This window comes from Methylobacterium sp. NEAU K (genome assembly GCF_030700285.1).
In the GTDB taxonomy this organism is placed as follows: Bacteria; Pseudomonadota; Alphaproteobacteria; order Rhizobiales; family Beijerinckiaceae; genus Methylobacterium.
Genome location: NZ_JAUYZJ010000002.1, coordinates 1 through 53,889, shown reverse-complemented (window position 1 = coordinate 53,889; position 53,889 = coordinate 1). Strand labels below are relative to the sequence as shown.

The 53,889-nt window shown below is 69.7% G+C and carries 61 protein-coding genes; 34 read left to right on the top strand and 27 right to left on the bottom strand.

The window, feature by feature from the left end:
• Positions 1-79 precede the first annotated feature (79 nt).
• The 6 genes from Q8W67_RS01900 to Q8W67_RS01875 all read left to right on the top strand — a co-directional run bounded on the left by Q8W67_RS01900 (position 80) and on the right by Q8W67_RS01875 (position 4,168).
• Complete coding sequence (locus Q8W67_RS01900; RefSeq protein ID WP_305539877.1) at positions 80-352, top strand: bacterioferritin-associated ferredoxin; 273 nt, start codon at positions 80-82, stop codon at positions 350-352.
• Positions 353-395: 43 nt separating this feature from the next.
• On the top strand, positions 396-893 hold the full coding sequence (gene bfr / locus Q8W67_RS01895; RefSeq protein WP_305539875.1) for a bacterioferritin: 498 nt from the start codon (positions 396-398) through the stop codon (positions 891-893).
• Between the two features lie 91 nt (positions 894-984).
• Positions 985-1,782 carry a 4-hydroxy-tetrahydrodipicolinate reductase gene (dapB, locus tag Q8W67_RS01890; RefSeq protein WP_305539872.1) on the top strand — a complete coding sequence of 266 codons (798 nt, stop codon included), beginning with the start codon at positions 985-987 and terminating at the stop codon, positions 1,780-1,782.
• Positions 1,783-1,796: 14 nt separating this feature from the next.
• Entirely contained in the window at positions 1,797-2,435 is a 639-nt protein-coding gene (locus Q8W67_RS01885) for a 2,3-bisphosphoglycerate-dependent phosphoglycerate mutase (RefSeq protein WP_305539869.1), read from the top strand.
• A complete protein-coding gene (locus Q8W67_RS01880; protein ID WP_305539868.1) occupies positions 2,436-3,110 on the top strand; it encodes an alpha-ketoglutarate-dependent dioxygenase AlkB in 675 nt (224 codons plus the stop codon).
• An 89-nt stretch (positions 3,111-3,199) separates the two neighbouring features.
• The gene (locus tag Q8W67_RS01875; RefSeq protein WP_305539866.1) at positions 3,200-4,168 is read left to right on the top strand and encodes a hypothetical protein; all 969 of its coding nucleotides are present in this window, start codon (positions 3,200-3,202) and stop codon (positions 4,166-4,168) included.
• 672 nt (positions 4,169-4,840) lie between these two features.
• Here Q8W67_RS01875 and Q8W67_RS01870 read toward each other — a convergent pair.
• Positions 4,841-5,263, bottom strand: coding sequence for a hypothetical protein (locus Q8W67_RS01870; protein ID WP_305539864.1), 423 nt, complete (start codon positions 5,261-5,263; stop codon positions 4,841-4,843).
• A 136-nt stretch (positions 5,264-5,399) separates the two neighbouring features.
• Positions 5,400-6,221 carry a hypothetical protein gene (locus Q8W67_RS01865; RefSeq protein ID WP_305539861.1) on the bottom strand — a complete coding sequence of 274 codons (822 nt, stop codon included), beginning with the start codon at positions 6,219-6,221 and terminating at the stop codon, positions 5,400-5,402.
• 321 nt (positions 6,222-6,542) lie between these two features.
• Between Q8W67_RS01865 and Q8W67_RS01860 the strand changes: the two genes are divergently transcribed.
• Both Q8W67_RS01860 and Q8W67_RS01855 read left to right on the top strand, forming a co-directional pair.
• Entirely contained in the window at positions 6,543-7,580 is a 1,038-nt protein-coding gene (locus tag Q8W67_RS01860) for an aspartate-semialdehyde dehydrogenase (RefSeq protein ID WP_305539859.1), read from the top strand.
• Between the two features lie 398 nt (positions 7,581-7,978).
• The gene (locus Q8W67_RS01855) at positions 7,979-9,811 is read left to right on the top strand and encodes an alkaline phosphatase family protein (protein ID WP_305539856.1); all 1,833 of its coding nucleotides are present in this window, start codon (positions 7,979-7,981) and stop codon (positions 9,809-9,811) included.
• 89 nt (positions 9,812-9,900) lie between these two features.
• Here the strand turns inward: Q8W67_RS01855 and Q8W67_RS01850 are convergent, their stop codons facing one another.
• The 3 genes from Q8W67_RS01850 to Q8W67_RS01840 all read right to left on the bottom strand — a co-directional run bounded on the left by Q8W67_RS01850 (position 9,901) and on the right by Q8W67_RS01840 (position 11,434).
• Positions 9,901-10,182, bottom strand: a complete 282-nt coding sequence (locus Q8W67_RS01850) for a DUF2312 domain-containing protein (protein ID WP_305540577.1) — start codon at positions 10,180-10,182, stop codon at positions 9,901-9,903.
• A gap of 118 nt (positions 10,183-10,300) precedes the next feature.
• Positions 10,301-10,609, bottom strand: a complete 309-nt coding sequence (locus Q8W67_RS01845; protein WP_305539853.1) for a DUF1244 domain-containing protein — start codon at positions 10,607-10,609, stop codon at positions 10,301-10,303.
• Positions 10,610-10,669: 60 nt separating this feature from the next.
• Entirely contained in the window at positions 10,670-11,434 is a 765-nt protein-coding gene (locus tag Q8W67_RS01840; protein ID WP_305539851.1) for an N-formylglutamate amidohydrolase, read from the bottom strand.
• A gap of 193 nt (positions 11,435-11,627) precedes the next feature.
• Here Q8W67_RS01840 and Q8W67_RS01835 point away from each other — a divergent pair, with 193 nt between their 5' ends.
• From Q8W67_RS01835 to pyk, 3 genes are all read left to right on the top strand, one after another.
• Positions 11,628-12,950, top strand: a complete 1,323-nt coding sequence (locus Q8W67_RS01835; RefSeq protein WP_305539849.1) for a glycerate kinase — start codon at positions 11,628-11,630, stop codon at positions 12,948-12,950.
• Positions 12,951-12,966: 16 nt separating this feature from the next.
• A complete protein-coding gene (locus tag Q8W67_RS01830; RefSeq protein WP_305539846.1) occupies positions 12,967-13,398 on the top strand; it encodes a DUF1036 domain-containing protein in 432 nt (143 codons plus the stop codon).
• Positions 13,399-13,524: 126 nt separating this feature from the next.
• On the top strand, positions 13,525-14,961 hold the full coding sequence (pyk, locus tag Q8W67_RS01825; RefSeq protein ID WP_305539844.1) for a pyruvate kinase: 1,437 nt from the start codon (positions 13,525-13,527) through the stop codon (positions 14,959-14,961).
• Between the two features lie 3 nt (positions 14,962-14,964).
• On the opposite strand, the gene Q8W67_RS01820 is transcribed toward pyk, so the two are convergent.
• From Q8W67_RS01820 to ubiG, 6 genes are all read right to left on the bottom strand, one after another.
• Complete coding sequence (locus Q8W67_RS01820; RefSeq protein WP_370693795.1) at positions 14,965-15,966, bottom strand: alpha/beta fold hydrolase; 1,002 nt, start codon at positions 15,964-15,966, stop codon at positions 14,965-14,967.
• 17 nt (positions 15,967-15,983) lie between these two features.
• Complete coding sequence (locus Q8W67_RS01815; RefSeq protein ID WP_305539840.1) at positions 15,984-16,589, bottom strand: M48 family metallopeptidase; 606 nt, start codon at positions 16,587-16,589, stop codon at positions 15,984-15,986.
• Positions 16,590-16,719: 130 nt separating this feature from the next.
• Positions 16,720-16,845: a type B 50S ribosomal protein L36 gene (gene ykgO, locus Q8W67_RS01810; RefSeq protein ID WP_003601867.1), complete on the bottom strand. Its 126-nt coding sequence runs from the start codon at positions 16,843-16,845 to the stop codon at positions 16,720-16,722.
• A gap of 164 nt (positions 16,846-17,009) precedes the next feature.
• Complete coding sequence (locus Q8W67_RS01805) at positions 17,010-17,627, bottom strand: PAS domain-containing protein (protein WP_305539812.1); 618 nt, start codon at positions 17,625-17,627, stop codon at positions 17,010-17,012.
• 138 nt (positions 17,628-17,765) lie between these two features.
• Positions 17,766-18,338, bottom strand: a complete 573-nt coding sequence (locus Q8W67_RS01800; RefSeq protein ID WP_305539809.1) for a YbhB/YbcL family Raf kinase inhibitor-like protein — start codon at positions 18,336-18,338, stop codon at positions 17,766-17,768.
• A gap of 47 nt (positions 18,339-18,385) precedes the next feature.
• A complete protein-coding gene (gene ubiG / locus Q8W67_RS01795) occupies positions 18,386-19,147 on the bottom strand; it encodes a bifunctional 2-polyprenyl-6-hydroxyphenol methylase/3-demethylubiquinol 3-O-methyltransferase UbiG (RefSeq protein WP_305539806.1) in 762 nt (253 codons plus the stop codon).
• A gap of 292 nt (positions 19,148-19,439) precedes the next feature.
• On the opposite strand from ubiG, the gene Q8W67_RS01790 reads away from it, so the two are divergent.
• The 5 genes from Q8W67_RS01790 (at position 19,440) to Q8W67_RS01770 (ending at position 26,846) form a co-directional block, all read left to right on the top strand.
• Entirely contained in the window at positions 19,440-20,675 is a 1,236-nt protein-coding gene (locus Q8W67_RS01790) for an aspartate kinase (protein WP_305539803.1), read from the top strand.
• Positions 20,676-20,865: 190 nt separating this feature from the next.
• Positions 20,866-23,127, top strand: coding sequence for a phosphoenolpyruvate--protein phosphotransferase (ptsP, locus tag Q8W67_RS01785; RefSeq protein ID WP_305539800.1), 2,262 nt, complete (start codon positions 20,866-20,868; stop codon positions 23,125-23,127).
• Positions 23,128-23,352: 225 nt separating this feature from the next.
• Complete coding sequence (gene prfA, locus Q8W67_RS01780) at positions 23,353-24,438, top strand: peptide chain release factor 1 (protein ID WP_305539797.1); 1,086 nt, start codon at positions 23,353-23,355, stop codon at positions 24,436-24,438.
• 8 nt (positions 24,439-24,446) lie between these two features.
• The gene (prmC, locus tag Q8W67_RS01775) at positions 24,447-25,340 is read left to right on the top strand and encodes a peptide chain release factor N(5)-glutamine methyltransferase (RefSeq protein ID WP_305539795.1); all 894 of its coding nucleotides are present in this window, start codon (positions 24,447-24,449) and stop codon (positions 25,338-25,340) included.
• Positions 25,341-25,757: 417 nt separating this feature from the next.
• Positions 25,758-26,846, top strand: a complete 1,089-nt coding sequence (locus Q8W67_RS01770; RefSeq protein ID WP_305539792.1) for a DUF4167 domain-containing protein — start codon at positions 25,758-25,760, stop codon at positions 26,844-26,846.
• A gap of 101 nt (positions 26,847-26,947) precedes the next feature.
• On the opposite strand, the gene Q8W67_RS01765 is transcribed toward Q8W67_RS01770, so the two are convergent.
• The 4 genes from Q8W67_RS01765 to Q8W67_RS01750 form a co-directional block, all read right to left on the bottom strand.
• Positions 26,948-27,703 carry a hypothetical protein gene (locus Q8W67_RS01765; RefSeq protein ID WP_305539789.1) on the bottom strand — a complete coding sequence of 252 codons (756 nt, stop codon included), beginning with the start codon at positions 27,701-27,703 and terminating at the stop codon, positions 26,948-26,950.
• A gap of 11 nt (positions 27,704-27,714) precedes the next feature.
• Positions 27,715-28,440: an RlmE family RNA methyltransferase gene (locus Q8W67_RS01760; protein ID WP_305539786.1), complete on the bottom strand. Its 726-nt coding sequence runs from the start codon at positions 28,438-28,440 to the stop codon at positions 27,715-27,717.
• A gap of 25 nt (positions 28,441-28,465) precedes the next feature.
• Positions 28,466-29,548: a Ppx/GppA phosphatase family protein gene (locus Q8W67_RS01755; RefSeq protein WP_305539783.1), complete on the bottom strand. Its 1,083-nt coding sequence runs from the start codon at positions 29,546-29,548 to the stop codon at positions 28,466-28,468.
• 110 nt (positions 29,549-29,658) lie between these two features.
• The gene (locus tag Q8W67_RS01750) at positions 29,659-30,132 is read right to left on the bottom strand and encodes a response regulator (RefSeq protein ID WP_305539780.1); all 474 of its coding nucleotides are present in this window, start codon (positions 30,130-30,132) and stop codon (positions 29,659-29,661) included.
• 313 nt (positions 30,133-30,445) lie between these two features.
• On the opposite strand from Q8W67_RS01750, the gene Q8W67_RS01745 reads away from it, so the two are divergent.
• The 6 genes from Q8W67_RS01745 (at position 30,446) to adh (ending at position 35,867) form a co-directional block, all read left to right on the top strand.
• Positions 30,446-31,243 carry a cold-shock protein gene (locus Q8W67_RS01745; RefSeq protein WP_305539777.1) on the top strand — a complete coding sequence of 266 codons (798 nt, stop codon included), beginning with the start codon at positions 30,446-30,448 and terminating at the stop codon, positions 31,241-31,243.
• A 96-nt stretch (positions 31,244-31,339) separates the two neighbouring features.
• Entirely contained in the window at positions 31,340-31,609 is a 270-nt protein-coding gene (locus tag Q8W67_RS01740) for a hypothetical protein (RefSeq protein ID WP_305539773.1), read from the top strand.
• A gap of 204 nt (positions 31,610-31,813) precedes the next feature.
• Entirely contained in the window at positions 31,814-32,125 is a 312-nt protein-coding gene (locus Q8W67_RS01735) for an iron transporter (RefSeq protein WP_305539770.1), read from the top strand.
• A 26-nt stretch (positions 32,126-32,151) separates the two neighbouring features.
• Positions 32,152-33,642 carry a PepSY domain-containing protein gene (locus Q8W67_RS01730; protein ID WP_305539767.1) on the top strand — a complete coding sequence of 497 codons (1,491 nt, stop codon included), beginning with the start codon at positions 32,152-32,154 and terminating at the stop codon, positions 33,640-33,642.
• Entirely contained in the window at positions 33,639-33,986 is a 348-nt protein-coding gene (locus Q8W67_RS01725; RefSeq protein WP_305539765.1) for a DUF3325 domain-containing protein, read from the top strand. Before Q8W67_RS01730 ends, Q8W67_RS01725 begins: the two co-directional genes overlap by 4 nt.
• Before the next feature lie 357 nt (positions 33,987-34,343).
• The gene (adh, locus tag Q8W67_RS01720; protein ID WP_305539762.1) at positions 34,344-35,867 is read left to right on the top strand and encodes an aldehyde dehydrogenase; all 1,524 of its coding nucleotides are present in this window, start codon (positions 34,344-34,346) and stop codon (positions 35,865-35,867) included.
• An 80-nt stretch (positions 35,868-35,947) separates the two neighbouring features.
• Here adh and Q8W67_RS01715 read toward each other — a convergent pair whose 3' ends face one another.
• Both Q8W67_RS01715 and Q8W67_RS01710 read right to left on the bottom strand, forming a co-directional pair.
• Positions 35,948-36,145, bottom strand: a complete 198-nt coding sequence (locus Q8W67_RS01715) for a hypothetical protein (RefSeq protein ID WP_305539759.1) — start codon at positions 36,143-36,145, stop codon at positions 35,948-35,950.
• Between the two features lie 47 nt (positions 36,146-36,192).
• On the bottom strand, positions 36,193-36,480 hold the full coding sequence (locus Q8W67_RS01710; protein ID WP_305539756.1) for a hypothetical protein: 288 nt from the start codon (positions 36,478-36,480) through the stop codon (positions 36,193-36,195).
• 176 nt (positions 36,481-36,656) lie between these two features.
• Here Q8W67_RS01710 and Q8W67_RS01705 point away from each other — a divergent pair, with 176 nt between their 5' ends.
• The 3 genes from Q8W67_RS01705 to Q8W67_RS01695 are packed head-to-tail and all read left to right on the top strand — an operon-like array spanning position 36,657 to position 37,953.
• Positions 36,657-37,082, top strand: coding sequence for a DUF779 domain-containing protein (locus Q8W67_RS01705; protein WP_305539754.1), 426 nt, complete (start codon positions 36,657-36,659; stop codon positions 37,080-37,082).
• 23 nt (positions 37,083-37,105) lie between these two features.
• Positions 37,106-37,516 carry a carboxymuconolactone decarboxylase family protein gene (locus tag Q8W67_RS01700; RefSeq protein ID WP_305539751.1) on the top strand — a complete coding sequence of 137 codons (411 nt, stop codon included), beginning with the start codon at positions 37,106-37,108 and terminating at the stop codon, positions 37,514-37,516.
• Positions 37,513-37,953, top strand: coding sequence for a cupin domain-containing protein (locus Q8W67_RS01695; RefSeq protein WP_305539748.1), 441 nt, complete (start codon positions 37,513-37,515; stop codon positions 37,951-37,953). Before Q8W67_RS01700 ends, Q8W67_RS01695 begins: the two co-directional genes overlap by 4 nt.
• A 4-nt stretch (positions 37,954-37,957) precedes the next feature.
• Here the strand turns inward: Q8W67_RS01695 and Q8W67_RS01690 are convergent, their stop codons facing one another.
• From Q8W67_RS01690 to gap, 7 genes are all read right to left on the bottom strand, one after another.
• Entirely contained in the window at positions 37,958-38,929 is a 972-nt protein-coding gene (locus Q8W67_RS01690; RefSeq protein ID WP_305540575.1) for a tetratricopeptide repeat protein, read from the bottom strand.
• A 53-nt stretch (positions 38,930-38,982) separates the two neighbouring features.
• Positions 38,983-39,627, bottom strand: coding sequence for a thiamine phosphate synthase (locus tag Q8W67_RS01685; RefSeq protein ID WP_305539745.1), 645 nt, complete (start codon positions 39,625-39,627; stop codon positions 38,983-38,985).
• A gap of 20 nt (positions 39,628-39,647) precedes the next feature.
• On the bottom strand, positions 39,648-40,718 hold the full coding sequence (gene fba / locus Q8W67_RS01680) for a class II fructose-bisphosphate aldolase (protein WP_305539742.1): 1,071 nt from the start codon (positions 40,716-40,718) through the stop codon (positions 39,648-39,650).
• A gap of 61 nt (positions 40,719-40,779) precedes the next feature.
• Positions 40,780-41,046 carry a hypothetical protein gene (locus Q8W67_RS01675; RefSeq protein ID WP_305539739.1) on the bottom strand — a complete coding sequence of 89 codons (267 nt, stop codon included), beginning with the start codon at positions 41,044-41,046 and terminating at the stop codon, positions 40,780-40,782.
• Between the two features lie 236 nt (positions 41,047-41,282).
• Positions 41,283-42,485 carry a phosphoglycerate kinase gene (pgk, locus tag Q8W67_RS01670; protein WP_305539736.1) on the bottom strand — a complete coding sequence of 401 codons (1,203 nt, stop codon included), beginning with the start codon at positions 42,483-42,485 and terminating at the stop codon, positions 41,283-41,285.
• 25 nt (positions 42,486-42,510) lie between these two features.
• Positions 42,511-42,984, bottom strand: coding sequence for a hypothetical protein (locus Q8W67_RS01665; RefSeq protein WP_305539733.1), 474 nt, complete (start codon positions 42,982-42,984; stop codon positions 42,511-42,513).
• 84 nt (positions 42,985-43,068) lie between these two features.
• On the bottom strand, positions 43,069-44,073 hold the full coding sequence (gap, locus tag Q8W67_RS01660; RefSeq protein ID WP_305539730.1) for a type I glyceraldehyde-3-phosphate dehydrogenase: 1,005 nt from the start codon (positions 44,071-44,073) through the stop codon (positions 43,069-43,071).
• Positions 44,074-44,523: 450 nt separating this feature from the next.
• Here gap and Q8W67_RS01655 point away from each other — a divergent pair, with 450 nt between their 5' ends.
• Both Q8W67_RS01655 and Q8W67_RS01650 read left to right on the top strand, forming a co-directional pair.
• Positions 44,524-44,811, top strand: coding sequence for a DUF4164 family protein (locus Q8W67_RS01655; protein ID WP_305539727.1), 288 nt, complete (start codon positions 44,524-44,526; stop codon positions 44,809-44,811).
• A gap of 55 nt (positions 44,812-44,866) precedes the next feature.
• Complete coding sequence (locus Q8W67_RS01650; RefSeq protein WP_305539725.1) at positions 44,867-45,256, top strand: cell division protein ZapA; 390 nt, start codon at positions 44,867-44,869, stop codon at positions 45,254-45,256.
• Here Q8W67_RS01650 and Q8W67_RS01645 read toward each other — a convergent pair.
• From Q8W67_RS01645 to madL, 3 genes are read right to left on the bottom strand one after another with little or no spacing between them, the layout of a single operon-like run.
• The gene (locus Q8W67_RS01645; protein ID WP_305539722.1) at positions 45,253-45,921 is read right to left on the bottom strand and encodes a GntR family transcriptional regulator; all 669 of its coding nucleotides are present in this window, start codon (positions 45,919-45,921) and stop codon (positions 45,253-45,255) included. The two genes, Q8W67_RS01650 and Q8W67_RS01645, sit on opposite strands and share 4 nt — an antisense overlap.
• Positions 45,922-45,953: 32 nt before the next feature.
• Positions 45,954-46,718, bottom strand: coding sequence for a malonate transporter subunit MadM (gene madM, locus Q8W67_RS01640; protein ID WP_305540572.1), 765 nt, complete (start codon positions 46,716-46,718; stop codon positions 45,954-45,956).
• Between the two features lie 17 nt (positions 46,719-46,735).
• The gene (gene madL / locus Q8W67_RS01635; protein ID WP_305539719.1) at positions 46,736-47,194 is read right to left on the bottom strand and encodes a malonate transporter subunit MadL; all 459 of its coding nucleotides are present in this window, start codon (positions 47,192-47,194) and stop codon (positions 46,736-46,738) included.
• Between the two features lie 225 nt (positions 47,195-47,419).
• On the opposite strand from madL, the gene mdcA reads away from it, so the two are divergent.
• The 7 genes from mdcA to gmd form a co-directional block, all read left to right on the top strand.
• A complete protein-coding gene (gene mdcA / locus Q8W67_RS01630) occupies positions 47,420-49,066 on the top strand; it encodes a malonate decarboxylase subunit alpha (RefSeq protein WP_305539716.1) in 1,647 nt (548 codons plus the stop codon).
• 90 nt (positions 49,067-49,156) lie between these two features.
• A complete protein-coding gene (mdcC, locus tag Q8W67_RS01625) occupies positions 49,157-49,465 on the top strand; it encodes a malonate decarboxylase acyl carrier protein (protein WP_305539713.1) in 309 nt (102 codons plus the stop codon).
• 2 nt (positions 49,466-49,467) lie between these two features.
• Complete coding sequence (locus Q8W67_RS01620) at positions 49,468-50,397, top strand: biotin-independent malonate decarboxylase subunit beta (protein ID WP_305539710.1); 930 nt, start codon at positions 49,468-49,470, stop codon at positions 50,395-50,397.
• Positions 50,384-51,100: a biotin-independent malonate decarboxylase subunit gamma gene (gene mdcE, locus Q8W67_RS01615; RefSeq protein WP_305539708.1), complete on the top strand. Its 717-nt coding sequence runs from the start codon at positions 50,384-50,386 to the stop codon at positions 51,098-51,100. Before Q8W67_RS01620 ends, mdcE begins: the two co-directional genes overlap by 14 nt.
• A 23-nt stretch (positions 51,101-51,123) precedes the next feature.
• Positions 51,124-51,798, top strand: coding sequence for a malonate decarboxylase holo-[acyl-carrier-protein] synthase (gene mdcG, locus Q8W67_RS01610; RefSeq protein WP_305539705.1), 675 nt, complete (start codon positions 51,124-51,126; stop codon positions 51,796-51,798).
• Positions 51,795-52,721, top strand: a complete 927-nt coding sequence (locus Q8W67_RS01605) for an acyltransferase domain-containing protein (protein ID WP_305539702.1) — start codon at positions 51,795-51,797, stop codon at positions 52,719-52,721. Before mdcG ends, Q8W67_RS01605 begins: the two co-directional genes overlap by 4 nt.
• A gap of 203 nt (positions 52,722-52,924) precedes the next feature.
• On the top strand, positions 52,925-53,889 hold a 965-nt coding region (gene gmd / locus Q8W67_RS01600), incomplete at its 3' end, for a GDP-mannose 4,6-dehydratase (protein ID WP_305539699.1).

Here is a 53,889-nt window from a genome sequence, read left to right as displayed (position 1 = left end):
GGTTCTAATCTGGCGTGTCCGGAATTGCCTAGCTCGACGCGGTCGGGAAAGGCTCGAAAAGACGGGTTCTGCGGCTCGCATGATCGTCTGTTCCTGCAACGTCCTGTCCGATGGCGCGGTGCGCGAGTGCCTGTCGCCGGGCCCCGGCTGTCCCCGCACCCCGGCGCAGGTCTACGAATGCCTGGGATGCAGCCCCAAATGCGGGCGCTGCGCCCGGACGATCCGGGCCATCATGCGCAGCGCGCTGGGCGAGGCCGCGGCCGGCGATGGCGGCCATGCCTGCACGACGGCTTGCGCGAGCGCCTGCAGTTTGGTCAAGGTCCAAGCTGCGGAGGAGGTGATCGCGGCCTGACGCCCATGCCCCCCGCTTGAAAAGGCAGTAAGGAGTTGGGGGCATGAAGGGCGACACCAAGGTCATCGAGTATCTGAACCGCGGCTTGCGCAGTGAGCTGACTGCGGTGAGCCAGTACTGGCTGCATTTCCGCATGCTCAACGATTGGGGCTATGTCGATCTGGCCAAATTCTGGCGCAAGGAATCCATCGAGGAGATGAATCACGCCGACCGGTTCATCGACCGGATCCTGTTCCTCGACGGCTTTCCGAATCTGCAGGAACTCGACCCGCTTAAAATCGGTCAGAACGTGCAGGAGATCATCGAATGTGATCTCGCCGCCGAGAACGGAGCGCGCAGCCTCTATCTCGAGGCCGCGCAGTACTGCGAGTCGATCAACGATCGCGTTTCCAAGAACCTGTTCGAGCATCTCGCTGAGGACGAGGAGGGCCATATCGACTTCCTCGAGACCCAGCTGGATCTGATCAAGCAGATCGGCCTGCCGCTCTACGCGCAGAAGCACATCGGCGGCCTCGAGCAGATCGCTCCCGAGAAGGACTAGCCTGGCTCGGCCCTCGCGTCGCATCCGCTGAGAAGCGACCCGAGGGCCGGTTCAGAGCGGCGCGTCGACGGAACGAAGATGGGATACGAACATGCGGCTCGTTGTGGTCGGCGCCGACGGGCGCATGGGGCGGATGCTTGTGCGCGCGGTCGCGCAGGCCGAGGGGTGCACGCTCGCGGCGGCGATCGAGCGCGCGGGCTCGCCCGCCCTCGGGCAGGATGCGGGCATGCTCGCCGGTCTTCCGCCCCTCGGCGTGCGGGTGAGCGATGATCCTCTGACCGCCTTCGCGGCCGCCGACGGCGTGCTCGACTTCACCGCCCCCGCCGCCACGGTCCAGTTCGCCGAGCTGGCCGCCCAGGCCCGCATCGTCCACGTGGTCGGCACGACCGGCCTGTCGGACGACGACCTCGCGAAGCTCAAGGCCGCAGGCTATCATGCGCGCATCGTGCGCTCGGGCAACATGTCGCTCGGCATCAACCTGATGGCGGAGCTGGTGCGCCGGGTCGCCAAGGCGCTGGGCGACGAATTCGACATCGAGATCAGCGAGATGCACCACCGGATGAAGGTGGACGCGCCATCGGGCACTGCCCTGCTCCTGGGCGAGGCCGCCGCGGAGGGGCGCGGCGTGGACCTGAGGGACGTGCGGGTCTCGACCCGGGACGGGCATACGGGCGCGCGCAGGCCCGGCGATATCGGCTTCGCCACGCTCCGGGGCGGCTCCGTCGTCGGCGACCACAGCGTGATCTTCGCCGGGGCGGGCGAGAGCCTGACCATCAGCCACCACGCAGCCGACCGCGGGCTGTTCGCCGCGGGGGCCGTCAAGGCCGCGCTCTGGGCGCACCCGAAGCCGCCGGGGCTCTACTCCATGGCGGACGTTCTCGGCCTGTGAGAGAGGGAATGCCGATGGAGCGCCTGCTCGTCCTCGCTCGCCACGGCCAGAGCGAGTGGAACCTCAAGAACCTGTTCACCGGCTGGCGCGACCCCGGCCTCACCGACCGCGGCGTCGAGGAGGCCAGGATGGCGGGCCGAGGGCTCAAGCGCGCGGGCTACGGCTTCGACGTGGCGTTCACCTCCGAACTCGTCCGGGCGCAGCGCACCTGCACGCTGATCCTCGAGGAGATGGGCCTCTCGGGCATCGAAATCGTGCGGGCGCAAGCCCTGAACGAGCGCGATTACGGCGACCTCTCAGGCCTCAACAAGGACGAGGCCCGCGCTAAATGGGGCGCCGAGCAGGTCCGCATCTGGCGCCGCTCCTACGACGTGCCGCCCCCTGGCGGCGAGAGCCTCAAGGACACCGCCGCCCGCGTCCTGCCCTACTACATCGAGACGATCCTGCCGCAGGTGATGACCGGGAAGCGCGTGCTGGTCGCGGCCCATGGCAATTCGCTCCGCGCCCTGGTGATGGTGCTCGACCACCTCGACAAGGCCACGATCGCCAGCCTTGAGATCGCGACGGGCGTACCGCTGGTCTACCACCTCAACGCCGACACCCGTGTCGCGTCGAAGGCGGTACTCGCGCATGACGACGATGCGGGCCGCTGATTGGCCACCGAGCTCGCGCCGGGGCTGATCCACCACCCGGGCTTCCTCGATCCAGCAGCCCGGGCCCGCCTCGCTGCGGAGATCGCTTCCGTCCTGGCCGCGGCGCCGCCCGTCACCCCGTGCATGCCGCGCACGGGTAAACCGTTCTCCGTGCGCATGTCGAATGCCGGGCCGCTCGGCTGGGTCTCCGACGTGCGCGGCTATCGCTACCAGCCGGCACATCCCGAGACCGACCGGCCCTGGCCGGCGATCCCACCCACGGCCATGGCCGCCTGGGAGGCCCTCGCGGACTTTCCGGCCCTGCCGGAAGCCTGCCTGATCAACCTCTACGCGCCGGGCACGCGCATGGGCCTGCACCAGGACCGGGACGAGGCGGACTTCTCCGCCCCGGTACTCTCCCTGTCGCTCGGCGCAGCGGCGCTGTTCCGCTACGGCGGCCTGACGCGCTCGGACCCGACGCGCTCGGTGCGGCTGCTTTCCGGCGACGCCCTGGTGATCGGGGGCGCCTCGCGTCTGATCCATCACGGCATCGACCGGCTCTACCGGACCGATGACCTGCTCGCCGAGAACCCGCTGCCGGGAATTCTGCCAGCCGGCGGCCGCTGCAACCTGACGCTGCGGCGAGTCACGGCCGTCGCGGCGAGACACGCCGGGCGTGATCTCCCGATCTCCTGATTGCGCAGGCGCTTGACAGCGGCTGCCCGCCGTCCGACGCATCTTAGAACGCGAGCCCGATTGGGCACCGCGAGGAGAACCGGTTTCCGATGGTGGTGCGTACCCTGACGCTGCGTCTCGGGCGGGTTCTGTCCCTGGCCATCTTGTTAGCCGGGCTCGGGTCTGCCGCAGAGGCCGCAGACCCGATCTATCCGCCGGGCTCCCGCTTTGGCTTCGACCCGCCGTCCGACATGGCGCTGTCCCGACGGTTCTCCGGGTTCGAGCGCAAGGAGGGCGGCGCCACCGTATCGGTGGTCGAACTGCCGCCGAACGCCTTCGCGGAACTCGTCAGCGGCTTCACGGACGCCAATCTCCTCAGCCAGGGTTTCGCGGTCGAGAAGCGCGAGGAGGTCAAGATCGGCGACAACGAGGGCATGCTCTACACCGGAGAGCAGCCAGCCGACCCCAACACCTCCGCGCCCGCGATCCGGAAGTGGATCCTCGTCGTCGGCACGCCCACGGTGACTGGCCTGATCATCGCCCAGGCGCTCCCGGACGCGGAGACCGAGGATACGATGCGCAAGCTGGTGACCGGCGTCACCCTTCGGCCGCCCCTGAGCCTGACCGAGCAGGTCGACGCGCTGCCCTTCCGCATCACCGACATGGCGGGCTTCCGGGCGGTACGCGTCCTCGCGGGCAATTCCGTCCTGCTAACCCAGGGCCCTAAGGACCAGATGCAGAATCTGGAACAGCCGATCCTCGTGCTCGCCCAGGCGGTTCAGCAGCCGCCGGCTGCCGAGCAGCGCGACGGCTTCGCCCGCTCGGCGCTCGCCTCGAACCAGACCATGAAGGATTTCGTCATCGAGCGCGCGCAGAGCTATCGCTCGAACGGTGTCGACTGGCACGAGATCGTGGCCCGTGCCGTCGACATGCCGACCAACGTTCCCGTGGTGGTCTCGCAGACCATTCGGTTCAATCCGGACGGGTATCTGCGGGCGCTGGGCGTGGTGCGCGAAGATCAGCGTGCGGGCGTGCTGGCCAAGTTCCGCCAGGTGGTGGACAGTGTGCAGGTGAAGTAGGGAACAGGCCTCGGACCCCGTCGCCGGATCGCCCGTATGCCTCATGAACGGGCCGGCGCCGCAGTCCTGGTCGCTGCCGCCGATCATCGCGATCGGATAACCCTGCGCCTTCAGGCACTCCAGGGGTCGCGGCTGGCATCGCGGCTTGGGCCCGCACGTCGTGGCTCTCGCTGCCCTCCACGCTGAAGATCTCAATCCCCGCGCCGTCTCTCGCGTGAGATCTGCAGGTGACGGCGTGAAACGGGCGCTTGCCGTGGCCAGTGGCGGGATCTCACGCACCGCCCCGCCGTCCCACAGAATACAGGCGGCGTCGGAGTCGAGGCCGTCGCTGCGCATCCCGGTCTAGGCGTCCGCGGTGGCTGGCGCTGCATCGACCGCGTTCCCGCCCGCCTGGTCCATTCGTATCCCAGCGCGGGCGACCGGCGTGTGCAGGTTCGCAAAGTGACGACGCCCGAACGTGCACATGCGCAGTGATCGGCCCTTCAGGGCGCGATCGCGACGATTCATCCCGCGTCTCATCCCGCGTCCCCGTCGCCTGAAGTCGCTGACGGTAGCTCCCTCCTGCTGTCCGTACGGGATCAGGTCGAGCCACCAGAGGCCCGTCAGTTCGGCATAAAAAAACGCGGACCCGAGGGGTCCGCGCTCGGTGTGCTCAGACCTGAGCCCTCAGGCTCAGTAGGGGCGGCCGTAGAGGGGCGAGGTCGGGTCCATCCGGTCGACGAAGGACAAGTCGACATTGCGCACGGCCGACGAGCGCGCGCCGATGAACGGGCCGTTGGTGATCGGATCCGGCAGCAGCCCGCTGTCGAAGCGGTCGTTGCGGCCATAGACCGGCGTGAGTTGGTTCGAGGCGGCGATCAAGTAGGGGTTCAGGGCCGGATTGCGCGAGCCGCCGGCGCCGGGAACATTCGACGTCAGAGGCACGTTGCCGGCGTCGAGCCAGCTGCGCGGACGGACGCGGATCGGGAGTGGCCGGCTCACACGGTAGACCTGGCCGGGGCCGAAGCCGTCCTGAGCCTGGGCCGGCGCGGACGCCAAGGCGCCGAAGCCGGCAGCGGCGATGACGCCGAGAAGGGCGATCTTAAGCGAGCGCATGGCCAACCTTGTCTGAGAGTGCCACCAATATGGCGACCGAAGCTTAACAGTTCGCCGCCTTTGACGAGAAGACGCTTGAGTGGGGCTGTTGTTCCGCGAAAATGGCTCAGCTTCGACAATTTGCCCTATTCTAGCCTCATTTTTTCTTGTGCGCGCGCCTCCGGCCGATCGAGCCGGTGGGATCGGAGGCATCAGCCACCGTCGCCATGGTGCAGCCGCGCTCCGTCCGGGGTGCCGCGAAGGCCGCCGACGTATCGGGGTCCGCCGGATCGTCGAGGCTCAGGGCGTCGACCATGCAGGCGAGCGTCCGCGCCTCGGGGGGATGACCGAGTGGCGCGCACAGCCAGCCGTCGATCCGGAAGACTCGGTCGCGGGTGACGAAGCCCGTGCAGGTCCGGCGCGCCGGACCGCCGAGCGTCACGTCCAGCGTTTCCACCGCACCGAACTTTGTCGCGATACGACCGCCCGCGCCGGTCCGCTCGACGGCGAGAGCCGGTCCGTCGGCGGCGGGTCCGCCAGCGGCGCGCCGGGCGAGGAGGATGAACAATCCGGGCGCAACCCGGGCCCCGTCGCCGCGGATCAGCGTTACCCGCAGAGCGGGAGCGTCGAAAGCCTCGAATGTGCCGCGCGCCAGCATGTCCTCCCGCAGGCCGGTCGCGGGATCGATCCGGGCGGCAACGACCCGCACTGGGTCGACACCCGGCTCCGCGAGCCCGAAACGGGCGGGTGGGGCTGGGGAGGGGACCTTCGGCGCCAAAGCCGAGGGCAGGAACGGCCCTTCAGGCTTTCCGGGCGCCGACGGCGCGGAGGGCGCGTGCTGCGCATAGACGCAGAGCCCGGCGATCATCGCCGAGGCGACGACGATCTGCAGGCCGAGGCCGACGAGCGAGAGCCGACGACGAATCGTGGGCGCCTCGGTGTCGTTCGCTTCGTCTGCGCGAGGATCTTTGGTCTGCATGGCGTTCCGAACGGACGGCCGGTCGCTTCGGCCGCCGCCGATGATCGCGGCAACGGATTGATCACCGCCTCTCCACCGGAGCGCCAAGGCCCGCTTTCCCGCGACAGGGTGAATCCCTCGTTGCGCCGGGGGGCCGGCCTTGACAGCCGCGTCCCTTGGGCGCCTTGCTCGCGCCGGCCGCCAGCCCGACCTCGGGGAGGCGGGGTCTGCGGCCGCGCCCGTTCGGCGGGCGAGCGTCCGGCACGAACGATCCTTCGGCCGATTTTGCTGGCATGAGCGCGGCACCCGGATCGATCGGGGTTTTCCGCGCGGAGACGAGAGATGGGTTACAAGGTCGCCATCGTCGGCGCCACGGGCAACGTGGGCCGCGAGATGCTCGATATCCTGGCCGAGCGGGCTTTCCCCGCCGACGAGGTCGTGGCGCTGGCCTCCCGCCGCAGCCAGGGCCAGGAGGTCTCCTTCGGCGACAAGACGCTCAAGGTCAAAGCCCTCGACACCTACGACTTCTCCGACACGGACATCTGCCTGATGTCGGCCGGCGGCGAGACCTCCAAGGAGTGGTCGCCCCGCATCGGCCAGCAGGGCTGTGTGGTGATCGATAACTCCTCGGCGTTCCGCTACGACGCGGACGTGCCTCTGATCGTGCCTGAGGTGAACGCCGACGCGGTGGTCGGCTTCAGCAAGCGCAACATCATCGCCAACCCGAACTGCTCGACCGCCCAGCTGGTCGTCGCCCTGAAGCCCCTGCACGAGGCGGCCACGATCAAGCGCGTCGTGGTCTCGACCTACCAGTCGGTCTCCGGCGCCGGCAAGGAGGCGATGGACGAGCTGTTCAACCAGACCCGCGCCGTCTTCACCGCCGGCGAGATCAAGGAAGGCGGCAAGTTCACAAAGCGCATCGCCTTCAACGTCATCCCCCACATCGACGTGTTCATGGAGGATGGCTACACGAAGGAAGAGTGGAAGATGGTCGCCGAGACCAAGAAGATGCTCGACCCGAAGATCAAACTGACGGCCACAGCCGTCCGCGTCCCGGTCTTCATCGGGCACGCGGAAGCGGTGAACGTCGAGTTCGAGCGCCCGCTCTCCGCCGCCAAGGCCACCGAGATCCTTCGCGCGGCGCCGGGCATCATGGTGATCGATAAGCGCGAGAACGGCGGCTACATGACGCCTCACGAGGCAGCCGGCGAGGACGCGACCTACATCTCGCGTATCCGCGAGGATGCGACGATCGAGAACGGGCTGAACTTCTGGTGCGTCTCGGACAACCTTCGCAAGGGTGCTGCCCTGAACACGGTGCAGATCGCCGAGCTGCTGGTGAACCGCAAGCTGCTCAACAAGGCCAAGCGCGCCGCCTGAGCGGCGACCTTCCGGCAGCGTCGGCCCGTGCGGATCCGGTCTGCACGGGCCGACGCGGCTTGAGACGCAGGCCCCGGCCTCAACCATCATCCGGCTGAGCCGGGGTGATGCGCAACCGTTCCTGCAATCCGCGACGCGCTTCCTTCTCCTTCATGACGGCAGAGCTGCGCGTCATGCGGGAATCGGCGTGCTCGCTTCCACAACGCAAGATTGTGCTCCTCCGGGGCCGAGGAGAGGCGCGCGCGGCGTTTACCGTGCCGCGATTGATCGCACACGCATCGTAGGCTCTCGAAGGCTGCGGCCATGCGACGTGCTCGGGCAGGGCCGGCGTCGTCGAAGCGTCATGCGATTGCAACGATCCAGGCCCAGGCCGGTCCCACAAGGGTTCGGAGATTCGCATGCGTCGCGTTGTCGTTTCCTGTTTGGTCGGATTGAGCCTTGCGGGGGCGGCACAGGCCCAACCGGAACCCCACAACGTCGTCCTGTTTGTGGCCGACGGCCTGAGGGCCGGCATGGTGACAGCGCAGAACGCGCCGACGATGGACCGGCTGATGAAGGCCGGCGTGCGCTTCACCAACACGCATTCGATGTTCCCGACCTTCACGATGCCGAACGCCACAGCCATGGCGACAGGCCATATGCTCGGGGATACCGGCCAGTTCGGGAACACGATCTACACCGCCTTCCCGATACCCGGCGCGGGCGATAGCCTGACCCCGTTCCTGGAGAGCGATCCCGTCCTCGGCGATATCGATGAGCACTTCGCCGGCAACTACCTCAACGAGGAGACGATCCTTGAGGCCGCCCGGGCCAAGGGGTTGTCCACCGCCAGCATCGGGAAGCTCGGGCCGTCCCTGGTCTTCGACCACACCGAGCGGTCGGGCCAGTACAACGTCCACATCGACGACAGCACCGGCCGGACCGGCGGCATCCCGCTGGGGAACGCTCTGCGCGCCCGCCTCGCCGAGACCGGCCTGCCCGCGCAGGCGCCGACCCGCGGGGCGAACGGACATGCCGGGAACGCCGATACACCCGGGACGCTCGCGGCCAATGTCGAGCAGCAGGCCTATTTCGCGGCGGTCGCGACCCGGGCGGTCCTGCCGGTGTTCAAGGCGCGGCAGAAGCCCTTCGTCCTGGTGTTCTGGTCGCGCGACCCGGACGGATCGCAGCACAATCAGGGTGACAGTCTGGGGCGGCTGGTCCCCGGCATCAACGGGCCGACCAGCCTCGCGGCGATCCGCAACGCCGATGACAACCTCGCGGCCCTCTTGGCCGCCCTGCGCGAGCAGGGGCTTTCAGAGAATACCGACGTCATCCTCACCTCGGATCACGGCTTCTCCACCATCTCGAAGGAGAGCGGATCGAGCTATGCCGCCTCCCAGGCCTACAAGGGCGTCCCGCGCCATCAGCTGCCGCCCGGCTTCCTCGCCATCGATCTGGCGCACGACCTGGGCATGACCCTGTTCGATCCCGACGCGATGGGCGCGACGGTGGCGCCAGGCACGTACCCGAGCCGGGCCAACGGCCTGATCGGTCCGGATCCGACCAAGCCGGAGGTGGTGGTCGCGGCCAATGGCGGCTCGGACCTCGTCTACGTGCCGAACCACGACAGGGCGCTCGCCGGCCGGATCGTCGAGGCGTTGTCGCGCCAGGACTACGTCAGCGGCCTTTTCGTCAGCGACGCGCTGGGCGCGATCCCGGGGACGCTGCCCCTATCCGCGATCGCCCTCGACGGCTCGGCGCTCACGCCGATGCCGGCCATCGTGGTGAATTTCCGGAGCTTCTCGACCGGCTGCGCCGATCCGACCACCTGTGGGGTGGAGGTGTCGGACACCGGTTTGCAGCAGGGCCAGGGCATGCACGGCAGCTTCTCGCGCTCCGATACCCGGAACGTCATGGGCGCCATGGGCCCGAGTTTCCGTGCGGGCGTCGAGAGCGCGATCCCCGCGAGCAATGCCGATCTCGGCAAGACAATCGCCCGGCTGCTCGACCTCGAGATCCCCGGGAAGGGTCATTTGGTCGGGCGCGTCCTGACGGAAGCGATGCAGAACGGCGTCGAGCCGCCAGCCGAGAGGCATGTCCGTCGCTCGGAGCCGGACGCCGCCGGGCACGTCACCGTGCTCGAATACCAGACGGTCGGCACGACCTGGTATTTCGACGCCGCCGGGTATCCCGGCCGCACCCTCGGCCTCTCGGTGGCGGAGCAGATGACCGCGGCCGGAGGACACTAAGCCCCGGCCCGGAGCCCGAGGAAAATGGAGGCACTGGGCCGCGCGGGCCGAACGCCGCGGTGCCAGTTGTACGGGCGGAGAGGCGCCGCCTACGCCATCCCGAGGGCCTGCATGTAGAGCTCGAGGATCGCCTCCTGCTCCTGGCGCTCGCTGTGATCCTGCTTGCGGATCCGGAGGATGGTGCGCACCGCCTTGGCGTCGAAGCCGCGGCCCTTCAGCTCGGCGAATACCTCCTTCATGTCGCCCATGATGCCGGCCTTCTCCTCCTCCAGGCGCTCGAGGCGCTCGATGAACTGCTTCAGCTCGTCGGCGGCCACGCCCTCGGCCGACGAGACGTCGCCGCCGGGCCGCTGGGCTGCTGCAGTGGGCATCGAATGGGCGTTCATGGGGCTCTCCGGGATGCGCGGCGCGGTTGCGCCCTGGACCCGTGGTTAACGGCGCGAACTTACCGGAAGCTTAGCCGATTCCCAGGCCGCCGGGCGCAGTCCTTCAATGTCCCTTGGCCTGGCTTGCGGCGAAGCCGGCCTGCTGCGCTGGGCTGGCTTCCGTCTGGTGCTGCGCCTTCCACGCGTCGTAGGGCATCCCGTAGACGGCCTCACGGCTCTCGTCCTTGGTGATTGGAACGCCCTTCTCGTCGGCGGCGTCCTTGAGCCAGTTCGACAGGCAGTTCCGGCAGAAGCCCGCGAGGTTCATCAGGTCGATGTTCTGCACGTCGGTGCGGCCGCGCAGATGCGCGACGAGCCGGCGGAACACGGCCGCCTCGAGCTCGGTCTGGGTCTTCGGATCGATATCGCTCATCGGTCGAACACTTTCCGGTTGAGGGTTGCTGCTCGGATGTCGGGGCCAGCGGCAGCGCGATCAAGCGGCGATCAGCGGGCGCAGGAGGCGGGCGAAGCGCTCGGCCCATTCCGCCTGACCGGCCACGCCCGCTATGAGATCCTGGCGGATCTCCACGAGGGCGTTGGGCAGGCCGCGGGCCGTGGCGTGGCGGTCGATCGTGTCGCCCGGCAGGCCGCCGCCGTAGGGCTCGTTGTCGCCGACCGTGAGACCGGCAGGGTCAGCCCGGAGCGCGTCGATCAGCGGACGGGCGAGACGCTCGTCGCGGTCGTACAGGATCCCGACCTGCCAGGGCCGCGCGATGCCGCGCCAGTAGGGCGTGAAGCTGTGCATGGTCAGGATCGCCGGCGGCCGGCCCGCAGCCTCTGCGGCCGCGACAGCGGCCTCGATCGCCGCATCGAAGGGCGCGTAGAAGCGCGCGATCCGGGCCTGCTTCCCGGCCTCGTCGATGCGGGCATTGCCCGGCACCACGGCGCCGTCTGAGAGACGCATCACCAGTGTCGGGTCGGACCGCCCGCGGTTCGGATCGATGATCAGGCGGGAGAAATTCGTCAGGATCGCCGGGACGTTGAGCCGGGCCGCGAGGCCGCGCGTCACGGCTGCAGCGCCGATATCGTAGGCGATGTGGCGGGCGAACTCGGATTCCGGCACGCCCAACTCGATATCGGGGGGCACGTAGTTCGAGGCGTGGTCGCAGGCGATGACGAGGCCGCAGGCGGGGTCGCCGGGAATGATCTCGCAGGGATGAGAGGCCGGGGCGGCCGCTTCTGTCTCCGGACGGGTCACGGGTCTCCGAGGGCTGGATCTGTGCAGGGGCGCCGATCACGCTTGCCGTAGCGCGGCGGCTCGGGCAGATCACCTGTTCAAGGCAAGCTGCCTATCAAAGAACGTGCGCTCACGGCAAGAAACGGGCCCGCCGCCCACCAACGAATGGGCGGGGATCGCACGCGCAACCCGAGTGAGGAGCCCGTCCGACGCCATGCCCGACACCGTCGTCCCGCCCATCGCCGACCCGGCTATCCTGCAGCAGCGCCAGCTCCTCGAGACCATCCTGAATGCGGGGATCCGCGCCGCACATCCCGACCTGTGCCTTCCGGCGCATCTGCCGGCACCGAGCCCGGGCCGGCTGATCATCCTGGCGGCCGGCAAGGCGGCGGGCAGCATGAGCGCCGTGGCGAGCCGGTACTACCGGCAGCAGCACGGGCTGCAAGACGACCGGATCGTCGGCCTCGCGGTGGCGCGCCACGGCTACGGCCAGGACGCGCCCGGCATTCACATGGTCGAGGCCGGTCACCCGGTCCCCGACGAGGCCGGCATTGCCGCCACCCGGGAGGCGCTGCGGCTCGCCACCGAGTCCGGCCCGGAGGACGAGGTCCTGGTGCTGCTCTCGGGCGGCGGCTCGGCCAACTGGATCGCGCCGGCCGGGGATCTGACGCTCGGCGAGAAGCAGGCGATCACCCGGGCGATGCTGCGCTCGGGAGCGCCGATCGGGGAGATCAACACCGTCCGCAAGCACATCTCGCGGATCAAGGGCGGCCGCCTCGCGCTGGCGGCCCGCAACGCCCGGCGCATCCTGACGCTCGCGATCTCGGACGTGCCCTTCGACGATCCGGCGGTGATCGCCTCCGGGCCGACCGTGCCCGACCCGTCGACCCTGGCCGACGCCCGCGCCATCTGCGAGCGGCGCGGCATCCCGCTGCCGGAGGCGGCGATCCGGCTGCTGAACGATCCGAACAACGAGACGCCCAAGGCCGGCGATCCCGCCTTCGCGCGGGCCGAGTATCGCATCATCGCCCGTCCGATCGACGCCCTCGAGGCGGCGGCCGAGGCCGCGCGGGCGGCGGGTTACGAACCGGTGATGCTGGGCGCCGACCTCGAAGGCGAGGCGCGGGAGGTTGCGGCAGAGCACGCCGTCGAGGCCAAGCGCTACAAGGCGGCCGGACGGCGCGTCGCGCTGATCTCGGGGGGCGAACTGACCGTCACCATCCGGGGCGAGGGTCATGGCGGGCCGAACCAGGAATACGCCCTGGCGCTGGCGGTCGCGCTGGCGGGCGAGCCGGACATCTCCGGCATCAGCGCCGATACAGACGGCACCGACGGCGGCAGGGGATTGGCCACCGACCCGGCCGGCGGCCTCGTCGACCCGACGACGCTGGATCGCGCCCGAGCCGCCGGCCTCGACCCGGCCGCGATGCTGGAGCAGAACGATTCCACCGCGTTCTTCGCGGCCCTCGGCGACCTCGTGAACCCCGGCCCGACCCGTACCAATGTCAACGACTGTCGAATCATCCTCGTCGGGTAGGTTCCGGGGCCCGGCCATGCAGGCCGCCTCAGCGATCTTGGGGCTCGGTATCGCGCTTCTCTGCGTCGGCCCCGCGAGGGCCGACCTGCGCCTCTGCAACCAGACCGCCAGCAAGGTCGGCATCTCGCTGGGCTATCGCGACCCTCAGGGCTGGGTCACGGAAGGCTGGTGGGACCTCGCGCCCAAGGCCTGTGAGACCTTGCTCAAGGGCGCGCTGGCGGCGCGGTTCTACTATGTGTTCGCGGTGGACTACACGCGCGGCGGCGAGTGGAGCGGGCGCTCGCTGATGTGCACCCGCGACTCGGAGTTCACGATCCGCGGGATCGAGGATTGCCTCGCCCGAGGCTACGACCGGAACGGCTTCTTCGAGGTCGATACCGGCGAGCAGAAGAGCTGGACCATCCAGCTCACCGATCCCAATCGGGCGGACGCACCGGCCAAGCCGTGACGACGTCGACGCGCCCTTGACGCTGCCCCGCACGGGATGCTCACACCCGCGCACGACGAACCGATCCGACGACGCCAAGGGGGCTAGCCTCGGGGGGCTCGCGGCGGAAAATCCGGAGGATCACGCTTGAAACGCTCGCGCCGCACGAAGATCGTCGCCACCCTCGGGCCGGCCTCCGACTCGCCGGAGATGATCGAACGCCTGTTCCGCGCCGGCGTCGATGTGTTCCGGCTCAACATGAGCCATCTGCCCCGCGAGAAGCTGCCCGAAAAGGTCGAGGCGATCCGGGCGATCGAGCGCGAGGCGAAGCATCCGATCGGCATCCTGGTCGATCTGCAGGGGCCGAAGCTTCGCCTCGGCACCTTCGCCGAGGGGGCCGTGATGATCGAAGCCGGCGCGACCTTCGTGCTCGACGGTGACCCGACTCCCGGCGACGCCAGCCGCTGCCACCTCCCGCATCCGGAGATTCTGGAGGCGCTGGAGCCGGGCCACGCGATCCTGCTCGACGACGGCAAGCTGCGGCTCACCGTGCTGGAGACCTCGCCGAACCGGGCCGTGACCCGCGTCGAGGTCGGCGGGAAATTCTCGAACCGCAAGGGCGTGTCTCTGCCCCACACGGTGATCCCAGTCCCGGCGATGACCGAAAAGGACCGCGCGGATCTCGATGCCGGCCTGAACGCCGGGGCCGACTGGATCGCCGTGTCCTTCGTCCAGCGGCCCGAGGATGTGGCCGAGGTCAAGAAGGTCTGCGCCGGCCGCGCCCTGGTGATGGCCAAGATCGAGAAGCCGCAGGCGCTGACCCGCCTCGACGAGATCATCGAGATCTCGGACGGCCTGATGGTCGCGCGCGGAGATCTCGGGGTTGAGATGCCGCTGGAGCAGGTGCCGGGCGTGCAGAAGCGGATCACCCGGAGCGCCCGCCGCTTCGGAAAGCCCGTGGTGGTGGCGACCCAGATGCTCGAATCGATGATCACGGCGCCGGTCCCGACCCGCGCCGAGGTCTCGGACGTGGCCACCGCCGTCTACGAGGGCGCGGATGCGGTGATGCTGTCGGCGGAGAGCGCCTCGGGCGCCCACCCGATCGGGGCGGTGGAGACGATGAACCGGATCGCCGAGCAGGTGGAGCGCGACGCGGTCTACTGGTCGATCATCCGGGCGCAGAGCGCGACTCCCGACCAGACCGCCGCCGATGCCATCGCGGCCGCCGCGCACCAGATGGTCGACGCGTTGAACCTCGACGCGATCATGGCCTGGACCAATTCCGGTTCGACGGCCCTGCGCCTTTCGCGCGAGCGCCCGAACGCCACAGTGATCGCCCTCACGCCGCGGCGCGAGACCGCGCGCCGTCTCGCCCTGGCCTGGGGTACCCATCCGATCGTCACCAAGGACGCCAGCGACGTGGACGACATGTCGTTCCGGGCGGCGAAGTTCGCGGTGCGGGAGAATTTCGCCGCGGTGGGCGACCGGGTGATCGTCGTCGCCGGCCTGCCCTTCGGCACCCCCGGAGCCACGAATCTCGTGCGGCTCGCGTTCATAACCCGGGAGCACGCCGAGAAGGCTTGAACCCTATCGCGCGACGGCCGGCGCCAGCGCCGGCCTGGCCGCACTGAGCGCGTCCCACAGGCGGACGACCTCTTCGGTCAAGCGCTCGGACGCGACGTACTGGAGCATGTGCCCGGTACCCGGCAGCAGGACCAGGCGCGCGCCCGGGATCGCCTTGGCCAGCGGCACGGCCTGCGTGTCGCTGCGGACGATCGGATCCGCCTCGCCGGAGATCACGACGGTCGGGACGTGGAGCTGGCCGTAGCGCGGGCTCTGCGCCGCCAGCGCTGCGGGCAGGCCGATCAGGTCCTGAACGTTGGCCAGCAGGGTCCCGGGCCTCAGCACCAGGGCTGCGCGCGCCGCCTCCGGGTAACCGGGTGTCTCCGGCTGCGGCAGGAAAACGCGCCGCGCCGCCTCGGACAGATAAGATCTTGCCAGCGGCGGCCCGATCGTTCGGCTGAGAATCCAGGCCACGGGCGGTCTCAGCGCGAGCCGCCAGTACCAGGGGAGCGCCAGCATCCGCGGCGGCATCGGCATGGCGACGGGTGCGGCAAGGACGAGGCCGGCGACCTGCGCAGGATGGTCAAGGGCGAGCGCCAGCGCCAGGGCACCGGCCCAGGAATGACCGAACACGAGCACCGGGCCGAGCCTAAGGCGCTCCAGTGCCTCGGAGATCGCCCGGGCCTGGACGGCGGGCGCAGCGGCTGCCCCGCCGGCGATCCGGTCGCTCCAGCCGAAGCCCGGGCGATCGAACGCGATCACGCGAAATCCCTTCTCGGCGAGCCGGCGGCCGACGCCCTCCATCGGGTCCGATGCATTGGCAGAAGCACCGTGCAGCAGGATGATCGGCGGACCGTCCGCCGGGCCGGCCTGGATCGTCGCCAGCCGCCCGCCGGTAACATCGACGAAGGGACCGGCCGGCGGGTATTCCGCGCCGACCCTCAGGGCGATGACGAGGCTCGCCGCCGCGCCGGCCACCAGGACGAGCCCCGCGGCCGCGAAGGGCAGCGCAAGAATCGTTATCATGACGGCGACCACCCGGCTCACAGGTCGCGGCCGTCGACCTCCGGAGCGAGGCGGTCGATCGCCTCGCCGATCTTGTCCATCTGCGGATAGAGCGCGCGGGCACGGCGGTAGGCCGCGAGCGCCCGGGCCTTGTCTTCGAGGGATTCGTAGATCTGGCCCATCGCGGCCCAGGCCTCGAAATGGCGCGGCTCCAGCACCAGTGCCCGCTGCAGATCGGCGATGGCGTCGTCCTTGTCGGACAGGAGCCAGAAGACCGTGGCGCGCCGGTTCCAACCCTCGGGCCAGTTCGGCTCCAGGGCCGTGACCCGGTCCATCAACTCGGCCGCCAGCGGGAAGTCGTGGGAGGCCATCGCCTGCCGGGCGCGGTCGGTGAGCAGATCCGCGGTCGGGCTGCCGGAACTGTCGAGGCGGCGCTCGATGAGCCGGGCAACACCCTTCGCCTCAGCCGGATCCTCGCTGGCGCGGAGACGGGCGAACAGGTCGTCGAGGGTCACGGGCTTCGGCGCGGGCTTCGCCTCGGGAGCGGCACGGCCGGGCCGGGCCCCGTCCGGGGCCGCGAAAGCCGCCGGGGCAGCGAGCACCGACAGGCAGACCAGGGCGACGAGGAGACGGGTCGGCTTCATCCCGCCAGAGTGTCTGCGGGTACCGGGCCCGTCAACAGGCCGTGGTGCCGCGCACGCGAAAGCAGCCGCCACCCGGTCGGGCGCGGCTGCCGCCTTGATAGGTCGCCCGGTCGAAACCGGGCAGGACGCCTCAGCCCTGGCGGGCCTTGAAGCGCTTCTGGGTCTTGTTGATCACGTAGACCCGGCCCTTGCGGCGCACGAGCTGGTTGTCGCGGTGCCGGCCGCGCAGGGACTTGAGGGAGTTACGAATCTTCATCGGTCTCTCGAGCCCGGTCGGGCCGTCCATTCGCTGGGTATCGGGAACGTGGTCACGAAGCAGGACGCGGGGTCGCGTCCGGCGATCACGGCACACGCATCGCGGGATGGCGTCGCCATATCAGGATTCGCCACCGCAAGGCAAGGCGTTGCCGCAAGTGCGCCTCAATGCACGCTGTCGACGGACGCCACGGGGCCGACCCCGACAAGCTGCCGCCCGATTTCGTGCAGTAGCGTGTCAAGCAGGGGCTTCAGCCGTTGGAAATCCTTCCGCGACAGTCCTTCGGCGGCGGAGAACAGCGCCAGGGCCAGCTCGGCCACCCGGTCAATCCCGCCCGCCGGCGCGTCGGTGGCGCAGAAGGCGGATTCGTCGAGGTAGCCGTCGCGGCTGCTCTCGGTCACGTCGATGACGATCCCGCGTGCCTCGCTCACAATGCCGTCCGCGTCGGTGATGAAGCGGCCGCGCGCCAGGACCCAGCGCACATCGTCGGGCTCGAGCACCGTGCGGTACTGCGCGACATACAGGCCGCCCTGGCGCTGGAGATCATCCACGAGCGATCCGATGCGCGGCCGGTCCTGCGGGTGGATCCGCTCGAAGAACAGGGCGAACGTGGCGCCGCGACCGGTGGCCGCCCGGGGAACGCCGAGCATGGTCGCCGCCACCGGGTCACACCGCAGGACGTCGTCCGCGATCCGCCACTCCCAGGTCCCGACATTCGAGGCCGCCAGTGCCCGCGCCACGATCTCGGTGCCTCGCCGCTTCGGCCGCGCGTCGACGCCCACAGTCCCTATCCCCGGTGATCGATGAATGTTCGGGTCCGCATATGCGGTATCTGGTCGACACCGTAGCCCGGCCCTGCCACCGGCACAACGCGAGGGGCCGAGCCCCTGGGCCTCATCCCGAACATCGACGTCAGACCCTCAAGCGCGGGCATACGTGCCGGTCAGGCTGCCCTTGCCGGTCACGTTCCTGCGCATCCCGTCGAGCAGCGCGCCCCGGCCGGAACCTTCGGGAAGGTGGAGGGCGCGCCCGAGCGCGTAGATCTGGAAGAGGTAATCGTGGCGGCCATGTCCGGTGGGCGGATCGGGGGGCAGCCATTCGGCCCGCAGGAAGCTGTTCTTGCCGAGGTCCAGCCCGTCGCCTCGCCGGCCGGGACTCGGAAGGGCCCCTTCGCCGACGCTGCCTGCGTCGGGCGGAAGATTCCACGCGATCAGGTGCACGAGCGGTTGCGGTGTCGGGCTGCCCGCATCCTCGACCAGCAGGACAAGTGCGGCGGTGCCGGGCGGCGGCGCGCTCCAAGCCAGCGGCGGCGCGGTCCCGGGGCCGTCCGCCGTGAAGCGGGCGGGAATCTCCGCTCCGTCCGCGAAGGCGGGGCTCGTCAGCGTCAAAGTCTCCGGCACATCGCGGAAGGTCGCGTGATAGGCGGTCTTCTCGATCCCGGCCTTGAGGAACGACAGGGCCTCGCCGACCACATGGGGCATCTTCTCGAGCATCGTCGGTTCCTCCGCGGCGATTCCCAACCCCGGAGCGCGCATCCGGTTCAGGGCCGACGCTCGGCCGCGACCATGTAGTTCACCGCCTTGTCCCGGCTGGTGCGCCAACCATCGGTGAGGGGATTATAGGCCACGCCGGTCGTGTCGCTGAGGTCGAGACCGCCCGACCGGATGGCACGACCGAGCTCATCCGGCGTCACGAACTTCTCCCAATCATGCGTGCCCCGCGGCAGCCAGCCGAGCACGTATTCCGCCCCGACGATCGCCAGCGCGAAGGACCGCAATGTGCGGTTGAGGGTCGCCGCGAACAGCATCCCGCCGGGCCTAACCGCCGCGCAGGCCGTGCGCACGAAAGCCGGCATGTCCGAGACATGCTCGACGACCTCCATGATCAGCACGGCGTCGAAGGCCTCTCCGGACGCGACCACGGCCTCGATCGTCTCGCCACGGTAGTCCACCGGGACGCCCGAGGCCGCGGCATGGGCGCGGGCCACCGCGATGTTCTGCTCCGCCGGATCGAGGCCGGTCACCCGAGCTCCGAGCCGTGCCAGCGGCTCCGCCAGGACGCCGCCGCCGCAGCCGACATCGCAGATCGTAAGTCCGTCAAGGGGGAACGGCGTCTGAGGATCCCGCCCGAAGCGGTGGCAGAGGGCGTCGCGGATATAGGCCAGCCGCACCGGGTTGAACCGGTGCAGCACCCGCATCGGCCCGGCCTCGTCCCACCAGGTGGCGGCCAGCGCGCCGAACCGCGCGACCTCGCCGCGATCGATGAAGCCGTCCGTCACGGGGTCCGTGGGTGCCCTGTCCATGCGCATTCCGTCCAGATGCCGATCATTTCCGCGCGAGGCCCGCTCCCGCCGCCACCGCATGACGAACGAATTCGGTCGGCGGCCCGGGCCGAGGCGGCGGCCGGGTTCGAGCGTGAACCGTCTCCGCGGGCGCCTTAGCACGCCGTCCCGCCCCCGTCGCCGCGGCGCGCCGGCGCCATGCTTGGCCGCTTGTTGACACCTCAACGACCCGCTTGTACCCGCCGGGCACTGTCCGGATCCCGCCATGGGCGGTCCCTCTCCAGTCGCCGCCGGGAACCCGCGAAAAGAGACCATGCCCCGTCTGGTGATGAAATTCGGCGGCACCTCCGTCGCCAACGTCGACCGCATCCGCAACGTGGCGCGCCACGTCGCCCGCGAGGTCGCGGCCGGCTACGAGGTCGCCGTGATCGTGTCGGCGATGTCGGGCAAGACCAACGAACTGGTCGACTGGGTCAAGGATGCCAACCCGCTCTACGACCCGCGCGAGTACGATGCGGTCGTGGCCTCGGGCGAGCTGGTGACAGCCGGCCTGCTGGCGATCGCCCTCCAGAAGGAGGGCCTCCAGGCCCGGTCCTGGCAGGGGTGGCAGATCCCGGTCGTCACCTCGGAGGCGCATGGCTCGGCGCGCATCGCCGAGATCGACCCCAGGAACCTGGAGGCGGGCTTCGCGAAGGGCGAGGTCGCGGTCATCGCCGGCTTCCAGGGCATCCATGCCGAGACCGGCCGGGTCACGACCCTCGGGCGCGGCGGCTCGGACACGTCGGCGGTGGCGGTGGCGGCCGCGATTCAGGCCGAGCGCTGCGATATCTACACGGACGTGGACGGGGTCTACACCACGGATCCGCGCATCGTGCCGAAGGCCAAGCGCATGGAGCGCGTGACCTTCGAGGAGATGCTGGAGATGGCCTCCCTCGGCGCCAAGGTGCTGCAGGTCCGCTCGGTGGAACTCGCCATGGTCCACCGGGTGCCGACCACGGTCCGCTCCTCCTTCGATCCGCCGGACGCCGCGCGCCCGGGCACCCTCATCTGCGACGAGGACGATATCGTGGAACAGCAGATCATCACCGGGATCGCGTTCTCCCGGGACGAGGCACAGATCACCCTGCGCAAGGTCAAGGACAGTCCCGGCGTGGCCGCCGCCATCTTCGGGCCGCTGGCGGACGCCAACATCAACGTCGACATGATCATCCAGACCGTGTCGGGCGACCAGTCGACCACCGACATGACCTTCACGGTGCCGGCCGCCGAGTACCAGCGCTCCCGCGCGATCCTCGACGAGGCCCGCACGAAGATCGGATACGCCCAGATCGAGGGCGCCACCGACGTGGTGAAGGTCTCGGCGATCGGGGTCGGGATGCGCAGCCACGCGGGTGTCGCCGCGAAGGCGTTCCGGGCGCTCGCCGAGAAGGGAATCAACATCCGCGCGATCACCACGTCGGAGATCAAGTTCTCCGTGTTGATCGACGCGGCCTATACGGAGCTTGCCGTGCGCACGCTTCACTCGCTATACGGCCTGGATCAGGCTTGAGCCCGGGACGACGCGGTCTAGAGCGGGTCGAGTGTCTTAAACCGAACAGTCACGGGCCGGTCCGCCGATCCCAGAGATCCTCTGGGAGATTGCGGCTCGGCCCATCCGGCGCCTTCCGTTCCGAAGTTGGCGCCAAGGTTGCAGGGTGGTCGACGCCAAGGCCGCTCGCCGACGTTGGAACGACGAATCGATGCCCGCTGCGCCCGGAGGCCCGCGCCTGCTGCTGCGCCGCCTCCGCGAAGCGATGGCGGAGCCGGTCAGCCCCCAGGCACGACTCGACCGCATCGTCGTCCTGATCGCCGCCAACGTCGTAGCCGAGGTCTGCTCGGTCTACGTCCTGCGGGACGACAACACCCTCGAACTGTTCGCCACCGAGGGCCTGAACGTCGAGGCGGTGCACCAGACGCGCATGCGCGCCGACGAAGGCCTCGTCGGACTGATCGCCCGCACGGCCGAACCGCTTTCGCTGTCGGACGCCCAGAACCATCCGGCCTTCTCCTACCGGCCGGAGACGGGCGAGGAAGCCTATCACGCGTTCCTGGGCGTGCCGCTGCTGCGGGCCGGCAACACGCTCGGCGTGCTCACCGTCCAGAACAAGACCTACCGGGTCTATTCCGAGGAGGAGATCGAGGCGCTCCAGACCACCGCCATGGTGCTCTCGGAGATGATCGCCTCCGGCGAGCTGGAGGGCCTGGCGCCGGATGCCGGCACGGCCGCCCGCCGCCCCGTGGTCGCCCGCGGCATCGCGCTGGCCGACGGCATCGGCCTCGGCCACGTGGTGCTGCACGAGCCGCGCGTCGTCGTGAAGACGCTGATCGCCGAGAACGTCGACCGCGAGGTCGCGCGGCTCGACGAGGCGATCGAGGAGGTCCGCTCGGCCATCGACGCGCTGGTGGAGCGGGGCGACCGGATCGGCACCGCCGAATCGCGCGAGGTTCTGGAGACCGTCCGGATGTTCGCCCACGACAAGGGCTGGCTCCGGCGGATGCGCGAGGCCGTGGCGTCCGGCCTGACTGCCGAGGCCGCGGTGGAGCGGGTGCAGTCGGACAACCGCGCCCGCATGATGCGCCAGTCCGACCCTTACCTGCGCGAGCGCCTGCACGATCTCGACGACCTCGCCAACCGCCTCCTGCGCGCGCTGATCGGCCCCGAGGCGGCAGGGGTCCTGGTCCTGCCCGAGAACGCAATCCTGGTGGCGCGCACCATGGGGCCGGCGGCGCTGCTCGATTACGAATCCTCGACCTTGCGCGGCATCGTTCTGGAGGAGGGCGGTCCGACCAGCCACGTGGCCATCGTGGCCCGGGCACTGGGCATCCCGGCCGTCGGGGAGGTCGAGAACGCTTCGGCCCTGTGCGACGCCGGGGACGCCATCATCGTCGATGGCGTCGCCGGCGAGATCCATGTCCGGCCCGGTCCCGAGGTCGAGGCCGCCTATGCCGAGATGGTGCGGCTGCGGGCCCGCCGGCAGGAGCAGTACCGGGCGCTCCGCGATGTGCCGGCGCAGACGCGCGACGGGGTGCGGGTCGGCCTGCACCTCAATGCCGGCCTGCTGGTGGATTTCAGCCACCTGAACGAGACCGGCGCCGAGGGCGTCGGGCTGTTCCGCACCGAATTGCAGTTCATGGTCGCCCAGCGGATGCCGTCTGCGGCGGAGCAGCAGGAACTCTACCGGAAGGTATTCGCGGCCGCCGGCGGCAAGCCCGTGACGGTCCGGACCCTCGACATCGGCGGCGACAAGATCCTGCCCTACATGGCCAAGCTCGAGGAGGAGAACCCGGCGCTCGGCTGGCGGGCGATCCGCATCGGCCTCGACCGTCCGGCGCTGCTGCGGATGCAACTGCGCGCGCTCCTGAAGGCGGCCGACGGCGATCCGCTCAAAATCATGTTTCCGATGGTCGCGACGGTCAACGAGTTCGTCCGTGCCCGCGGCATCGTCGAGCGCGAGAAGGCCTACCTGAGGCGTCACGGCTACCGGCTACCGGCCGAGTGCCGCCTGGGCGCGATGATCGAGGTTCCCTCGCTGCTGTTCCAGATCGACGAGATCGCCCGCGAGGCCGACTTCCTCTCCGTCGGCTCAAACGACCTGATGCAGTTCCTGTTCGCGGTCGATCGCGAGAACCGCCGCGTCGCCAACCGCTTCGACCCGCTCTGCGTCGCCGCCCTGCGGGCCTTTCGGCTGATCGTCGAGCGGGCGGACGCCGCCGGGTGCCCGGTCACGGTCTGCGGAGAGATCGGCGGGCGGCCCCTCGACGCGATGGCGCTGATCGGCCTCGGCTACCGGAAGCTGTCGATGTCGCCGGCCGCCATCGGACCGGTCAAGGCGATGGTGCTCAGCCTCGACGCGCGCGCCGTATCCGAACTCATCGACACCGAGATGGCGCGTATGCACGACGGCGATTCCCTGCGCCCGGCGCTCACCGCCTTCGCGCACGCGCACGGCGTACCTATCTAAAGCCCGCAGACGACCCTTGCCGAAGGTTCGGCCGGGGTTGTACGGCAAAGCCACGACGATTTCGGTCGATGCGCCGCGGCTTCCGCTCTCCAATGGAAGAAGCGTGGGATGGGGGTACGAGTCTTGCCGTATTGGTCAGCCCCCTGATCCCGCGCTTCCATCCCTGAGACCGGACCCGCGCCCGGCCCGGAACGCCGTGCGCGCAGACCTGCAGAAACACGGGCGATGATCCCCTTTCCAACCGAGCGCCTCGACGCGATCCTGGCGCGGCACGATATCGTTACCGCGCAACTCGCCTCGGGCGAGGGCGAATCCGAAACCGTGGTCCAGCTCTCGCGGGAACTATCCGAACTCGATCCCGTCGTGGACGCGATCCGCACCTACCGGGCGGCACTGGAGAACCTCTCGGGCGTCGAGGCGCTGATCGACGAGCCCGGCACTGATCCCGAGATGCGCGCGCTGGCGGCCGAGGAGAAGCCCGAGGCCCAGGAGCAGCTCGAGGCCGCCCACCGTGCGCTCCAGCTCATGCTGCTACCCAAGGACGCGGCCGACGAGAAGAGCGCGATCCTGGAAGTCCGCGCCGGCACCGGCGGCGACGAGGCGGCTCTGTTCGCGGGCGACCTGTTCCGCATGTACGCGAAATATGCCGAGGCCAAGGGCTGGCGCGTCGAGGTGATCTCCGAGAGCGAAGGCGCGGTCGGCGGCTTCCGCGAGGTCGTGGCCGAGGTGAAGGGCAGGGGCGTCTTCGCGCGACTCAAGTACGAGAGCGGCGCGCACAGGGTGCAGCGCGTGCCGGATACCGAGACCCAGGGGCGCATCCACACCTCGGCGGCCACCGTGGCCGTCCTGCCGGAGGCCGAGGAGGTCGATATCGTCGTCAACGACGCGGACCTGAAGATCGACACGATGCGCGCCCAGGGCGCGGGCGGCCAGCACGTCAACAAGACCGAGTCGGCTATCCGCATCACCCACCTGCCGACCGGCATCGTGGTATTCGTCCAGGAAGAGCGCTCGCAGCACAAGAACCGCGCCCGCGCCATGGCATTGCTGCGCGCCCGGCTCTACGACGCCGAGCGGACCGCAAAGGATTCCGCCCGTGCCGCCGACCGCAGGGCGCAGGTCGGCTCCGGGGACCGCAGCGAGCGCATCCGCACCTACAATTTCCCGCAGGGCCGGGTGACCGACCATCGCATCAACCTGACCCTCTACAAACTGGAGGAGGTCATGGCCGGCACGGCGCTCGACGAGGTGGTCGATGCCCTGATCAGCGAACACCAGGCGGAACTCCTCGCCGCCGAGGGCATGGCCTGAGCGGCGCCGTGGCGGAAGGGTCGAGCCAGGGCCTGTCACGCCGCGCGGCGCTGCGGCGGAGCACGGCCCTCCTGGCGGCCGGAGGGATCGCGGAGGCCGCAGGCGATGCGCGCTTCCTCATGCTGGGCCTGCTCGGCCTGGAGTCCAGCGACCTCCTGCTCGAGGGCGAGCGGATCCTGGACCCGGACGAGGCAACCGGCCTCGACGCCGCCCTGGCTCGGCGGCTCGCGGGCGAACCCGTGGCCCGGATTCTCGGAGCCTGGGAATTCTGGGGCCTTCCGATGCGACTGGCGCCCGAAACTCTGGTGCCACGCCCGGACACCGAGATTCTCGTCGAGGCCGCCCTCGCCGCCGTGCCGGACCGAAAGGCGGCCTTGCGCTGCCTCGATCTCGGCACCGGATCCGGCTGCATCCTCGCGGCGCTCCTGAGCGAACTGCCGCGCGCCTTCGGCGTGGGCCTCGACCGCGCGCCCGCCGCCCTGCGCATGGCCCGGTACAACGCGGTCGCGAACGGGCTCGGGCACCAGGCTGCCTTCGTGGCTGGGGATTGGTGCGACGCGGTGGGGGGCGCCTTCGACCTCGTGGTCTCGAACCCGCCCTACATCGCGCAGGACCTCATTCCGGGCCTCGATCGGGAGGTCCGCGGCCACGATCCGCTCGCGGCCCTCGACGGAGGGCCGGACGGGCTCGTCGCTTATCGGCGCATCCTTGACGGCGTGCGCGCCGCCGCGCTGCTTGCCGCAGGCGGGACTCTGGTGATGGAGATCGGCTTCGACCAAGCCGAGGCGGTCCGTGCCCTCGCGCGCGCAGCCGGCTTCATCGATCGCGGCCTCACGCGCGATCTTGCCGGCCACGACCGGGTGCTGAGCTTTGGTCTTCCATCGGGACACACGGATGCCTAAGTCTCGTCCGACGCTCGCCGCGTCGAAAAAATGCTTGTTGCATCTATCGGGGAACGCTAGAGTCGGCTTGAAGATCGCGAACGGTTCGTTAAGACGGACCACGATAGGGTCGGCAACGTGCGCTGATCGTTGCTTGGTTCGCTGATCCCCGAACGTCGGACCAGAGCGCGCATGTGACTGCGCGGCGGTACGACAGCACTCGAACCTGACAATCGGCTGGTTTCCGGCGTCTTTCCCCGGGCGCGCGGTGCGAGGGATGGTCAGACGGACGCGCGGATTGCGACGTGGTCGCACGCGCGGCTCAACCGGGTGCCTTAGCCGGAGCGCGTCTCGAGATCGACGCCGGGCGCCCCAAAGACAGTCGTTTGCGTGAACGAGGGTCACTGTAGACCGATGAGACCAAACCAGAATCGACGGATGCGCGGCCGCAATCGGCCCAAAGGTCCGAACCCGCTGACGCGCTCGTACGAATCCAACGGCCCCGACGTCAAAATCCGCGGCACGGCGCAGCATATTGCCGACAAGTACGCGCAGCTCGCCCGTGACGCGCAGGCGGCGGGCGATCCTGTGGCGGCCGAGAACTATTTTCAGCACGGCGAACACTATTTCCGGATAGTTTCAGGTGCTCAAGAGCAGACTCGGCCGGCCAATACCGGCGGATATGCCAGCCGTCCCTACGACGAGGAGATGGATGAGGGCGACGACGAGGGGCAGGGCAGCGGCCCATCGCAGAACGGCCACGCCTATAACGGCTATGACGATGGCGATCCCGGTCAGCAGCCCCAGCCCTACGAGATGCGACCGGACCTGAATCAGGGCCGCGAGCAGGGACGTGACCGCTTCCAGAACCGCGACCAGCGCCGGTTCGACAATAACCCCCGGCAGGACTATCGGCGGCAGGATCAGCCCCGGCAGGATTACCAACGGCAAGACCCGCAGCGGCAAGACCCGCAGCGGCAAGACTATCAACGGCCGGATTACCGGCAGGATCGCCAAGACAACCGGCAAGAGAACCGACAGGATTACGGCCGCCAGGACTACCGGCAGGATCGCCAGGACAACCGGCAGGACGTTCGCGGTGACCAGGGCCGCTACGAGGCCGGGCGCTCCGAAGGGGCACGTCCGGAGGTCCGGCAGCAGGACAGCCGTCAGGAGGTTCGTCAGGACGACCGCCCGTCGCGTCGGACCGAGCCCCGGAGCGAGGCGGCGCCGCGCAGCGAAACCCCGCGTCAGGCCGAGCCGGCTCCGCGTCGCGAGCGCCGCCGGGAAGCCGCTCCCGCTCCCGCGGTCGCGGAGGATGCCGCCGGCCTGCCGGCCTTCCTGATGGCGCCGGCCCGTCCGGTCGCCGCCACCACGCCGATCGAGCAGCCGGTGGCTCCGGCCCCGGAGGCCGCCGCCGACGAGGCGCCCGCCGCGAAGCCACGCCGCCGCCGCAGGCCGCGCTTCGAGAGCGTCGCCGAAGAGGGCGAGGCCCGCACGCCCGCTGAGGACGCACCGACCGAATAAGTCGGCACGCCGCGGAGATCTGCACGTGATCGAGCCGTCCTGGGAGACCGGGGCGGCTCTTCTCGTGTCGGAGGCAGAGATTTGGCGGCGCGGACTGGCGGTCAGGCCCGGGCGGCACGCCAATCCGGATAGGCGTGGACCCGGTGGATGAGCCGATGGCGGCGGCCGACCTCGCCGAAGGGGGCGAGCTCCCAGTCCCAGAAGACCGAAGGCGGCGGCAGCGCCACGCCGAACATCAGGTCGAGGCTGTCGGTGACCCGGCCCTGGCGGTCCTCCTCGCGCTGCACCGTGTCGGTGATCAGGCAGATCCGCTCGCTCCCGGCGGCGAGCGCGTCGAGGGCGCCGAGATGGGTCTCCACGATCTGAGCGCCGAGCCTCGGCGGGGCCTCGCGGCCCCGGGCCTCGTAGGCATCGATGGGAACGATCGGTAGCTGCGACAGGAGATTGGCCGAGACGATCAGATCGGCCTCCGCGCAGGCCTCCGCCAGGGCGCGCTCCATCAGGCCGGCGCTGATCTCGGCGGTCACGAGCGCGACGTTGCGGTATCGCCGTGCGGCAAGGCGCGCCGGCCACGGATGCACCGCGTCGACAAGCTGCACCCGGTCGAACCGAGTGGCGAGCGCGTCGAGGGGCACGTCGTCGAGGAGACCGGAGCCGAGCACCACCGCCACCCCGCGCCGCGTGGTCGCTTCTGCGGATGCCGTGATCACGCCGCGCGCCCGCGCGAGATGCGGCGCCCAGGCCGCGCGGCAGCGGCGGGACCGGGCATGGAGCAGGCCGCTCTGGCGGACGTAGCCGAGGCGGCGCAGGCGCAGCGGCGCGGGATTGGCCAGCGACAGCGCCCACTCGACCAGCATCGGCGCGCGGCTCAGACCTCGTCCGGCGTCGAAATCCGCCCTGGCGAGCCGCGATAGCCGGTGGCCAGCACGTAGAGCTCGCTCGAATCGGCTCGGCTGGCGGCCGGCTTCACGTGGCGCACCGTCGCGAAATCGCGCTTCAGATCGGCCAGAAGGGCGTGCTCGGTGCCGCCCTGGAGCACCTTGGCGAGATAGGCACCGCCCGGGCCCAGCACCTCCCGGGCGAATTCGGCCGCGGTCTCGGCCAGCCCGATGATGCGCAAATGGTCGGTCTTCTTGTGGCCGGTGGCGTTGGCGGCCATGTCGGACAGGACGAGGTCGGCCTTCCCCCCGAGCATCTCGGTGAGCTTCGCCGGCGCCTCGGGATCGAGGAAGTCCAGGGTGATGAAGTCGACCCCGGCCATCGGCTCGATCTCCAGGAGATCGATGCCGACGACACGCCCGGTGGCCCCAACGGTCCGCGCGGCCACCTGCGACCAGCCGCCCGGGGCCGCCCCGAGATCGACGACCCGCTGGCCCGCCTTCAGCAGCTTGTAGCGCTCGTCGATCTCGATGAGCTTGTAGGCCGCCCGGGACCGGTAGCCCTCGCGCTTGGCGCGGGCGACATACGGGTCGTTGAGCTGGCGCTCCAGCCAGCGCTTCTGCGACAGGGTCCGGCCGCGGCCGGTCTTCACGCGCTGCTTCAGCTCACCGCGAACGCCCCCGGTGGAGCCCGCGCCGCCGCGCCGGTCGCTCATTGCAGGAGCCCCTTCGGCCGGATCGTCATCGGACGGCCTTCCTGTTCCAGACGCCGTCCTCCCGCATCATGTTCATCAGCAGCCCCTCGCGCAGGCCCCGGTCGGCGATGCGCAGGCGCTCGGACGGGAAGGCCCGGCGGATCGCCTCCAGGATCGCGCAGCCCGCGAGCACCAGATCCGCCCGGTCGCGGCCGATGCAGGGATTGTCGGCGCGCTGCTCCAGGCGGGTGTCGAGCAGGTCGTCGATCGCGGTCGAGACCTCGTCGTCGTTCATCCACAGGCCATCGACCCGCCGCCGCTCGTAGCGCGCCAGCCGCAGGTGCATCGCGGCGATCGTCGTCACGGTCCCGGAGGTGCCGAGCAGATGGAAATGCGGGGCGGTGGCGGCGGCCGCTGCCCGGAGCGCGAAGGCCGAGAGCTTCTCGGCCACCTCTTCGACCATACCCTCGAACATGCGGCGCGTGACCTCGGCCCCCCCGTGACGCTCGGCCAGGGTGACGACGCCCACCGGCAGCGAATCCCATGCGCGGATCCGTAGGGTCGGGTCTGTGGACGGGTTCGCGGCCTCGCCGTCGAGCCACGCGATCTCGGTCGAGCCGCCGCCGATGTCGAAGATCACCACGGATTCCGCCAGCGGGTCGGCCAGGGCGGCACAGCCCGTCACGGCGAGATAGGCCTCGGTCTGTCGATCGACGATTTCGAGGTCGAGGCCGACGCCGCGGCGGACGCGGTCCACGAAGGCCGCACCGTTGACGGCGAGCCGGCAGGCCTCCGTGGCGATCACCTTCGCGCGCCGCACGCCGCGCGCCTGCATCTTGGTACGGCAGATGCGCAACGCCTCCACGGTCCGCTCGATCGCCGGCTCGCTCAGGCGGTCGGAAGTACCGAGGCCCTCGCCGAGGCGGACGATGCGCGAGAACGCGTCGATCACCCGGAAGCCGCTGAAAGTCGGCTCGGCGATCAGCAGGCGGCAATTGTTCGTGCCGAGGTCCAGCGCCGCATAGGCCATGCGACGGCGATCGCGACCCGGCAATTGGGCCGGCGGTTGGAGCGGCGCTGCGCCGGTCGGAGTGCGGGACGGCGCGGCCGCGGCGGTCTCGTCCCTCATCGGCGCGGCCGTCGATCCTTCGGGTCAGCCAGGAGCGTCGCGCTCGGCCATTCTCGACCACAGACCCTACAGGGTCGGTCGGGAACTGCAACGTCCGATCGTATCCCGGGTCAGGCGACAGCCTTCATGGCGCTGGCCCGGCGCGGAATCGGCCTCAAGATACTCTTGACCTGGGAGTAGGGGCGAGGCCGGTTGATCACCTCGTCGAGGCGCGACCACAGGGTCTTGGGCGAGAAAGGCTTGGCGATGATCTCGTTGACCCCCAGCGCAACCGCCCGGTCGACGACGTTCCGGCGCGGCTGGGCGAGCATCAGGATGATCGGGATGGTGGGGCAGGGCGAGGTCGTCGGCGTGCGCGCCAGCCGGATGAACTCCTCGCCCGACAGGATCGACAGGTCCCAGTCGATGATGCTGATGTCGGGCTTGCTCTCCGCCAGGACGCCGAGAGCCTCAGCACCGTCCGGAGCCTCGAGGACGCGCTTGATGCCCACCCGCATGAGCATGTCGCGAACGATTCGGCGGATATAGAGGCTCTCGTCCACGACGAGGGCCGAGAGATCGGGAAAGGTCGGTGTCGCGATCATGGCCGGGTGCCGTTGCGGGGCGCCGCGTGAATCTAGCCGAACAGCGTTTGCGTTTCGCTAACACCCTCGGCCGCAAGGCGAACGCCATCACCGGCGGCGACGTCGAACAGCGTTGCTTGCCGCAAGAAAGTAACGAAACGGGCGCGTCTGAGCCAAGAAGGTCCTTGCGGTCAAGGCCCGATTGCGTCAGGACTGGGGCGTTATTCTTGGTTACCGCGACCTGGGGTAATGATAGTGCGGGGCGTGGGCTGTCTGAGATGGCGCGCACGCGGTATTCGAGACAAGGGCGGCGGACGGTTTTTGCGAGCTTTCGATGGGACGTGGTCGTGATTTCAGGGGGCCGCAGAAGCGCGGCTTCGACGAGAGTGGCGAGCCGAGATGGCCTGATCAGGCTCCCCCCAGCGGCGGATACGGCGGTGGTGGTTTCGGTGGTGGCGGCGGCGGCGGTTTCGGTGGCGGCGGTTTCGACCGTGGCCCGGCCCGCGGCGGTGCGGCGCCTGTCGCAACCGGACCGGAGCGTGATGCCACGGTCAAGTGGTTCAACAAGGAGAAGGGCTTCGGCTTCGTCGAACTCGGCGACGGATCGGGCGATGCCTTCCTCCACATCCGCGCCGTCGAGGCTGCCGGCCACGCCGATCTGATGCCGGGCACCCGGCTGACGGTCACCACGGCGCAGGGTCAGAAGGGCCCGCAGGTCACGAGCGTAACCAGCGTCGACACGTCGACGGCCGAGGCGCCCGCGCCTCGGCGCGAGATGCGTCCGCGCCCCGGCGGGTTCGGTGGTGAGCGCTTCGGCGGCGGCGGCGGTGGCGGCTACGGCGGTGGTGCCGGTGGCGGCTACGGTGGCGGTGGCGGTGGCGGTGGCTTTGGTGGCGGCGGCCGTGTCGCCTCCGGCCCCTCGGTCGAGATGAGCGGAACCGTGAAGTGGTACGATCCCGCCAAGGGCTTCGGCTTCGTCTCGGTGAATGACGGCGGCAAGGACGTGTTCGTGCACCGCTCCGCCCTGTCGCGCGCCGGCCTCGAATCGCTCGCGGAAGGCCAGCAGGTCACCCTCGGCGTGGTCGAGGGGCAGAAGGGCCGCGAGGCCCAGAGCATCAACGTCGAAGACTGACAGGTCCTCGCGGCCGCTTTCCCGCCGCGATCCATGGCGATGATCTGAAGCGGCGGCTCCTGACCGGGCCGCCGCTTTCGTCGTTTCGAGACGGCCATGTACCGCGCGCTGCTGTCGATGATCCCTCTCGTGCTCGCGAGCACCGCCGCGCAGGCGGAGGACTTCACCGGATTCTACGCCGGCCTCAACGCGGGCTACGCCCGAGGCGAAGAGCGCGACAGGGTGACGGGTTCACCCGCGCCCGTGCCTGGAGCCGCATTCGGGCGGCCGGCCGCCGGCTCCGACCTGCCGCCGAGCGCCCGCGACGCCGCCACCGCACTGCGCCGGTCTGGCCGGAGCGGCGCAACCGCCGCGGCCGCGCGCTGATTCGGCACAACCGCGCCGGATCCACCCCTCGTCCGCGGCTCGACTGATCTGCGGCGCGCTTAAGCGGTGGGTCGCTCTCGCCGGGCCTGCGACAGCCTAAGCACCTCTGCTCACACTGGAATCGTTCCGGAACATAGGCGTTGCGACGTCGGGTCCGGCGCTGCTAGGCCGCGCCATGGGCTCACGATACCGAGAGAACGCTCGATGAGCGGCCGCCCCATGCCGGACCTGACCTGTCGTCTGGCGGTCGCCGGGCGCGTGGCCCTGGCGGCGTTCGGCGGCTATGCCGTCGCCGCGCTGTCGGCCGCCCTCATGGCGCTGGTCCTGCCGTTTTCCCGCGCCGAGGCCGTCTCGACCGGGACGCTCGCGAGCTTCGCAATCCTGGCGGCGGTCGTGATCTGGGTTTTCGCCGCGCGGACGCTCGCCCGGGCGGCGTTGTCCCTCGGGCTTCTGGCGGCCCTGCTCGCCGGTGCGTTGTGGCTCGCCGGCGCCTTCACGACAGCGGGGGCCGCGTGAGCCGGGGCAAGAGCTTCCGACAGTCGATGGCGTGGCTTCACACCTGGTCCGGCCTCGTGGTCGGCTGGGTGCTGTTCGCGATCTTCGTGACCGGGACCGCAAGCTACTACCGCACCGATATCTCGCGCTGGATGCAGCCCGAACTGACCGAGACGGCGACCGATCCCGTCGCGGCGGCCACGCGTGCCGGCGCCTATCTGGGCAGGGTCATGCCGGATGCCCTGGGTTGGTCGGTCAAGCTCCCGACGGCGGAGGACCCGGCGGTCGAGGTCTTCTGGTGGAAGGATCAAGACGGGCCGTACCACAGGGCCCTCCTCGATCCCGCCACCGGCGAGAGATCGAAGGCCCGCGACACGAAGGGGGGAGATTTCCTCTACCGCTTCCACTTTGAACTGAGTCTCCCGCCGCTCTGGGGTCGCTGGATCGTCTCAGTCTGCGCCATGATCCTGCTGGTGTCGCTGATCTCCGGCGTCGTCACGCACCGGCGCATCTTCGCCGATTTCTTCACCTTCCGACGCGACCGCTCGGCGCAGCGCGGCTGGCTCGACGCCCACAACGTGGTCGGGGTCCTGGCGCTGCCGTTCCACCTGATGATCGTCTATACCGGCCTCGTGACGCTCGCGCCGATGCTGATGCCCTGGGGCGTGCAGGCGGCATATCGGCACGATGGCCTCCGCTACTATACCGAAGCGGGCCTGATGCCGCAGATGCGTGCGCCGGCAGGACGGCCTGGGACGCTGCTGCCGCTCGGCGAGATCGTGTCACGCGCGATCGCCGCGGCCGGCGAAACGCCCGAGACGCTGTGGGTCACCATGCCCGGCGACGCTGCGGCGACCGTCACGGCAATCTTCGAGGAGGCACCCGGCCTGGCGCATCTGCATCCGCAGATCGCCTATGCGGGCGATACCGGCACCGAGTACGCGCGCACCGGCCACGTCGGCGCGGCGACCCGTACAGGCGCCGTGATGATCGGACTGCACGAGGCGCATTTCGCCGCCGCGCCCCTGCGCCTCCTGTTCTTCCTGTGCGGGACGATGGGCGCCGCTACCGTCGCCAGCGGCCTCGTGCTCTGGACCGTGGCGCGGGCGCCGAAGGGCGCGAGCCCGGCGGGTCTCGGCCTCCGCCTCGTTCGCATCCTGAACCTCGGCACCATCACCGGTCTCCCCACCGGCCTCGCCGCGTATTTTCTCGCCAACCGCCTGCTGCCCGTCGACCTTGCCGACCGGGCCGACTGGGAGGTGCGCGGCTTCTTCGCGGCCTGGGCCCTCGCCGCCGTCGCATCGGCGCTGTACCCGCCGGCGAGAGCATGGCCGGTCGCCCTGGGCGTCGCGGCCGTCGCCGTCCTGGCGATCCCCGTCACCGACATCCTGACCGTCGGGCAAGCGCGATTCCTTGGCTTCGACGCCGCGATGCTCGTCCTCGGCGTGCTGCTGGCGCTCGGCGCGCGCATCGCGGCCCGCCGCCCGAGGACGCTGCGTGCGCCTGGGACGTCCATCCCCAGGACCGCAGAAGCGTGACCATCGCCGCCCTGGTGCTGAACCTCCTTCTGAGCTTCTCGAGCTTCGCCGCCCTGGCGCTGAGCCTCGACCGGCACCACCGCGGCACGTTCGACGTCCCGCTGCCCCGCGGCCGGAGCCGGGGCTTGCGGGCGGCCGGGTGGTCGGGGCTCATCCTCTCGTTCACGGTCGCGGTCGCCTGCGCCGGCTGGAGTTTCGGGCCGGTCCAATGGACCGGGGGGCTCACCGGCGCGGGGCTGGCGGTGGTGGCACTGATCTCCTACCGACCGACCTGGCTGCGGGCGGCCGCCCTGGCCGCGCTGCCGCTGGCTGCGGTCGCGCTGCCGTTCGCACTCGCCGGGTGAAAGCCGCGCCGGCCCAGACAGTGACGGTAACGGCCAAGGTCAGCGCCGCGGCAGCGTGCGCAGGTTCCAGTCTTGATGTGACGATTTTCGGATCGTTCGGGCGAAAGAGCCGTCCTCGATGGCACTTGAGCCAGTCTCGGGCTTGCGAGAATTGTCCCCTCGCGGTCCCGATCGGAAGGGCGTAGGATCCCGCGGCTCGCGCACTGGCCAAAAGTCCACCTTGATTCGGCGAGCCAAAAGCCATTGGCTTAAACCACAGCCGAACCGGGCAAGGCCGATCGAAACGGCTGCCCGCGTGCCAGCTACAGCCCAAGAGCCGCGGTTCGCGAGGCCGGGGCCTACGGAGGGAACAGAGCCATGAACAAGCCGGAATTCCTCGGCGACGCCCGGACGAAGTCGCCCTTCTCGGCCCGCTACGATAACTTCATCGGCGGACAATGGGTCGCGCCGAGCGCCGGCCGCTACTTCGAGAACACATCGCCGATCACCGGAAAGGTGATTTGCGAGGTCGCCCGCTCCGACGCGTCCGATGTCGAGAAGGCGCTGGACGCCGCCCACGCCGCCCGGGAATCCTGGGGCCGCACCGCCCCGGCCGAGCGCGCCCGCATCCTCAACAAGATGGCCGACCGGATGGAGGAGAACCTCGATCTGATCGCCCTGGCCGAGACCTGGGATAACGGCAAGCCGATCCGCGAGACGACCCACGCCGACATCCCACTGGCGATCGACCATTTCCGCTACTTCGCCGGCTGCGTCCGCGCGCAGGAAGGCTCCATCTCCGAGATCGACCACGACACGGTCGCCTACCACTTCCACGAGCCTCTCGGGGTCGTCGGCCAGATCATCCCATGGAACTTCCCGATCCTGATGGCGGTCTGGAAGCTGGCGCCGGCGATCGCGGCCGGCAATTGCGTGGTGCTGAAGCCGGCCGAGCAGACCCCCGCGTCGATCCTGGTGGTGATGGAGCTGCTGGCCGACCTGCTGCCGCCGGGCGTGATCAACATCGTCAACGGTTTCGGCCTGGAGGCCGGTAAGCCGCTCGCCTCGTCACCGCGCATCGCCAAGATCGCGTTCACCGGTGAGACGACCACCGGCCGCCTGATCATGCAGTACGCCTCGCAGAACCTGATCCCGGTGACGCTCGAGCTCGGCGGCAAGTCGCCGAACATCTTCTTCGCCGACGTGGCGAACGAGGACGACGACTTCTTCGACAAGGCGCTCGAAGGGTTCACGATGTTCGCCTTGAACCAGGGCGAGGTCTGCACCTGCCCGAGCCGCGCGCTCGTGCACGAGTCGATCTACGACCGCTTCATGGAGCGGGCGATCAAACGCGTGGAAGCGATCACCCAGGGCTCGCCCCTCGATCCGGCCACGATGATCGGCGCCCAGGCTTCGGGCGAGCAGATGGAGAAGATCCTCAGCTACATCGATATCGGCCGGCAGGAAGGCGCGCAGCTGCTCACCGGCGGCGAGCGGAACGTCAAGGAGGGCGAGCTGGCCGAGGGCTTCTACGTGCAGCCCACGGTCTTCCGCGGCCACAACAAGATGCGGATCTTCCAGGAGGAGATCTTTGGCCCGGTCCTGTCGGTCACGACCTTCAAGGACGACGCCGAGGCGCTCTCGATCGCCAACGACACGCTCTACGGCCTCGGCGCCGGCATCTGGACCCGCGACGGGACCCGCGCCTATCGCTTCGGCCGGGAGATCCAGGCCGGCCGCGTCTGGACCAACTGCTACCACGCCTACCCGGCCCACGCGGCCTTCGGCGGCTACAAGCAGTCCGGCATCGGCCGCGAGACCCACAAGATGATGCTCGATCACTACCAGCAGACCAAGAACATGCTGGTCAGCTACTCGGCTAAGAAGCTCGGTTTCTTCTGAGTTCTCTGGTCCGGGTTACCCCCGAGACTGACTCGCCCCGGCCTCCCGGCCGGGGCATTTTCGTCGCGGGAAGCCAAGTTTCAGAAAGCGGCGATTTCGGCCGACTTGCCATTGTGCCGTTGGATACGCAGGTCGGCGGCCGTCTCGACTCTCAACAGGCGTACCGCCAGGCCACTGTCGGCGTGGCCGGTGATAAGGTCGCTGGGTCCCGGATCGCCGCGGAGGGTGGTGCTGCCCGGCCTGATGCGGGCCGGCGCGTCGAGGTCCGCGCGCGGCATCACGGATCCGATAGCGTGGATAGCCCGGGTAACGCCGGCCCCGGGTCTCAATAGGTGCTGTAGCCCTCGAAGGGAGCATTGGCGATCGAGCCGGGCGCCATCGGGCCGGCATCGCCGCTCACGCTGGGCACATCGTCTGGCGGACCGTCCCAGCCGACGATACCCATCGGATTGTCCGGCGTGACGTTCGGGTTCACGGCCCTGTGCCAAGCGTGCTGGAGGAACAGGGGCTGCTCGCGGGTCTGGATCCTCAGCGACAGCGGATCGGCGCTCGCCGGGGCGGCGAGGCCGACCAGGGCGATGGCGAGACTGGTGGCTTGACCGAGTGAACTCATGGCGGGTGTGGGCTCCCGAGACGGCACGTGCGGCGCCCCCGGGACGGGCGCCCTTCGGTAAGGCAACGCGGCAGACGGCAATCCGGCACCAGCTCGGACATTGGGCTGCTTCGGAGCGGGGGCGTGGAAATCCGCTGCCGAACACGCATATTCACATTCCAACAGGGGAGGGCAGCATGGACGCCGGTTCGACGGGCGAGGCCACCACCGCGGAGCAGGCAGGGGCCGACGGCACGCCGCTGCGGGTCACCGCCACCCCGAAGGCGCTGGCGCTGATCGAGGAACTCAGGGGCGAATACGGGCCGGTGATGTTCCATCAGTCCGGCGGCTGCTGCGACGGATCCTCGCCGATGTGCTACCCCGTGGGCGACTTCCTGGTGAGCGATGCCGACGTCCATCTCGGCCGCGTCGGCGGTGCAGACTTCTACATCTCGCGCTCGCAATTCGCCGTCTGGAGGCACACCCACCTCATCCTGGATGTCGTGCCCGGGCGCGGGGGCATGTTCTCGCTCGAGAACGGGCGCGAGAAGCGCTTCCATATCCGATCCCGCCTGTTCACGGAGGCCGAGAACCAGGCGCTCGACGGGGCGTGCAAACTCTGAGACGGCCCGGAGGGGGAAGACCGATGGCGACCGTGCAGCTCTGGACCGATGTCGAGGCGGAGGCCGATCCGCGGGTGCAGGCGATCTTCGCCGACATCCGCGCGACCCGCGGCTCCGATTTCGTGAACAATTTTTGGCGCGGCCTCGCCAATGATCCGGCTCTGCTGGAACGGACCTGGACCAGCCTCAAGACCGTGATGGCGCCCGGGGCTCTCGACCCGCTGACGAAGGAGCTGGTGTACATGGCGGTTTCGATCGTCAATGGCTGCCCCTACTGCATCCACTCCCACACCGCCGCCGCCCGCGCCAAGGGCTTGACCGCCGAGCAGCACGGGGAGTTCCTCGCGGTGGTCGGCACGGCGAACCAGACCAATGCCCTGGTCAACGGCCTGCAGATCCCCGTGGATTCCGTCTTCAAAGTGGGGGACACATGAGCGGCGTATCCGAAACACCGAGGCAGGGGCTTATGGTGGTGCGCGAGAGCGCGCCGTTCCGCGGCAAGCAGGGGCACATCTATCGCCCGGCGATCTCCGCAGAGGCCGTAGGGTCCAAGGCCCTGCATCTCCAGCTCCTGGAAATCCCGCCGGGCGAGCGCGCCCATGCCCACAAGCACGAATCGCACGAGACGGCGATCCATGTCCTGTCGGGAGTCTCGGGCTGCTTCTGGGGCGAGAACCTCGAGCACCACGTGATCGCGGGCGCCGGCGAGTTCGTCTACATCGCCGCCGACGTGCCGCACCTGCCCTATAACCGCAGCCAGACCGAGCCGGTGACCGCGGTGATCGCCCGGACCGACCCGAACGAGCAGGAGAGCGTCGTGCTGCTCCCGGAACTCGAGGCCGGCGTCGACTGGTCCAAGGCGGCCGAATGAGCCCTCAGCGCTGCTCGATCCGCTCGTTGGCGAGGCGCTCGGCGCGAGTGCGCTCTTCGGCGGAGAGACCCGACAAGGTCTGATCGAGCCAGGCATCGGACAGGCCCTGCGCGGCCGCGGCGAGGTTCCAGGCCGCGGCCTCGATGAGGTTCTTGGAGACGCCGCGGCCGGCCGCGTAGAGGCGTGCGATCCGGTTCTGCGCGATCGCGTTCCCCCGTGAGGCCGCGTGAAGGAAGTAGCGGGCGGCCGAGCGTTCGTCCTTGGTCACGCCGTTGCCGTTGAACAGCAGGATCGCGTATTCGACCTCGCTGGCGAGGTCGCCGTTATCGGCCCCCCGCCGGAACCACTGGGCCGCCTTGCCGGGGTCCTTCGGGACGCCGCGGCCCTGAAGGTAGAGCACCCCCAGATCGTGCTGGGCCGGACCGATCTCGGCATCCGCGGCCTTGCGGAATTGTGCGGCCGCGGCAGCCTCGTCGGGTGTCGCGCCGGAGCCGATCAGGATCAGGCCGAGATTGTAGGCGGCCGTGGACGAGCCGTTGGCGGTGGCCTGCTCCAGCCAGCGCCGGCCAGCCTTGGTATCCTTCGGCATGCCGCGGCCGTCCAGCGCCATCAGGCCCAGCGACGCCATCGCGGCCGCATCGTTCTGGGCGGCGGCGAGCCGGTACCATTCGGCGGCCTTGACCGGGTCCTGCTTCACTCCGAGGCCCTGGTTGTACAGTTCCCCAAGCAGCGTCATCGCCGCCGCGTCCTTGGGATTCGCCTCGATGCGCTTGGTGGCCTCCCGGAAGGCGGTGACGTATTGGCCGCGCTGGTAGGCGCCGTAGGCGACATCAGGCGGCTGGCCGGTGGCGGGCGGAACGGCGCCCCGGGAATAGTTCGGCGTGTAGGGGCTCGGCAGCTCCGGCATCGGCTTCTTGTCGGGCTGGGTCGCGGCCTTCGACGGCTCGGCCGGTCCCGACGCCGCGAGAATCGGCATCGCCGGGACCAGTCCCGCGATAAGAAGTGCCGCGAGATGCGCGGACCGTCCGTTCACGCAACCCGCTCCTGGAACCCGCGCTGCGCGCGCTCGACCGCGCCCGGATCATTCAGCCAGAGGCCGCTCTCCAGTCCGACGAACTCGGCCCCGGTCGCCGCCAGCGGGGCGATCTCATCCGCCGTCACGGCGACCGCGACGCACGGGGTCTCGAAGATCTGGGCCCACCATTCGGCCCGGGCCAGCACCGTCGCAGGATCGGGGGCCACGCCGTCCGGATAAAGGCCGCCGAACATCAGGTAATCGATCCCGGCCTCGCCCGCCTCCATGGCGCCGTGCTTGGTCTCGATGCCGCCCGCCCCGAGGATGCGCCCGTCCCGGAGACGGTCGCGCAGATCCTTCAGGTCGCGCGGCTTGTCGACATGGACGCCATCGGCGCCGCCGCGGGTCGCCACCGAGACGAGGTCGCCGGTGAAGCCCGGACAGGCCACCACGAGCGCCGCCCCGACCTCCTGCGTGATCGCCGCGATCTGCTTGACGCGGGCGGTGAGCCCGCGCTCATCGGTGCTGGCCAGCCGCAGGATCACGGCCGCGACGTCGCCAGCCGCGCAGGCTGCGCCGAGCGCAGCCGCGAAGGCGTCGATGCCATCTGCGTCCAGGCTGTGGGGCCCGAGGAGGGCGAGGCGGGGGTTGCTGCTCATCGGACCGGCTGCCCGACGCGTCAGCGCGCGCCGATCTTCGGGTCGAGCGAGCCGCTGGCATAGCGCTTGGCCATCTCGGAGACCGAGATCGGCCGGATCTTCGATCCCTGGCCGGCGGTACCGAACTCCTCGAAGCGCTGCTTGCACAGCTTGGTCATCGCCTCCATCGCCGGCTTCAGGTACTTGCGCGGATCGAATTCGGACGGGTTCTCGGTCAGCACCTTCCGGATCTGGCCGGTCATCGCCATGCGGTTGTCGGTGTCGATGTTGATCTTGCGCACGCCGTGCTTGATTCCGCGCTGGATCTCCTCCACCGGGACGCCCCAGGTCGGCTTCATCTGGCCGCCGTGCTGGTTGATGATGTCCTGAAGCTCCTGCGGCACCGAAGACGAGCCGTGCATCACCAAGTGGGTCGTCGGCAGGCGGCGGTGGATCTCCTCGATCACGCTCATCGCCAGCACCTCGCCGTCGGGCTTGCGGGTGAACTTGTAGGCGCCGTGGCTCGTGCCCATGGCCACAGCGAGGGCGTCGACCTTGGTCGCCTCGACGAACTTCACCGCCTCGTCCGGGTCGGTCAGGAGCTGGTCGTGGCTCAGGGTGCCCTCGGCACCGTGGCCGTCCTCGGCCTCGCCCTGGCCGCTCTCCAGCGAGCCGAGCACGCCGAGTTCGCCCTCCACCGAAACGCCGGCCCAATGGGCCATCTTCGTGACGTTGCGGGTGATCTCGACGTTGTAATTGTAATCCGCCGGCGTCTTGCCGTCGGCCTTCAGCGAGCCGTCCATCATCACCGAGGTGAAGCCGTACTGGATCGCCGTAGCGCAGGTGGCCTCGTTGTTCCCGTGGTCGAGATGCATGCAGACCGGGATGTGCGGGTAGATCTCGACCAGGCCGTCGATCAGCTTGGCCAGCACCACGTCGTTGGCGTAGGCGCGGGCGCCACGGCTCGCCTGCAGGATCACCGGCGAGTCGGTGGCGTCCGCCGCCGCCATGATCGCCAGGCCCTGCTCCATGTTGTTCAGGTTGAACGCGGGCACACCGTACGCGTGCTCGGCCGCGTGATCGAGAAGCTGTCTCAGGGTGATCCGTGCCATGATATCCTGTCTTCCCGCTTGCCGTCTGGTGGTCTGCCCGCTCGCCCCCGGCGACGGAAACCTAGAATGCCCTGCTCTCAAGAGCAGGGACGCGTTCCTCGAATGCTTCGATCCGGGCGTCGAAATCCCCGGCCGTGGCGCGCATCATCGCGAGCATGCCGGAAATCGAGCCTGTCGAAGCGCCCGAGCGTCTCCGCTCGCAGATGCGCGCCTCAATGCCTTTCAGGATCTCGATCGTCGCGTTCTCCACGGTGTCGCTCATCGCGTCGCCCGCCGGCCGGTTGAAGCCGGGACTATAGATAGGGGCGTGGTGGCGCGCGAGGAGCACAGCTCCGGTCCTCCCACGCGATTTTCAAGGCCTGTCCTGCGGGCCTTTCCGATCCGCAACGCCATCCTGAGAAGCCTGCGCGTCGCGCAAGCCGCCAACGAGCCCTCCCGAAGGCTCGGCGATTCCTGGAACTCTCCCGCGAAGCTGCTGCGCAGCACCTCGGAATGAGGGGAGAGATTGGGATATCCGCCGGTCTCGAACGTCATGCGACTGATATCACGGGATCAAGCAGGCTCTCAGCCCTTCGCCCGCAGCGCTTCGACGCCCGGCAGGGCCTTGCCCTCGAGCCATTCGAGGAAGGCACCGCCCGCCGTCGAGACGTATGTGAAGTCGGAGGCGACGCCCGCGTGGTTTAGGGCGGCCACGGTGTCGCCGCCGCCCGCGACGGAGACGAGCCGGCCGTCCCTCGTGCGGCCGGCCGCGTGCCGGGCGGCCGCCACCGTAGCGGCGTCGAACGGAGCGAGTTCGAAAGCGCCCAGCGGTCCATTCCAGACCAGGGTCTTGGCGTCGTCGATGGCGGCGTTGATCTCGGCGACCGATCGCGGGCCAGCATCGAGGATCATGCTGCTCTCCGGCACCGCGTCCACCGGTACGGTCTCGTGCGGTGCCTGAGCCTTGAATTCGGCGGCCGCCACCGCGTCCACCGGCAGGATGATCCGGCAGCCGGCCTTCTCGGCAGCCGCCAGTATGCGGGTGGCGGTCCCGGCCAGATCCTTCTCGCACAGGGACTTGCCGACCGCCTTGCCCTGCGCGTGCAGGAAGGTGTTGGCCATGCCGCCACCGATCACAAGCATGTCGACCTTGGCGACGAGGTTTTCCAGGAGATCGATCTTGGACGACACCTTGGCACCGCCGACCAGGGCGATGACGGGGCGCTGCGGGGCTTCCAGGCCTTTGGTCAGGGCGTCGAGCTCGGCCTGCATCTCGCGGCCGGCGAAGGCCGGCAAACGATGCGCAAGCCCCTCCGTCGAGGCATGAGCGCGGTGGGCCGCCGAGAACGCCTCGTTGACGTAGACATCGCCGTTGGCAGCAAGAGCATCCGCGAAGGACGCGTCGTTCTTCTCCTCGCCGGCATGGAAGCGGGTATTCTCCAGAAGCAGGACGTCCCCGTCCCGCATCGCCGCCACCGCTTTCGCGGCGTCCTCGCCGACGCAATCCGCCGCGAACGCGACCGTGCGGCCAAGGGCGGCACCGAGGGCGGGCACAACCGGCTCCAGGGAATCCTTTGGCTCGCGCTTGCCCTTCGGGCGCCCGAAATGGGCCAGCAGGATCACCCTTGCGCCCTTGTCGGCCACCTCGCGGATGGTCGGGACGACGCGCTCGATGCGGGTCGCGTCGGTCACGCGGCCGCCCTCCATCGGCACGTTGAGGTCGACGCGCATCAGAACGCGCTTGCCCGTGAGCGGGCCGGCGTCGTCGAGGGTGCGGAAGGCGCTCATGCGGTCCTGTACGGGGCGTCTGGGATTACTGGACGGTCGTGCCGGTGGCGGCGGGCCGCTGCGGCAGGAGCCGGTCGAGATTGAACCGCTGCACCGCGACCATCAGTACGACGGTCAGGATCGCGGTGATCACCGCGGTCAGGACCAGCGCGCCGGTGCCGGGCAGGCGCCGCGTGCGATCAGCGAGCCCGCGCATCTCCGTGCGCAGGGCGGCGAGGTCGGATTGCCGCGCGGATTCGTTCATCCGGTTGGCGGCATTCTCGACCTTGTCCTCGACCCGCGACAGCAGAGCCTCGGACCGGGCGTACTTGTCTTCGATGCGGGAGCACTTGTCCTCGATCCGCGCCAGCTGGTCGAATAGCTGATTGGCCGGGAGCGCGTGCGACTGAGCCGGCGCTGCCGGGGTGGCGACCGTGGCGGGCGGCGGCGCAGCCGGTTTCGGTGGGGCTGGCGGTACGAAGCCTTGCCCGCTCGACGTGCCTTGCGAAGCGTCGGTCATCCCTGAAGAATCCCTGTTGCGAGGTGAGGCCGTCCGATCACGATCGCGCCCGCCGTCCGTCCCCGGGGCGGCGGGCGTTCAGGCTCAGATGAGCTTGGCCATCGCCACGGCCGTGTCGGCCATGCGGTTCGAGAAACCCCACTCGTTGTCGTACCAGGACAGGATGCGCACGAAGGTGCCGTCCATGACCTTGGTCTGGTCGAGATGGAACGTCGACGAATGCGGGTCGTGGTTGAAGTCGATCGAGACGTTCGGCCGGTCGGTGACGCCGAGCACGCCCTTCAGTGGGCCCGCAGCGGCGGCCTTGATCGCGTCGTTGATCTCTTGGACCGAGGTGGCGCGCTTGGCCGTGAACACCAGGTCCACCGCCGAGACGTTCGGGGTCGGCACGCGGATCGCGGTGCCGTCGAGCTTGCCCTTCAGCTCCGGCAGGACGAGGCCCACCGCCTTGGCGGCGCCCGTGGAGGTCGGGATCATCGAGAGCGCGGCGGCGCGGCCCCGGTAGAGATCCTTGTGCATCTGGTCCAGGGACGGCTGGTCGTTGGTGTAGGAGTGGATCGTGGTCATGAAGCCGCGCTCGATGCCCACGGCCTCGTCCAGCACCTTGGCGACCGGCGCCAGGCAGTTCGTGGTGCAGGAGGCGTTCGACACGACGAGGTGCTCGGCCAGGAGCTTGTCGTGGTTGACGCCGTAGACCACGGTCAGGTCGGCGCCGTCGGCTGGGGCCGAGACCAGGACGCGCTTGGCGCCGGCGTCGAGATGGGCCTTGGCCTTGTCCTTCGAAGTGAAGATGCCGGTGCATTCCAGCGCGATGTCGACGCCGAGGTCCCGGTGCGGCAGCTCGGCCGGGTTGCGCACGGCCGTGACCTTGATGCGCTTGCCGTTCACCACCAGGAACTCGCCGTCCACCGCGACCTCGCCGGGGAAGCGCCCGTGCACGGAGTCGAAGCGGAGCAGGTGGGCGTTGGTCTCCACCGGGCCGAGATCGTTGATCGCCACGACTTCGATATCGCTGCGGCCGGCTTCCGCGATCGCCCGCAGGACGTTGCGGCCGATGCGTCCGAACCCGTTGATGGCAACCTTCGTCACGGCGTGACTCCTTCCTGATGCGGCGCACCGCGCGCCGGGCCCTTGGGCGCGGTCCTCGGAGCGAACTCGGCGGCCCGCAGCCAGGCCGACCGGGCCGGGCGGATCTGGGCGGGCGGATTTGAACCTGCGATGAACCGGGCCGGGAGAGGCCGGGCTTCCCAGCCCGTACACGTCGGATGCGACGGTGGCGGCTGAGGCCTCGGGACTGTCACGGACCGGCCATCCGGCATGTCTCGCGCGGTCTCTGTCGAGAGCGCGCGGCTGTCTAACATGGCGCCTCGACCTGTCAAACGCGTGCCCGTGACAAACACCCCCGTCTCCCACAATCAATAAACTGGGTTGGGCAATCGGGATTGTTCGCCTGCACCGTCAGCGATGCAGACAACATTTCGGGCTGGAATTCCGGGTGCATCCGGCCGAAAGCTTCGATCCGAGGCGAGCGGAAACTCCATGGCCGACGACACGACCGATACGAGCTCCATCGACCAAGCGCTCTCGCGGCTCGACGCCGCGCTGACGCGCCTGGACGCCGCGGTCGCCCGGCGCCTGGATGCGGATGCGCAGCCCGACGACCGGGATGCCGAGCTCGCCCTCATGGATGAGGACCGCGCCCGGCTCGCCGCCGCCCTCGACGCGGCGAGCGCGCGCCTGGCCGACGTCGAGGCCACGACCGGCGCGGTCGGGCACCGGCTCGACCGCGCGATCGAGACCGTCCAGACTGTGCTCGGACACTCCTGAGATGGCGCCCTCGCCGATACGGACCGCCCCATGAGCCGCCCAGGCCCCTGATCCCATGCCCATCATCAACGTGACGATCGACGGCCGGAGCTACCGCATGTCCTGCGGCGCGGGCGAGGAGGCCCACCTCGCCAGCCTCGCCGAGACGTTCGGGACGCGCATCGGCGAGATGCGCAAGGGCTTCGGCGAGATCGGCGACATGCGCCTGCAGGTGATGGCCGCGCTGACCATCGCCGACGAACTCTTAGAGGTTCGCGGCCGGCTCGCCGCCCTGGAGGCTGAGACGGCGCAGCTGCGCGCCGCCACCGAGGCCGCCGAACGCGCCCGGTCCGACGATGCCGCCCGGGCGGCGGCCGGGATCGGGCACGCGGCCGAGCGGATCGGGAAGCTCGCGGACGCGTTGAGCGCGCCTGCGCGGCGTCCCGGCGAGGGGCGCGAGAGCTAGCCGGTCTCGGAGATGTAGCGCCCGAGCGCGGCCGCGGCCCGCAGCATGTGCGCGCGCATGCGGCGGGCGGCCAGCTCGCCGTCCCCCTCGGCGATGGCGGTCAGGATCTCGCCGTGCTCCTCGCGCGAGCGGCGGATACGGTCGGCGTGGCGCAGCTGGGTCCGGCGGAAGGCGGCGAGCCGCTCGCGGATCGCCAGCGCCTGCTCGGCCATGAAGCCGTTATGGGTCGCCGCGTAGAGCGCCTCGTGGAAGGCGCGGTTGAACCGGTCGTAGGCGTCCACGTCGCCGGCCTCCACCGCCGCGGCGGAGTCCTCATGCAGCTCCATCAGGAGGCCGCGCTCGAGCGGCGTCATCCGGTAGGTCGCGAGCCGGGCGCACATGGCCTCGATCTCGGCGGTGGTCTCGAACATGTCGGCGATCCGCTGCGGCGTGAGCCGCGCGACCACCACGCCCCGGCGTGGGCGCATCTCGACGAGGCCCGAGGCCGAGAGCTGGCGCAGCGCCTCCCGGACGGGGGTCCGCGAGGCGCCGTAGCGCTGCGCGAGGTTCTGCTCGTCCAGCGCCGTGCCGGCCGGGATCACACCCGAGGTGATCGCGTCGGTAAGCGCGTCGCGGATCCGGTCCGAGAGCAGCCCGCTGTCGATCTTTTGAAAGTCGCCGTGCATCCGCAGTTCCTGCGCCTCGCGCGGCCGGACTCTCAGCCGACCAGGGCCCGCACCGTCAGGAAAAAGATCGAGGGACCGACGAGGCAGCCGATCCCGGTGTGGAAGGTGGCGGTGAGCGCTCCGTAGGGAACGAGCTTGGGGTCCGTGGCCGCGAGTCCGCCCGCGACGCCGCTCACCGTCCCCATCAGCCCACCGTAGGCCATGGCCGAGCGTGGGTTGTCCAGGCCGATCAGCTTTGCCACCAAGGGTGTGCCGACCATGACCATGACGGCCTTGGTTACCCCAGTGGCGATGGAGAGCGCCATGACGGTGGAATCCGCGCCGATCGCCGCCCCCGTCACCGGGCCGACGATATAGGTGATCGCGCCCGCGCCGATGGTCGTGATCGAGACCGCGTCATGGTAGCCGAAGGCCACGGCGGTCAGCGTCCCGACGATGAACGGCAGGATCGTGCCGAGGGCGAGCGCCAGCACGCCGAGCAGGCCGGCCCGCTTGGCCTCGATCACGTCGACCTCGAAGGCGGTGGCGACGATGGCGAAGTCGCGCAGCATCGCCCCGCCCATCAGGCCGATGCCGGCCAGCGCCGGGATGTCGGCGAGCCCCTTCTTGCCGCCCGTGTGGAGGCCGCCGAGATAGGCCAGCACCAGTCCGAGCACGATCGCGATGGCCGAGCCGTGAACGCGGCCGTTGGTGAAACGTTTGGCCGCGAGGTTCGAGACGAGGATCAGCGCGCCGACGACCGCGAAGGCCGCGACGAGGCTCTGCTCGATGAAGACATGTTCGATGCCGTGCCAGATCTCATGTCCCATGATGCTCACCCCTGTCGCGCGGCCGGAACCACGGGCTGCGTGCCGGCAACCGGTTCCGCTTCGCCGCCGATGACCGATCCTCCGTGCTCGACCTCGGGGCTGCCCGGATCGCGGCGTCCGAAGCGGCTCAGCAGCGCCACGGCGCCGAAGCACAGGACCAGCGAGCCGGTGGCGGCGATGATCACGATCGGGCCGCCGCTCACCGCGGCGACAACGTTCTGCTGGGCCGCCATGGCGACCACGATCGGGATGTACATGCCGGCCCAGAACTCCACGCCGAACTGGACGCCCTTGGTCAGGCGGCCGCGCCGGGAGAGCCAGAGGCGGGCGGCAATCAGCAGGATCATGGCGATGCCGACACCGCCGACATTCGCCTTCACGCCAAGGGCGATGCCGAGGAGATCGCCGAGATACACGCCGATCAGCGTGCAGGTGGCGAGGAGGGCGACACCCAGGACGATCATCGGCGTTTCCCTCTCGCGGCACTCGCCAGGGCACGGTGCGGCGCCTTCAATGACGCGCTCGGCATGGGGCGTCTCCCGACCCGAATCGACTCGTTGTTTGTTGCCTCTAGTATGCAGGATATTGACAGACCGGCAATCCCGTATACGAAACCGTGAATGATACGTGTTTGAAAATACGGGTGGCGGGCCTTATCCTGGGCATCGCATACATCAGGGAGCCCGCGGATGACCGAGTGGCGCGGCGAGAGGAATGATCGCGATGCACGCGTCCAGGCGGGTCGCGTCCATGCCGACGGCAAGGTGGTCCCGGCCGGTTCCGTGGTCGATCTGCTGGAGGCGATCCTCCGCCCGGGCGACCGGGTCTGCCTGGAGGGCGATAACCAGAAGCAGGCGGATTGCCTGGCCCGCGGCCTCGCCGCCTGCGATCCGGCCAAGATCCACGATCTGCACATGGTCCAGTCGGGGATCGTCCTGCCGGAGCACCTCGACGTGTTCGAGACCGGCATCGCCAAGCGGCTGGACTATTCCTACTCCGGCCCGCAGGGCGCCCGCATCGCCAGGATGCTCTACGGCGGCCAGATACAGCTCGGTGCGGTGCACACCTACCTGGAGCTGTTCGCCCGCTACTTCGTCGACCTGACACCGAACGTGGCGCTGATCGCCGGCGTCTCGGCCGACCGCGACGGCAACCTCTATACCGGCCCCAACACCGAGGACACGCCGACCGTCGTCGAGGCCACGGCCTTCAAGAACGGCGTGGTGATCGCGCAGGTGAACCAGATCGTCGAGAAGGTCCCGCGGGTCGACATCCCCGGCGACCGGATCGACTTCGTGGTCGAGGCCGACACGCCGTTCTACGTCGAGCCGCTGTTCACCCGCGACCCGGCGGCGATGACCGAGACCCAGATCCTGATCGCCATGATGGCAATCAAGGGGATCTACGCGGAATACGGCATCCGCCGGCTCAACCACGGGATCGGCTTCGGGACGGCGGCGATCGAACTGCTGCTGCCGACCTACGGCGAGAAGCTCGGCCTCAAGGGCAAGATCGCCACCCACTGGGCGCTCAACCCGCACCCGACCCTGATCCCGGCGATCGAGTCCGGCTGGGTCAAGCAGATCCATTGCTTCGGCTCGGAAGTCGGCATGGACCGCTACATCCGCGAGCGCCCCGACATCTTCTTCACAGGGGCGGACGGCAGCCTGCGCTCAAACCGGGCCTTCTGCCAGACGGCGGGCCTCTACGCCTGCGACATGTTCATCGGGGCGACGCTCCAGATCGACCTGATGGGCCATTCCTCGACAATCACGCAGTCGCGGGTGGCGGGTTTCGGCGGCGCGCCCAACATGGGCTCGGACCCGCACGGCCGGCGCCACCCGTCCGATGCCTGGATGAAGGCCGGTCGCGAAGGGCAGATCGTCGGCGATCCCGCGCTGATGCGCGGGCGCAAGCTGGTGGTGCAACTGGTCGAGACGTTTGGCGAGAAGCTGGTCCCGACCTTCGTGGAGAAGCTCGACGCCCTCGAACTCGCGAGAAAGATCGGTCTCGAGCTGGCGCCGGTCATGATCTACGCGGACGACGTCACGCACATCGTGACCGAGGAGGGCATCGCCAACCTGCTGCTGTGCCGCGATGCCGACGATCGCGAGCAGGCGATCCGGGGGGTCGCAGGCTATACCGAGGTCGGCCGCGGCCGCGACCGCGCCAAGGTCGAGGAGCTGCGCGCCCGCGGGATCATACGCCGGCCGGAGGATCTCGGCATCGAGCCGCTGGACGCCGACCGGGCCCTGCTGGCTGCCAAGTCGATCAAGGACCTCGTGCACTGGTCCGGGGGGCTCTACGAGCCGCCGGCGAAGTTCCGGAACTGGTAGGGTCGATCGCGCTGAAGCTGCGCCGCCCACTCGCGCCCTCATCCTGAGGTGTTCTGTTTGGATGACGGGACGTCCGTCGAGGAACCGACCATGGAAACCCTGACCTTCCGCCACACCACGAAAAAGCCGCTGCCGGGCTCGGTGCCGAACGCGATCACCGGCGTGGTGGCCTCCGGCAACCTGGAGATCCTGCTGGAGCGGGTACTGCCGCCGGATGCCTGCGAGGTGGCGATCGAGACGCCGATCGCCGGCTACGGCGTCGTCTGGGAGGCCGTGGTGGCAGATTTCGTCGCCCGAGCCCAGCCCGGTGGCCTCCGGATCAGCATCAATGACGGCGGCGCCCGCCCCGACACGGTCTCACTGCGCCTGCTCCAGGGCGCCCGGCTGATGGAGGCCTGACCATGGCTGGCAACCGCGCCGCGAGTGCCGATCCCGATGCGCTGAGCTGGTACGAGGCCACCGCCCGCCAGCGCGTTGTGGCGCTCGCCGATCCGGGCAGCGTCAGGGAATTCCTGCCCCCGACCGAGCGGCGGATGAGTCCGCACCTGCCGCTGTTCGACCTGCCGCGCGCCTTCGACGACGGCATCGTGGTCGGACGGGCGACCCTCGACGGCAAGCCTGTGCTGATCGCCGCGCAGGAAGGCCGCTTCATGGGCGGGGCCTTCGGCGAGATCCACGGCGCCAAGCTGGTGGGCCTGCTGCGCGCCGCGATCGAACTGAAGCCGGCCGCGGTGCTGATCCTGTTCGACACCGGCGGCGTCCGGCTTCAGGAGGCCAATGCCGGTGAGACCGCAATCGCCGAGACCATGCGGGCGATCGTGGACGCCCGGGCGGCCGGCATCCCAGTGATCGGGCTGATCGGCGGCCGGGCTGGCTGCTACGGCGGCGGCGGCCTGATCGCCGGAACCTGCTCGCGGCTGGCCGTCTCCGAGGGCGGCCGGATCTCGGTCTCGGGGCCCGAGGTGATCGAGACCAACAAGGGCGCGGAGGAGTTCGATTCCCGCGACCGGGCGCTGGTCTGGCGCACCATGGGCGGCAAGCACCGCCGGCTGATCGGCGGGGCCGATGCCTTCTGCGCCGACACGGTCGCGGCCTTCCGGCGGGCGGCGCTCGACCTAATCGGCCGGGCGCCGGCCTTCGACCTCGATACGCTGGAGGCCGAGCAGGCGCGGCTCGAATCCCGGATCGAACGCTTCGGTGATTGCCGTGACGCAACGGATGTCTGGGCGCGGCTCGGCGTCAACGATCCGGACTCGGTGCCGGCGATGGACACGCGCGCCTTCGACGAGACCGTCGCCCGGGTCAGGGAGGCCAACCATGACGCTCGCTGAGATCCTGGCCGGGCTGTTTCCGCAGGGCCATTCCGTCCAGGTGCGCGACGGGCTCGTGACCGGGGGCGGCCCGTTCGCGGGCAGCAAGCTCCACGTCGTCGGGATCGACGGCGACACGCCGCTCGGCGTGGAGGGGGCGCTCATCCTGTCGCGCGTGGTTCTCGACGTGGTGCGGGCGGGCGACCGCGCGCCGATCCTGGTAGCGGTCGATTCCGACAGCCAGCGCATGAGCCGGCGCGACGAACTGCTCGGGCTCAACGAATGCCTTGCGCATCTCGCCAAGGCGCTTCTGCTGGCCGACCGGTCCGGACACCCGACAATCGGTCTGATCTACGGACATTCGGCCGCCGGGGCCTTCATCGCAACGGCCCTGGCGACGCGGGTTCTGGCCGCGCTGCCGGGCGCCAACCCGAGCGTGATGGACCTGCCATCCGTCGCCCGCGTCACCAAGCTGCCCCTCGACAAGCTCCAGGAAATGGCGAAATCGACCCCGGTCTTCGCGCCCGGGATCGACAACATGGTGGCGACCGGCGCGGTCCATGTGGTGCTCGATCCGGGCAAGGCCCTCGACGGCCAGATTCGCGATCTCATCACCGGGTTGCAAGCCGGCGACGACCGTGACCGGCTCGGCGAGACGCGCGGGGGCCGGCCGGTGGCGCGCGGCATCGCGGGCGCTGTGATCGACCAGGCGCGCCTTGTCTGAGACCGACTTTGCCTGAGACCGACTTGCCTGAGCCCGTCTCGCCCGAGGCCTTCGCCCGCCACGACCTCGTGCGCGCCGATCCGGGGGCTTGGGCGGACTGGCTCCGGACCCGGGTCGATCTCGCCGGCATCCCTCATCTGGCTGGGTGGACCGCGGCGGGCCGCCCCCTGATCGTCCGCCGCCGGGTACCGGGCGAGATGGCCGGCTCCGTGCCGCTCGGCCTGCCGCTGCCGCCGGCCGATGGCAAGCGCCGGATCGGCCTCGCCCTGCCGGCCGCCGAACTGGCGCCCCTGGCCGCGCCGAGCTTGGCCGAGACCGCGGAGCACGCGCCCGCCGCCTGGCACGGGACGATCGCCGCCCTGGTGGCGCTCGGCGAACGTCATGGCCTCGTACCCCGCCCGTTCGGAGGCTTGCTCTGGCAGGCCGTGACGGGCCTCCCCTATCTCACGACCACCTCGGACCTCGACCTGCTCTGGCCGTGCCCGGCGCCGGTGCCGAGCGGCCTGCTCGACGGGCTCGCCACCATCGCCGATTCGGCCCCGATGCGCATCGACGGCGAGATCCTGCTGCCGGACGGCGCCGGCCTGCACTGGCGGGAGCTGCGCGACGCGCCGGAGGACGGGACGGTGCTGGCCAAGGGGCTGGACGGTCTCGCGATGCGGCCCGTCGCCCCGCTGCGCGCCGGGATCGCCGCATGACCCTCGCGATCCTCCTGTCGGGCCAGGGTGGCCAGCATCCCGGGATGTTCGACCTCACGGCCGACCATCCCGACGCACAGGACATCTTCGCCGCCGCCGAGCCGCTGCTGGGCGGCACCGATCCCCGCGACCTCGCCCGCCGGGGCGGGGATGCGCTGCACGCGAACCGTGCCGGGCAGATACTGTGCTGCGTCGCAGCGCTCGCCGCCTGGCGGGCGCTCGGCGCCGCGCGGCCGGGACGCGCCATCGTGGCGGGCTACAGCATAGGCGACCTCGGAGCCTGGGGTGTCGCCGGACGGCTGGCCGACGCGGACGTGCTCGCCCTGGCGGCCCGGCGCGCCGAGGCCATGGATTCCGCCTCGGGCGAAGGTTTCGGGCTCGCCGGGATCCGGGGCCTCGGTGTCGACGCACTTCAGGTCCTGGCCGCACGGCACGGCTGCCATCTCGCGATCCGCAACGCCGCCGACAGCGGCGTGGTTGGCGGCCGGCGCGCGGTGCTCGAATCCCTCTGCAGGGACGCGACCGCGGCGGGCGCACAGCGCGCGGTGGTGCTGCCGGTCCACACCCCTTCGCATACGCCGCTGCTCGCGGCGGCGACCGCGGCGTTCCGGACGGCCCTCGGCACCGTCACCCTGCGCCGCCCGCCGACCGGCGCCCCGCGCCTCGTCAGCGGCCTCGACGGCGCGACGGTGTTCCGGCCCGCGGACGGCCTGGACAAACTCGCCCTCCAGATCTCGCACATGATCGACTGGGCGGCCTGCCTGGAAGCCTGCCGGGAATTCGGGGCTGACCGGGTGCTCGAGCTCGGCCCCGGGCATGCTTTGGCGACGATGGCGCGTACGGCGCTGCCGGACGCGCGGATCCATGCGCTGGAGGAGTTTCGGTCGATCGCAGGCGTCGCCGCGTGGCTCGCTCAATCGTAATGCGTATCGGCCACGGCGTGACGCACGCATCACAGCCATATCCGGCGAATTCGGCGGACAGCCCGGTATTTTCTTCGAAGAAACCGGCCTCCCTGCAGTCGGGACCGGGCGCGGCGACGCGGAATATTCGCGTCGTGGCCTTGCCTTGACGCGGATGCCGGGTCGGTCGTAGCAGCCGGGCATCATCGAGACGGGACGGGTTCATGACGGCCAAGCGCGCACTGATCACGGGGGTGACGGGCCAGGACGGCGCGTACCTGGCACAGTTCCTGCTGCAGAAGGGCTACACGGTCACCGGGATCGTGCGCCGCTCGAGCCATGCCGGCGTGTTCGACCATCGGTTGAAGTGGCTCGACATCCTGGACGACGTCGAGCTGGTCGACGGCAACCTGCTCGATCAATCGGCGCTGCTGCGCATCGTCCAGGCCGCAAAGCCCGACGAGATCTACAACCTCGCCGCCCAGTCCTTCGTGACCTCGTCCTGGCAGCAGCCGCTGCTCACCGGGCAGGTGACGGGGCTCGGCGCCGTGCACATGCTGGAGTGCCTGCGCTCGGTGGCGCCGCACGCGCGCTACTACCAGGCCTCGACCTCGGAGATGTTCGGGCTGATCCAGGAGGAGCGCCAGAGCGAGACGACGCCGTTCTACCCGCGCTCGCCCTACGGCGTGGCCAAGCTTTACGCCCACTGGATGACTATCAACTACCGCGAGAGCTTCGGGCTGCACGCCTCGAACGGCATCCTGTTCAACCACGAGAGCCCGCTGCGCGGGGTCGAGTTCGTGACCCGCAAGGTCACGGACGCGGTGGCCCGGATCAAGCTCGGCAAGCAGAAGGAGCTGCGGCTGGGCAACATCGACGCCAAGCGCGACTGGGGCCATGCCCGGGACTACGTCCAGGCGATGTGGCTGATGCTGCAGCAGGACAAGCCGGACGACTTCGTGATCGCCACCGGGCGGACTACGACGGTGCGGGACATGTGCGCGATCGCGTTCAAGCATGTCGGGCTGAACATCGACGACCACCTGATCGTCGACCCGGCCCTGTTCCGGCCGGCGGAGGTGGAGGTGCTGCTCGGCAACCCGGCCAAGGCCAAGGCGACCTTCGGCTGGGAGGCGCAGACGAGCCTGGAGGCGATGATCCAGGAGATGGTCGACGCCGACATCAAGCG

Coding starts and splice junctions, on each gene's coding strand:
- Q8W67_RS01900 (WP_305539877.1), top strand. CDS start 80: ATGATCGTCTGTTCCTGCAACGTCCTGTCCGATGGCGCGGTGCGCGAG.
- bfr (WP_305539875.1), top strand. CDS start 396: ATGAAGGGCGACACCAAGGTCATCGAGTATCTGAACCGCGGCTTGCGC.
- dapB (WP_305539872.1), top strand. CDS start 985: ATGCGGCTCGTTGTGGTCGGCGCCGACGGGCGCATGGGGCGGATGCTT.
- Q8W67_RS01885 (WP_305539869.1), top strand. CDS start 1,797: ATGGAGCGCCTGCTCGTCCTCGCTCGCCACGGCCAGAGCGAGTGGAAC.
- Q8W67_RS01875 (WP_305539866.1), top strand. CDS start 3,200: ATGGTGGTGCGTACCCTGACGCTGCGTCTCGGGCGGGTTCTGTCCCTG.
- Q8W67_RS01870 (WP_305539864.1), bottom strand. CDS start 5,263: ATGCGCTCGCTTAAGATCGCCCTTCTCGGCGTCATCGCCGCTGCCGGC.
- Q8W67_RS01865 (WP_305539861.1), bottom strand. CDS start 6,221: ATGCAGACCAAAGATCCTCGCGCAGACGAAGCGAACGACACCGAGGCG.
- Q8W67_RS01860 (WP_305539859.1), top strand. CDS start 6,543: ATGGGTTACAAGGTCGCCATCGTCGGCGCCACGGGCAACGTGGGCCGC.
- Q8W67_RS01855 (WP_305539856.1), top strand. CDS start 7,979: ATGCGTCGCGTTGTCGTTTCCTGTTTGGTCGGATTGAGCCTTGCGGGG.
- Q8W67_RS01850 (WP_305540577.1), bottom strand. CDS start 10,182: ATGCCCACTGCAGCAGCCCAGCGGCCCGGCGGCGACGTCTCGTCGGCC.
- Q8W67_RS01845 (WP_305539853.1), bottom strand. CDS start 10,609: ATGAGCGATATCGATCCGAAGACCCAGACCGAGCTCGAGGCGGCCGTG.
- Q8W67_RS01835 (WP_305539849.1), top strand. CDS start 11,628: ATGCCCGACACCGTCGTCCCGCCCATCGCCGACCCGGCTATCCTGCAG.
- Q8W67_RS01830 (WP_305539846.1), top strand. CDS start 12,967: ATGCAGGCCGCCTCAGCGATCTTGGGGCTCGGTATCGCGCTTCTCTGC.
- Q8W67_RS01820 (WP_370693795.1), bottom strand. CDS start 15,966: ATGATAACGATTCTTGCGCTGCCCTTCGCGGCCGCGGGGCTCGTCCTG.
- Q8W67_RS01815 (WP_305539840.1), bottom strand. CDS start 16,589: ATGAAGCCGACCCGTCTCCTCGTCGCCCTGGTCTGCCTGTCGGTGCTC.
- ykgO (WP_003601867.1), bottom strand. CDS start 16,845: ATGAAGATTCGTAACTCCCTCAAGTCCCTGCGCGGCCGGCACCGCGAC.
- Q8W67_RS01800 (WP_305539809.1), bottom strand. CDS start 18,338: ATGCTCGAGAAGATGCCCCATGTGGTCGGCGAGGCCCTGTCGTTCCTC.
- ubiG (WP_305539806.1), bottom strand. CDS start 19,147: ATGGACAGGGCACCCACGGACCCCGTGACGGACGGCTTCATCGATCGC.
- Q8W67_RS01790 (WP_305539803.1), top strand. CDS start 19,440: ATGCCCCGTCTGGTGATGAAATTCGGCGGCACCTCCGTCGCCAACGTC.
- ptsP (WP_305539800.1), top strand. CDS start 20,866: ATGCCCGCTGCGCCCGGAGGCCCGCGCCTGCTGCTGCGCCGCCTCCGC.
- prfA (WP_305539797.1), top strand. CDS start 23,353: ATGATCCCCTTTCCAACCGAGCGCCTCGACGCGATCCTGGCGCGGCAC.
- Q8W67_RS01770 (WP_305539792.1), top strand. CDS start 25,758: ATGCGCGGCCGCAATCGGCCCAAAGGTCCGAACCCGCTGACGCGCTCG.
- Q8W67_RS01765 (WP_305539789.1), bottom strand. CDS start 27,703: ATGCTGGTCGAGTGGGCGCTGTCGCTGGCCAATCCCGCGCCGCTGCGC.
- Q8W67_RS01760 (WP_305539786.1), bottom strand. CDS start 28,440: ATGAGCGACCGGCGCGGCGGCGCGGGCTCCACCGGGGGCGTTCGCGGT.
- Q8W67_RS01755 (WP_305539783.1), bottom strand. CDS start 29,548: ATGAGGGACGAGACCGCCGCGGCCGCGCCGTCCCGCACTCCGACCGGC.
- Q8W67_RS01750 (WP_305539780.1), bottom strand. CDS start 30,132: ATGATCGCGACACCGACCTTTCCCGATCTCTCGGCCCTCGTCGTGGAC.
- Q8W67_RS01745 (WP_305539777.1), top strand. CDS start 30,446: ATGGGACGTGGTCGTGATTTCAGGGGGCCGCAGAAGCGCGGCTTCGAC.
- Q8W67_RS01740 (WP_305539773.1), top strand. CDS start 31,340: ATGTACCGCGCGCTGCTGTCGATGATCCCTCTCGTGCTCGCGAGCACC.
- Q8W67_RS01735 (WP_305539770.1), top strand. CDS start 31,814: ATGAGCGGCCGCCCCATGCCGGACCTGACCTGTCGTCTGGCGGTCGCC.
- Q8W67_RS01730 (WP_305539767.1), top strand. CDS start 32,152: ATGGCGTGGCTTCACACCTGGTCCGGCCTCGTGGTCGGCTGGGTGCTG.
- adh (WP_305539762.1), top strand. CDS start 34,344: ATGAACAAGCCGGAATTCCTCGGCGACGCCCGGACGAAGTCGCCCTTC.
- Q8W67_RS01715 (WP_305539759.1), bottom strand. CDS start 36,145: ATGCCGCGCGCGGACCTCGACGCGCCGGCCCGCATCAGGCCGGGCAGC.
- Q8W67_RS01710 (WP_305539756.1), bottom strand. CDS start 36,480: ATGAGTTCACTCGGTCAAGCCACCAGTCTCGCCATCGCCCTGGTCGGC.
- Q8W67_RS01705 (WP_305539754.1), top strand. CDS start 36,657: ATGGACGCCGGTTCGACGGGCGAGGCCACCACCGCGGAGCAGGCAGGG.
- Q8W67_RS01700 (WP_305539751.1), top strand. CDS start 37,106: ATGGCGACCGTGCAGCTCTGGACCGATGTCGAGGCGGAGGCCGATCCG.
- Q8W67_RS01695 (WP_305539748.1), top strand. CDS start 37,513: ATGAGCGGCGTATCCGAAACACCGAGGCAGGGGCTTATGGTGGTGCGC.
- Q8W67_RS01690 (WP_305540575.1), bottom strand. CDS start 38,929: ATGCCGATTCTCGCGGCGTCGGGACCGGCCGAGCCGTCGAAGGCCGCG.
- Q8W67_RS01685 (WP_305539745.1), bottom strand. CDS start 39,627: ATGAGCAGCAACCCCCGCCTCGCCCTCCTCGGGCCCCACAGCCTGGAC.
- fba (WP_305539742.1), bottom strand. CDS start 40,718: ATGGCACGGATCACCCTGAGACAGCTTCTCGATCACGCGGCCGAGCAC.
- pgk (WP_305539736.1), bottom strand. CDS start 42,485: ATGAGCGCCTTCCGCACCCTCGACGACGCCGGCCCGCTCACGGGCAAG.
- Q8W67_RS01665 (WP_305539733.1), bottom strand. CDS start 42,984: ATGACCGACGCTTCGCAAGGCACGTCGAGCGGGCAAGGCTTCGTACCG.
- Q8W67_RS01655 (WP_305539727.1), top strand. CDS start 44,524: ATGGCCGACGACACGACCGATACGAGCTCCATCGACCAAGCGCTCTCG.
- Q8W67_RS01650 (WP_305539725.1), top strand. CDS start 44,867: ATGCCCATCATCAACGTGACGATCGACGGCCGGAGCTACCGCATGTCC.
- Q8W67_RS01645 (WP_305539722.1), bottom strand. CDS start 45,921: ATGCACGGCGACTTTCAAAAGATCGACAGCGGGCTGCTCTCGGACCGG.
- madL (WP_305539719.1), bottom strand. CDS start 47,194: ATGATCGTCCTGGGTGTCGCCCTCCTCGCCACCTGCACGCTGATCGGC.
- mdcA (WP_305539716.1), top strand. CDS start 47,420: ATGACCGAGTGGCGCGGCGAGAGGAATGATCGCGATGCACGCGTCCAG.
- mdcC (WP_305539713.1), top strand. CDS start 49,157: ATGGAAACCCTGACCTTCCGCCACACCACGAAAAAGCCGCTGCCGGGC.
- Q8W67_RS01620 (WP_305539710.1), top strand. CDS start 49,468: ATGGCTGGCAACCGCGCCGCGAGTGCCGATCCCGATGCGCTGAGCTGG.
- mdcE (WP_305539708.1), top strand. CDS start 50,384: ATGACGCTCGCTGAGATCCTGGCCGGGCTGTTTCCGCAGGGCCATTCC.
- Q8W67_RS01605 (WP_305539702.1), top strand. CDS start 51,795: ATGACCCTCGCGATCCTCCTGTCGGGCCAGGGTGGCCAGCATCCCGGG.